The organism is Kitasatospora sp. NPDC096140 (genome assembly GCF_040303045.1).
Taxonomy (GTDB): domain Bacteria; phylum Actinomycetota; class Actinomycetes; order Streptomycetales; family Streptomycetaceae; genus Kitasatospora.
This window is the reverse complement of sequence record NZ_JBEOUW010000001.1, coordinates 283,470-339,897: the sequence shown is the minus strand read 5'-3', so window position 1 is coordinate 339,897 and position 56,428 is coordinate 283,470. Positions and strand designations below refer to the sequence as shown.

Below are 56,428 nucleotides of genomic sequence, written 5' to 3'. Positions count from 1 at the left end.
TGCTGGTCGCGGCCCGCCTCTACCTGGAGGAGCCTCGGCTGCGCGCGGACGGCGTGGTCACCTTCGGGCAGCCGCGCACCTGCGACCGGGCCCTGGCGGACGCCTACGACAAGGGCCTCCGGGGCCGGACCCACCGGTTCGTCAACAACAACGACATCGTCCCCCAGCTGCCGCCAGAGCCCGCGTTCACCCACGTCCCGGAGCTGCGCCGGTTCGACGCGGCGGGCCGCATCCAGGAGGACACCGGACTGGTCGCCGCACTCGCGGGGAGGGCCAAGGGGCTGGGCGAGGCGGCCTTCGCGCCGACCGGGGAGGGCATCCGTGACCACATGATGCGCAACTACCTCGCCGCGTTGGAGAAGAACCTCGACTGACCTGGCCGTCTGATTCGGCCCTCGGCCTTCGGCTGACCGGGGCCCCGCCGACCGGGCCCCGCGACCGGCCCCGCCGAGGCGCTCAGTCCTCGGCGGGGCTCGGTGCCCAGGCGGTGCCGTTGTGGAAGTAGCTCGGCGCGCCGTGGAGGCCCGCGGTGCGGAACGGGCGTCCGTTGTCGTTCACGGTGAGGGTGCCCTGGCGGTCCCCGCTGCTCCACACCAGGTCCAGGTACCACGAGACGTCCTGGGAACGGGTGGTGGCGTCCACGTCGATCACCTGCGGGTCGGTGTCCGAGACCCGGTAGGGGAAGTCCGTGACGGGGAGCTTCTTCGCGCCCTCCGAGCCGGGGGCGGGGACCGCGTGCGGTGCGGCCGAGTCGAGGTCCACCGCGAACGACGCCGGGGTGAGACCCCCGCCGCAGCCGGCACCGGGGGTGTAGGCGTTCCACTTCGGGGCGGGCTGGGTGCTGACGATGTGCACGTACACGGCGTGCAGGACCACCGGCGTGGCGCTCGTGCCCTGGGCGGTCAGCTGCAGCCGCAGGTGCCCGGCCGGGACGGCGTGCTGCGCGGCCGCCCAGCTGCCGGTGCGCGCGGCGGTGTCCGGCGGGCGGGTCACCTGGCCGGGCGTGCGCGGGGAGAGGAACCACTGGCCGCAGGGACTGCCCCAGTTGTCGGTGAGGACGTTGACGTGGAAGGGGGCCTGGACGTCCTCGGGGGTGCCCGTGGGAGTGGGGGCGTCCGTGGAGGAGTCCGTCGGGGAGGGCGCGCCGGTGGGGGTGCCCGCGGGGGACGTGGGTGCGGCGGCCGCCACGGGGGCCGCGGTGTCGGCGGACGAGGCGGCCGGCGCGGCCGTGGCGGCGGTGGCGGTCGTCGTCGGGGAGCCCGCCGCGTCCGGCGTGCCTCCGGGGCCGCGCAGGACGAAGGTGGAGACCACCACGGCCACGGCGGCGACGGCCGCCGCGCTCAGCAGCACGCGGGTGCGGGTTCGGCGGCGGGGTTCGGCGGCGGGGGTCACGGGGTGTACGGGCTCCACCTCCCCGCCCGGCGCGGGAGCCGCAGCGGGGACCGGTGCGGGCTCCGGTACGGGGACTGGTGCGGGCTCCCGTGCGGCCTTCGGCGCCGAGGCCGACTCCGGTCCGCGCAGCGGTTCCGTCCCGACGCCTTCCGTCTTCGCGCCTTCCGCCTTCGCGCCTTCCGCCTTCGCCTCGTCCGCCTTCGCGCCTTCGGTCCTCGCGCCGTCCGGCTTCGGGCCCACCTCCCGGCGGCGGGCCGCGTCGGCCAGGATCCAGCGGCGGTGCAGCTCGACGAGCTCCTCGTCGCCCGCCCCGCACACCCGGGCGAGGCGCTCCACCGGTGCGTACTCGGCCGGAACGGCGGCACCGTTGCAGTAGCGGTGCAGCGTGGAGGTGCTGACGTGCAGCCGGGTCGCCAGCACGCCGTAGCTGCGGCCGGAGCGCTCCTTCAGCTCCCGAAGCATCGCCGCGAACTCGTCGGTCTCCACGCTCATGCGCTGCGTACCCCTCACCCCGAACCGGCTGCGGATCCCGTCGAATCCGCAGCTCACGGTACCGGTTCGGCGGGCGAGTGCCCGGAGGAGGGGGAGCACAACGGCCCTGGTCAGGACTGCCGGTCCGCGCCGGCCGCCGACGCGGCGGCCTCCGCGACGCTGCCCCGGTACAGGCCCAGCTTCGGCTTGCCCACCTTGGCGCCGCTCCCGAGCGGGAAGTTGTGGGTGTCGGAGTTGGCCATGTGGTCGCCGTCGGCCAGCACGTTCAGCTCGTCGATGCCGGAAGCCGCGCCGCCCGCCGCACCGCCGGGGTTGAGGTCGAGCACCGCGTACGCCGTCTGACCGGCCGCCACCGGGTACGCCGGCGCACCGCCCAGCCCGCCGGGCACCAGCGGCCTGACGTCCTGGCCGTGGTCGGCGGCGTGCGAGTCCCCGAGGCTCAGTTGCGGGTAGTAGCTCAGGCCGCAGGCCGTCGTGCCCTGGTTGTGCACCTCGATCACCCGCTGGCCGGGCGCCTCGGCCCGGGTGGTCACGCGGACCGACAGCTTGGCGGCGTCGCAGGGGTGCGAGTACGCGTACGCCTCACCGCCGGCCGCCTCCCCGCCGCCACCGCGGGAGGAACTGGCGGCGGGGATCGTAGGGCGGGCCTTGGTGCCGTTCGCGGCGGGCGCGCCGGGCGCGGCGGTGGGGTTGGCGGCCGGGGCGGCGGGAGCACCGGTGGTGCCGCCTGCTGCGCCGGCTGCACCGGCTGCACCGGCCGTGGCGGCCTGGGTGGGCTTGGCACCCTGCTGCGCATCGCCCGTGCCACCGCCGGACTGGCAGGCGGTCAGGGTGAGCGCGGCGCCCAGGGCGAGGGCTGCCGGAACGAACAGGGCACGGCGAACGGGCATGGAGGTTCCCCCGTAACAGTGGTGGGTGAAGGAAAGGAGCGGACCGGGCGGCGGGGCCATCGCCTCCGGCCGCCGACCACCACCCTGGTCCGCCGTCCGTCCCACCCGCCAGCCCTCCCCGTGAACCCGGGACGCTGGAACGGTTCCACCCCATCTGACCTGCGCATCGACACCAGCCTGGAACGCCCGCGCGGAACGCCGGCCGGGCCGCCCGACGGGACGACCGGGCCGGCCCGGAGACCCGGAGACCAGGTGACCCGGCGGTCTGACGGCGTGGCAGCCCGACCGAAGGACCGTGTGGCCGGGCGAACCGGTCGGTGCATCAAGGGATCCTCTTGATCGTGTGACCGTTCCGGGGAGATCGGGCGGGTTGTGCGACTGCCCGTGGAAGCCGGTGCTCGGGGGAGGGAGGGCGGCGGAACTGCCGGTATGCTGTCCGGCGATCTTCGGACTGTATGACGGGGTATCGGGGGAGATGTCATGGGCAGCGACGGTGCCGGGGCGGGGTTCAGTGCCCACCCGGACAAGCTCGGGGACGCGGGCGACCAGCTGATAACGGCGAGCACGGACGTCGGCTCGGTGAAGGACGCGCTGGGCAGGCTGGGCATGTCCGGCGAGGGGACCTTCGGGGAGTACGGCGCGGGCGACGCGGCCAAGGCGTTCTGGCAGGCCTGGCAGGACGAGCTGGGCGTGAACGTGGATGCGCTGAAGGACCTCGGCGGCAAGGTGCACACCACCGCGGCGAACTACACCAACACCGATCACGGTGTCGAGCAGCAGTACCAGCAGCAGGGGGGCTGACCGGTGCCCGATCACAGCGTCGACCCGCTCAACCCGTTCGCCGACCTGGGCAGTCAGCGCCAGCAGGCCGAGCGGTTGAAGAAGACCATCGACGAGTCCCACGGCATGTGGGGCGCCGGTGACCTCAAGTACGCCGTCCACGACGCCCTGCAACTGGCCGCGCCCAAGGGCGATCCGGGCAAGCTCGGCGAGTTCGCCACCGCGTACAACACGGCGAACAGCCAGTTGGACGTCATCCAGATGAAGGTGGCGAGGGTCAGCGCCGAGCACCTGCCGGACGCCTGGACCGGGCAGGTCGGCGAGAAGGCGGCCGAGGTGGTCAAGGCCTCCGCCGACGACCTGACGCGCTGCCGCGACATGCTGGGCAAGGGCCGGGACCAGCTCAACGCGCTGGCCTCCGCGCTCAGCGAGGCGCAGACCCTGCACGGGCAGGGCCACGCGCCGCTGAGCGAGGCGCTGAGCCTGCTGCACGACATCACCGTCTCGGGCGCGCCGGACCCGTTCAACTGGGACGACGACAAGATGCACACCGCGCACGGCAAGGCGAAGGACGGCATCAAGTCGATCTTCGACGCGGCGGTGAAGGCCGAGGACGCCGGCCGCGCGGCCGCCCGCGAGCTGAACGCGCTCGCGGGCAAGGCGCTGGCGGGCAAGTTCAAGAACAAGGGGCTCGGCGCCGCCGACAAGCTGGTCATCGCGGACGCGTCCGTCGCCGGCAGCGACCAGTTCGGCAACATCCTCACGGCGAACGACGTGAACCGGGCCGGCCAGTTCATGGACAAGATGAGCGACGCCGATCGGGCCCGCTTCGACCAGCTGCTGGCCGGCAGCAAGTCGCCCGAGGAGCGCGCCTACCTGATGAAGGCGCTGGCCGCCGGGCACAGCTACGACGAGATCAAGGCGTTCGACGACCAGATCCACGAGCACGGCGGCGACCCCTCCTGGCTGGCCCAGCGCCTGTCCCCGGTGCAGATCGACTCCTCCTCCACGAACCAGCGGGACACCTCCTACATGGGCGTGGCGTGGAACCAGGGCGACAAGCCGACCTGCGTGGCCGGTTCGACCGTCACCGCCCGGGCGATGGTCGACCCGCTCTTCTCCCTCCAGCTCACCACCGGCGGGCACCCGGGCGATCCGCAGTACGACAACGGCAAGGCCGCGTACGACCGCTGGCTCAAGGAGACCGACCGCGTCTACGACACCAAGAACTGGTGGGACGAGTGGCAGGACGGGATGAGCGACGGGGAGTCCAAGGACGCTGCCAACGACGAGATCGGCAAGCACACCGGCGCGGGCTACCACACCGTCGACCTGGAGGGCCCGGAGCAGCGCAAGGACGTGCTGGCCCAGGTCGAGTCGGCGGTGGACCAGGGCAAGCCGGTGCCGATCGGGGTCAAGGAGGACACCTGGTTCCGGCCGGACGGCCACCAGATGATGATCATCGGGCACCGCGGTGACCAGCTGGAGATCTACAACCCCTGGGGCTACACCGTCTGGGTGAGCGAGAGCGACTTCATCAACAACCACATGGAGGGTGCGGCGCAGGGCGGGAACATGCCGATCGCCGACCACGTCCAGATGCCCAAGTGAGGCCGTAGGTGAGTACCACCCCTCCCCCCATGAGCGACGCTCATCTCGCCGAGCTGGACGTCGAGGTGCTGCTGCGCTTCGGCTTGCCTGCCGCCGGCCCGCACCGCGCCACGCTGTTCGGGGACGGTGCGGTGGCCGCCGCGATCACCGTCGACCGGCTCGGCGTCCTGCCGCGCGCCCTGGTCTTCCTCGGCGAGGTGGTCCGCTCCGGCGGCACCCGCTACGCCGCCGCGCTGCCCGAGCCGCTGCCCGGCCCCGCGGCGGCGGTGGCCCGCGGCTGGCTGGAGGCCGCCTCGATGGTCGTCGGCGATCCGACCGGGGACCTGCTGGTCGCCCGCTGGCTGGACGCCGTGGCCACCGTCCTGGCCCTGCGGGTCACCCACCGGGAGGCGACCTCGTGACCTGGCGTCGGATCCTGATCGCGGCGGTCGCCCTGTTGGCCGTCGCGGGCGTGGCGGGCGCGGTGGTGGTCCACCGGATGAGCGCCGGCAAGCTCGACCACGGCACGGTGTTCACCGTGGCCTCCGGTGAACTGGCGGTCAAGCCGGGCGAGTTGTTCTCCGTCGAGGTCAGCGCCCACCGGGTGACCGGCCAGGTCTGGACCGTCGCCGACCCGGCGCCCGACCCCGCCGCCGTGCAGACCGTGGGCGACGAGTACGTCAAGAACGTCGGCCTTCGGGACCTCGTCGGCGCCACCGGCTCGGCGGGCTCCGGCGGCCGCTACTACTTCGTCTTCCGCGCCGGCCCCAACCCGGGCCACGCCACCATCACCCTGCACGATCCCCATCACGCGGGCCGTCCGGGCGAGTCCGACCAGGGTGAGCGGCACTTCACCGTCGACGTGCGCTGAGCCGGCCCCGCCGTCGGGCCGGGGTGGCCCGCGCCGGGCCGGGGCGGGACGGAGGTCGGCCGTGGGTGGGGCGGGACGGCGTCGGTACGATCGGTGTATGGGTGGTGCGGAACAGGAGGCCTGGGACGCCGAGGCGGCGGAGCGGGCCGTCGCGGTGTTGAAGGCGGTGGCGGATCCGTCGCGGTACCGGTTGCTGTGGGCGTTGAGCCGGCGGGAACTGCCGGTGAGCGAGTTGGCCGAGCTGCTGGGGGCGCACGTGGCGGCGACCTCCCAGCACCTGGCGAAGCTGCGGGCGGCGGGGCTGGTGGTGGCACGACGGGAGGGGACGCGGATCTTCTACCGGGCCACCGAGGTGCGCGGCCTGCTCACCGAGGCCGCACTGATCGCCCACGAGCTGCCCTCCCGCCGCGACGGCGGCGACGGTGGCGACGACGGCGCGGCCCCGGCCGGGGCGACCGCGCCGCAGCCCTTCGCCCGCGCCGTACGGGCGGTGCGCCGGCGCCCGGCTGCCGGCCAGGCCGGCTGACCGATTCCTCAGCGGGCCGTAGCGGGCGGTTCCAGCCGGTACTCCTGCCGCCCGGCGTCGTAGGCGAAGAGGCCGGCGTAGCGCCCCCAGTCGGTGGCGGTCTCCAGTTGCCGGTCGGTCTGCTCGCGGGTGTGGTGGCGGGCGAGCAGGTCGCGGAGGAAGCCGGTGCGGACGGTGGCCCCCGGCCGGTCGCCGAGGCTGTTGACGATCAGCTTGATCAGCGGGACGTCGAGGGCTGCGGCGGCGAAGACGGCGCGGGCGTCCCGGGGGTCGGCGTCGGCGAACGCGGCGCCGTCCGGGGTGAGCACCAGGTCGTCGCCGTGGATCGCGGCCAGCCCGAGCAGGTCGAGGGCGTCCACCTGGGGGAGCAGGTCGTCGATGTCGAGGCCGAGTTCGTCGGCGAGGTCGACGAGGTCGCAGCGCCCGCCGCGGTGGGCGATCATCGCGGCGAGGCCGGAGAGCCCGTCGACGCCGCTGGCGGGCAGTGGGGTGTTGGCGACCGTACGGCGTTCCGTCTCGTCGTCCGTCGTGCGGTGGTCCGTCCCGTCGTGCGCCGTGCGGCGGTCGGTGCCGTGGTCCGCCGTACGGCTGCCCGTCCCGTGGTCGTCGGAACGGCCGCCGTGGCGGGGGTCCTTGGGGCGGCCCGTCATGATCCGGTAGACCCGGTCGACCAGTTCGGCGAAGGCGGCGGAGTCGCGGTCGCGCGGCCGTTCCGGGCCGACCTCGACGGTCTCCCGGATGGTGCCGTACGGGCGGGAGCCGAGGACGACGATGCGGTCGGCCATCAGCACCGCCTCCTCGATGTTGTGGGTGACCAGCACGACGGCCCGGGTGGGGAACTGGCCGGAGTCCCACAGTTCCAGCAGCTCGCCGCGCAGGTGCTCGGCGGTGAGCACGTCGAGTGCGGAGAACGGCTCGTCCATCAGCAGCACGTCGGGCTCGACGACCAGGGCCCGGGCGAAGCCCACCCGTTGGCGCATGCCGCCGGACAGCTCCCGGGGGTGCGCGGACTCGAAGCCGGTCAGGCCGATCAGGTCGATGGCCTGGGCGGCGGCCCGGGCGCGCTCGCGGGGCGCCACCCCGCGGGCCTCCAGGCCGAGCTCGACGTTCTGCCGGACGGTCAGCCAGGGCAGGAGGGCGAAGGTCTGGAAGACCAGCGCGGTGCCGGGGTTGGCGCCGGTGAGCGGGGTGCCGCGGTAGCGCACGGTGCCGGAGCCGGGCGGCAGGAGGCCGGCCAGGCAGCGCAGCAGGGTGGACTTGCCGGAGCCGGAGCGGCCGAGCAGCGCGACGATCTCGCCCGCCCGGACGGTGAGGTCGATGCCGGAGAGCACCGGCAGTTCGCCGTCGGCCCCGGCGTAGGACTTGGTCAGGCCGATGGTCTCCAGCAGGACCTCGTCCTCCTCGGCGGCCGCGGCGGGAAGGGGCGCGGCCGGAAGGGACGAGGCGGGAACGGCCGGGGGAGCCGTGGGCGCGGCGGCACGGGAGAAGGGGAAGCGCATCGGCGGGGACTCCGGACTAGAGCGAGTAGCGGCGTTCGGCCAGCCGGTACAGCCGGCGCCAGAACAGGCGGTTGAGGGCGACGACGTACAGGCTCATCACGGCCACGCCGGCGAGCAGGTGCGGGTGGTCGCCGCGCTCGGTGGCCCGGGCGATGTACGCGCCGAGACCGGTGGCGGTGAGCGTGGTGCCGCCGAAGGTGACCACCTCGGAGACGATGGAGGCGTTCCAGGCGCCGCCGGAGGCGGTGATGCCGCCGGTGACGTACGCCGGGAAGACGCCGGGGATGATCAGCCGCCGCCAGCGCTGCCAACCGCGCACGCCGAGGTCGTCCATGGCCTCGCGCAGGTCGGTGGGGATGGCCATGGCTCCGGCGATGGCGTTGAAGAGGACGTACCACTGGGCGCCGAGGGCCATCAGCAGGATGCCGCCGAGGTCGATCGACACCCCGGTGCGCAGCAGCAGCCACACCGCCAGCGGGAAGAGGAAGTTGGCGGGGAAGCTCGCCAGCACCTGGACCAAGGGCTGGGCGATCCTGGTCAGCCGGGGCGAGAAGCCGATCTTCACGCCGATCGGCACCCAGACGACGGTGGCCACCGCGACCAGGACGACGACCCGGGCGAGGGTGGCCAGTCCGAGCAGCAGCGGTTCGCCGAACACGCCGAGGCCGGTGCGGTCGGCGAGGTAGCGGCCGAGGTCGACCAGGCCCCAGAGCACGATGCCACCCGCGACGAGGGCGAAGACCATGTCCCCGGTCCGTTGTCGGCGGGCGTGGTGGCCGGGGTGGGCGGGATTGCCGGGGTATGCGGAGTGTGTGGCGTGGCCGGGGTGTGTGGGGTGGCCGGCCGACGGGTGGCCGTCGGTGCCGAACAGCCGCCCGGCCCGGTTCAGCGCCCGTCCGACGGGCCGCAGCGCCCGGCCGAGCAGTGCGGGCAGGTGCGAGCGGCGCAGCAGGTCGAGGACCACGGAGCGCTGGGCCTCGGTGGCCTCGGACTGCTCGTTGCGGAAACGTTCGGCCCAGGCGGTGAGCGGCCGCCAGAAGAGGAAGTTCACGCCGACCACCAGGACGACCATGGTGGCGATCGCCCAGCCGACCCGGCCGAGGTCCCCTGCGGCGACGGCCGCGCCCGCGTACGAGCCGACCCCGGGCAGCGCGTACCGCTGGTTGTCGACGCTGATCGCCTCGGCGGCGACCAGGAAGAACCAGCCGCCGCCGAAGCTCAGCATGCCGTTCCAGACCAGGCCGATCATGCCGGAGGGCAGCTCGACCTTCCAGAACCGCATCCACCGGCTGAACCCGAACGAGCGTGACAGCTCGTCGAGTTCACGGGGCAGGGAGACGAGGGAGTGGTAGAAGGCGAAGGTCATGTTCCACGCCTGCGACGTGAAGATGGCGAACACGGCCGCGCATTCGAGGCCCAGCATCGAGCCGGGGAAGAGGGCGAGGAAGCCGGTCACCGCGACGGTCAGGAAGGCGAGCACCGGGACCGACTGGAGGATGTCCAGCGCCGGGATCAGCACGCGTTCCAGACGTCGGCTGCGGGCGGCGGCGTAGGCGTAGCCGAAGGTGAAGACGATCGAGACGGCGAGCGCGGCGAACATCCGCAGCAGGGTGCGGGCCGCGTCGTACGGCAGCCGGGCGGGGTCGGTGTCGACGACGGCGTCCCGGGCGGTGGCGAACCGGACGGTGGTGTCCCGGCCGAGCCTCAGCCCGAGGTAGAGCAGGACCAGGACGGCAGCCGCGACCACCACGTCCACCCACAGCCCCCGGCCGGGGCGGCGGGCCGCGCGGGAGGAGGACCGCGGACGGCGGGGCAGGATCCGGGACCGGGCGGGGGGCGCGGGTGTGGGCTGAGGCGTGGGCGGGGCCGTGGGCGTGTCCGGGAACGGGCCCGGTCCCGGGGGCGTGCCCGGGGCGGGCTTCGACAAGGGCATGGCGGTACCTCCGGCGCAAACCCCGGCAGTCTGCTCCGTTCGGACGTCCGTGTGCAAATGGACCCCTACGTCCGGGGTGAGGGCCGGTCCCGGGCCGCGCTGACCAGCAGCCTGGCGGTCCGGGCCGGCAGGTCCAGGTGGTGGGCGATCCACTGCGGGTCGTGGCCGTGGGTGGCGAACATCCAGGCGGTGTAGAGCCGGTTCAGGCCCGGGGCACCGGGGGCGAGCAGGAGCGGGCGGACCTGCTCCATCGGGAAGCCCTCCAGGGAGCGGGCGTTGAACCACTGCGTGTCGTCCTCGCCCGGCGGGCGCCTCGTGGCCCGTGCGGGCCACGCGCCCCGCCGGTGCCTCGGGTCGGTCGGGGCGGTCGGGTCGGTCGCCGTTCGGGTCGCGCCCGCCCGCTGCCGGCTGGTGGCCAGCAGCAGGGCGAGCAGCAGCCCGGCGACCGAGGAGCCGATGAGCGCCCCGGACAGGAACAGCCGCAGCGGGCCGGGCGCGAGGCCGACGGCGAGGCCGTGGAGGGAGAGCAGGAGGAGGACCCCGCCCAGCGCGGTCGCCCGGCCGGACCGGGAGGAGTGGGCGCTCCGGGGGAGCGGGACGATCCGGGCGAGCTGAACGGTTCGGGCCATGGCGGGGTCCTCCTTCGGTGGTGCCGGGAGCGGGCGGGCCGGCGGGCAGGCTGGCCGGCGGGCGAGCCGGCCGTTTCAGCCGACGTGGGCCCGCCGGGGGTCGTACGTGTAGCCGATCTCGCGGACGGTGGCGATCGCCTGCCGGTGCCCGGGGCCGAGCTTGCGGCGGATCCGGGCGATGTGGGTGGCGACGGTCCGGCTGGTGCCGGTGTCCGGGCGGCCCCAGACCGTCTCCATCAGCTGGCTGCGGGAGTGCACCCGCCGGGGATTGCCGACCAGGTGGGCGAGCAGTTCGAACTCCAGGTGGGGCAGCGTGAGCCGGTTGCCGTCGACGGTGACGGTCCGCTGCTCGGTGTCCACCACCAGGCCGGTGGCGGTGGGGGCGATGGGGGCGGCGGCGGGGGCCGCGACGGGGGCGGGGACGAGGGTGGTGACGGGGGTGGGAACGGGGGCGGGGTGATCGGAGAAGACAGCGTCGAGCCTGGGGTGGCGCACGGCCATGGTGAATGCTCCCTCGGTGGGTTGGGGTCGGGGTGGGGCCGGGGCGGGGTGGCGTGGGCGGTCAGCGGGCGGGGTGCCAGGTGGCTTCCAGCCGCGTGGTTCCGTCCGGGGCGGTGGTGGTCCGCCAGCGGGCCTGCAGCCCGCCCGTGCGGCCGCGCGTCGGGGCGGCGGACGGCGCCCCGACGGCGTGCAGGACGGTGCTGTCCAGCGGACTCGCCGCCAGCCGTCGGCGGACGGCGGTGAGAGCGGCGAGGGCTCCGAGGGCGGTGAGCCCGGCGCGTCGGCGGCCCCGGTCGGTGGACGGCCGGGTGGGCCGGGTGGGCCGGAGAACGGCGACGATGGTCATGGCAGGTCACCTCCGTGACGGGGCAGGGGGCAGTGGGCAGAGGACAAGGGGACACGCGGACACGGGCAAGTGGGTACGGGCGGGGCGGGGCAGGGGGCGCGCGTGTGCGTGGGCGCGCCCCGCGGGCCCGGAGCGGCGGGTCAGTGGCTGAGCGCGGTCTGGATGATCTTGACGATGACCATCGCCATCGCCACCAGCAGGTAGGTGCGCAGGGCGCCCATGCCGACCTTGCGGGCGGTGGACATGACCGGCTTGTCGAGGGTCTCCAGCGGGGGCATCCGCCAGTTCTCCCGGTCGGTGCGGTCGACGGGGTCCTCCTTGGTGGCGGTGCGACCGGCGGTGAAGGAGTACCCGGCGACCAGGACGCCCGCGACGCCGCAGCCCGTCATGATCCACAGGATCGCCCCGGAGCTGATGCCGGGCCAGACGACGGCCGCGGTGAGGATCATCGAGAGCGTCACCAGGACGCCGACCACGGCCGAGGTGAAGGCGTTGGTCCTGGGCCCGTTGACCCACGGCCCGAGCACCGCGCGGTCGTTGCAGAGCAGGAGCAGGAAGACGGTCGCGGAGGGCAGCAGCACCCCGGCCAGCACCTGCACGAACTGCGTCATCAGGCCCTGGGTGTGGTCGGTGGACAGCAGGGTGATCGCGGCCGCCGTGACCACCAGGCCCGCGTAGATCCCGTAGAAGCCCTTGGCTCCCTTCACCCCGCGGTGCAGCGAGTGCTTGATGCCGAACACGTCGCCGATCGCGTACGCGGTGGACAGGGAGACGGCGAACGCGCCGATGACGGAGGCGTCCAGCAGCGCGATCGCGAACAGCACGCCGGCGAGGTGGCCGGCCTTCGCCTCGATGCCCCTGGCGACGGCGGCCGCGTCGGAGAACTGCCCGAAGCCGTCGGTGCCGGCGAAGGCGGCGGCGGTGATGCCCATCATGGCGGCCGCGCCGACGATCACGATCACGATGCCGATCCACAGGTCGGCCTTCTCGTACCTCATGAAGCGCGGGGTGATCCGCTTGTCGATGACGTACGACTGCTGGAAGAACAGCTGCCAGGGGGCGACGGTGGTGCCGACGATCGAGATGATCACCAGCATCACGGCGGCCAACTGCCCCGCGCCGCCGGGCACGGCGGGCGTCACGAAGTCGTGCGCCATCTGCGAGGTCCTCGGGTGGACCAGGAAGTAGATCGGCACCAGCAGCAGCGAGCCCACGCACAGTGTCACCGCGACCCGCTCGAAGCGCCGGAACGACCCGGTGAACGCGGACGCGATGATGACCGCCGCGGCCAGCACCACGGCGGCCGCCTTCGGCAGGCCCAGGTAGCCGGCGGCGAGGGTGACGCCGATGAACTCCGTCACCAGCGTCAGCGCGTTCAGCAGGAACAGGTCGATCACGCTGAACGCGCCCCAGAACCTCCCGAACCGTTCCAGGATCAGCCGGGCGTGCCCGACGCCGGTGACGGCGCCCAGGCGCAGCACCATCTCCTGGTTCACGTACAGCACCGGGACCAGCATCAGCAGCGTCCACAGCAGCTGGGTGCCGTAGTTCTGCCCCGCCTGGCCGTACGTCGAGAACGCGCCGGCGTCGTTGTCGCCGACCATCACGATCAGCCCGGGGCCGACGATCGCGAGCAGGGTCTTCAGCCGGGCGGAGAGCCCCTGGCGGGGGGCGGCGTCATCGAGGCGGATGGTGCCGAACGCGCCCTTGATGTCGCCGACGTGGGCGTCGTCCAGGACGGCCGGACGCGGTGCGGGCACCGGGGTGCCGGAGTCGTGGGTGGCGGGACCGGTCGTGGTGCGGGTGGTCGTGGTCATGAGTTCCTCCTGTGGGCCCCGCGTGGGCGGGGCGGGCCGGAGGCGCGCGGCGGTGATTCCCTGCAGGCGGGCGCGGCGCATCGGCGCGCGGCGGTGCGGGCCCATGAGGAAGCCTCATGGGCAGGCAGGCCCATGAGGGAAGCTCATGAGCGGGCCCGTGAAGCAGTCTCATGAGGCAGGCTCATGAGCTCGCCCATGAGTGCACCTCATGGACGAACCCATGAGCAGGTCTCATGGGCCGCGGCCATGAGCGCGCCTCATGAGCCGGGCCATGAGGAGGTCTCATGAGCCGTCCCATGAGTGCACCTCATGGCGCATCCGGGCATGGCGAAGCCGCGTGCTGAGTCGATGCGTCGCCGGAGCGACGAGCAGGGAAGGTCGTTACCGCGTGCCGGAGGTGAACGAGGGCAAGCGGGGGCAGGGGCAACTGTGGCCCGGACTACTGCATTCCATGTCTCTCGCCTCCTCCCGGCCGGCGCACCCCGTGGTGCGAGTCATCGACGCGGCAAGGAGTTCACCGGTCCGCGCGACGCGACCACCGGTTCACCCCAACTCGTCAGAGCTTAGCCCCGGCGGAGGCCGATACTTGCGTACTTGGTAGAACCTTTACCTTCTGCCTCCGGGTGCGCCCACCCGGGTGGCCCCGGGTTTGGCCGTCCGGTCGCCACGGAACGACTTCCCGCCGTACCGGCAGCGGCACCAGGCCGTGCCCGGAACCGAGGGGTGGCAGGCATGGCGACCGCAGGCTCCGAGGAGGCCCCCCGGCAGGCCCGGGCGCTGGCACTCGCCCGGCACCCGAAGCTGTGGCTCTTCCCCACCGTCCTGTGCGGCCTGCTGGCCGTCGTCCTCTCGCTGCTCTACATGGGCGGCATCGTGAACCCGACCGGGCACCTGCACCGCCTGCCCATCGCCCTGGTGAACGCGGACCGGGGCGCGCCGCCGCCCGGACAGCCGCAGAACCTCGGCACCCGGATGGCCGCGGCGATCGTCGCGGGCACGCCCGACAGCACCGTCGAGTGGCGGCAGGTGGACGAGGCCGCGCTGCGCGAGCAGCTCGCCTCGGGCAAGGTCTACGGCGCGCTGGTCATCCCCGAGGACTTCACCGCCACCGTCACCGCGCTGGTCACCGGCGGCGCCACCCAGCGGCCGACGGTGACCGTGCTGACCAACCCCGGCATGGGCAGCCTCGGCTCCTCGATCGCCGCGCAGATCTCCCAGAACGCCGTCCACCAGGCCTCCCAGGCGGCCGGCCGGGACCTGCTCGCCGCCGTCCCGCCCGCACCCGCCCCGGGCCCGGACACCGGGTCCACCGCACGCCTGCTGCTCGCCGACCCGATCGCCGTCGCCACCCAGGTCGGCCACCCGATCGGCGGCCACAGCGGACTCGGCCTGAGCGCCTTCTACTACACCCTGCTGGCCGTCCTGACCGGGTTCATCGGCGGCAACATCATCCACAGCGGGGTCGACGGCGCGCTCGGCTACAGCGACAGCGAGATCGGCCCCTGGCACACCCGCCGCCCGACCGTCCCGATCGACCGCACCCAGACGCTGCTGCTCAAGATGGTCATGACGGCCGGGATCATGCTGATCACCACGTCGCTGGTGCTGCTCTGCACGGTCGGCATCCTCGGCATGGACGCCCCGCACCAGCCGATGCTCTGGCTCTTCGCCTACTGCGCCAGTCTCGCGGTCGGCCTCGGGGTGCAGGCGATCAACGCCGCGTTCGGCGGGATCGGGCAGCTGGTGTCGATGTTCGTCTTCATCGCGCTGGCCCTGCCCTCCTCCGGCGCGACCGTCCCGCTGCAGGCGGTGCCGGGCTTCTACCGCTTCCTGGGCGTCTTCGAGCCGATGCGCCAGCTGAGCGACGGCATCCGGGCGATCCTGTTCTTCGACGCCCGGGGCGACGCGGGCCTGACCCGCGGCTGGGTCATGATCGCGATCGGCGTGGCCCTGGCCCTGCTGTTCGGCTTCGGGATGACGCGCTACTACGACCGCAAGGGCCTGCACCGCTGGACGCCCCAGCCGACCGACTGAGCGCGCTCAGGACTTCGTGACCGTCACCCTGAGGTGCTTCATGATCGGCTGGTCGCTCTGCGTGCTGTGGTCGCCGAGCGCGCAGAGCACGTTCATCTCCGGCATGTACCCGGCCGCGCAGCCGCGCGGGATGTCGTACGGGACGGCCAGGTAGCCGGTCACCGAACGGGTGCTGCCGTCCCGGGCGGTGCTGGTGACGCCCACCCGGTCGAACTCGGCGATGCCGCGCTCGCGCATGTCGTCCCTGTTGAGGAAGACCAGGGTGCGCAGGTTCCTGACGCCCCGGTAGCGGTCGTCGTCCGAGTAGATGGTGGTGTTCCACTGGTCGTGCGAGCGCATCGTGCCGAGCGCCAGCGTGCCGGGCCCGGGCACGACGTCGGGCAGCGGGGCGGCGGAGAACTCGGCCTTGCCGGACGCGGTCAGGAAGACGAGTTCGCGGGCCGGCTGCTTGATCCGGAAGCCCAGCGGCAGCCGCACCCGGCGGTTGAAGTCCTCGAATCCGTCCAGGACCTGCGCCATGGTGTCACGGATCCGGTCGTAGTCCTCGATGTACCACTCCCACGGGGTGGGGCTGTCCGGCAGGGCGGCGCGGGCCATTCCGGCGATGATCGCGGGCTCGGACAGCAGGTGTGATGAGGCGGGTTTCTTCATGCCCACCGAGAGATGAACCATGCTCATGGAGTCCTCGACCGAGCTGGACTGCACCCCGCCGCGCTGGTGGTCCCTCTCGGTGCGGCCCAGACAGGGCAGGATCAGCGCCGCCCGGCCGTGCACCAGGTGGCTGCGGTTCAGCTTGGTGCTCACCTGGACGGTCAGTTCGCACCTGCCCAGGGCCTCGTGGGTGCAGGGGGTGTCCGGCGCGGCGAGCGCGAAGTTCCCGCCCATGCCGACGAACACCGTGACCGCGCCGCGCCGCATCGCCTCGATGGTGCCGACGGTGTCCAGCCCGTGCGCGCGCGGCGGTTCGATCCCGCACACCTCGGCGAGCCGGTCCAGGAACTCCCCGGCCGGCCGGTGGTCGATGCCGCAGGTGCGGTTGCCCTGGACGTTGCTGTGCCCGCGCACGGGGGAGGGGCCGGCGCCCTCGCGGCCGAGGTTGCCGCGCAGCAGCAGAAGGTTGACGATCTCCCGGACGGTGTCCACGCCGTGCTCGTGCTGGGTGACGCCCAGGCACCAGCTGAAGATCGAGCGGTCGGCGTCGCGGTAGATCCGTGCGGCCTTGAGGATCCCGGCCCGGTCGAGCCCGCTCTGCCGCTCGATCTCCTCCCACGGCGTGGACTCGCAGACCTGCCGGTAGGCCTCGAAGCCGCTGGTGTGGCGGTCGATGAACAGCCGGTCCAGCGCCTTGTCGTCGGTCGCGGACTGCTCCAGGACGGCCTTCGCGATGCCGCGCAGCAGCGCCATGTCGCCGCCGATGCGCGGCTGGAGGTTCAGCGTGCTGGTGCGGGTGGCCTTGTTCAGCGCCATGTCCGTGAAGTCGTGCGGGATGATCGTGCGGGTCGCCGCCGCCTCGACCAGCGGGTTGACGTGCACGATCTGCGCGCCGCGCGCGTACGCCTCGGCCAGCGAGGTGAGCATCCGGGGCGCGTTGGAGGCGGCGTTGACGCCCAGGATGAACAGCGCGTCGGTGACCTCCCAGTCCTTGAGGTCGACCGTGCCCTTCCCGGTGCCGAGCGAGGCCTGCAGGGCCCGTCCGCTGGCCTCGTGGCACATGTTGGAGCAGTCGGGCAGGTTGTTGGTGCCCAGTTCGCGGGCCATCAGCTGGTAGAGGAAGGTCGCCTCGTTGCCGAGCCGGCCGGAGGTGTAGAACGCGGCCCGGTTCGGGTCGTCCAGCCCGCGCAGCGTCCGGCCGACGAGCTCGAAGGCGTCCTTCCAGCCGATCGGCACGTAGTGGTCGGTGGCGGCGTCGTAGACCATCGGCTCGGTGAGCCGGCCCTGGTCCTCCAGCGCGAAGTCGCTCCACCCGGACAGCTCGGTCACCGAGTGGGCGGCGAAGAAGTCGCGGCCGACCCGCTTGCGGGTCATCTCCCAGGTGACGTGCTTGATGCCGTTCTCGCAGATGTCCAGGTGCAGGCCCTTGGTGTCGTCGGGCCAGGCGCAGCCGGGGCAGTCGAAGCCGCCGTCCTCGTGGTTCATCCGCTTGACCGCCCGCGGCCCGTCCAGGTAGGCGCCCTCGCGCGCCAGGAAGCGCGTCACGCTCTTGGCCGCGCCCCAGCCCGCGGCGGGGTGGTGGTACGGCGCGAACGAAGGCGGCCCGGCGGGGGAGGGGCCGACGTCGGGTTCCCGCTCGGGCTCGCCGGTGGACGTCACGGCGTCGTCGGAGGTGGTCACGGCACTGGCCTTCCGTCGCTCGGGTCGGGGCCCGCGGCTCGGCGGACACCCGGCACTCGCCCGGGCCCGCGGCTCGGCGGACAACCCCGGCGTCGGGGCCCGGCTCGGAGCTCGGCGGACACCCGTCGCTCGGGTCGAGGCTACGCCGGGTGGTCGGGGCCGGCGAGCGGAGCAGGACCGGGGCCGCCCGCACTGCCGCCCCTGCCACCATCCGGGTCACGGCCTGGGCCACCGTCCGTGTCACCACCCGCGCTGCCGGGCGGGCGCCACACCGCCGGCAGGCTGCCGAGGACGGCGGCGATCCCGGTGCGCCGGGCGACCTCCAGCAGTGCGCGGGCCATCACCGAACCGGGCTCCCGGGCGGCGATCACCAGGCCGATCGGCGCGCTGTGCACCGGCTCCACCAGCGGGACGGCCCGCATGCCGTGCGGCACGCCGAACACGTGCAGCCAGGCGTACGGCACGATGCTCGCCCACTGGCCGGTCCGCACGTGCGCGAAGAGCGAGGCCACCGAATCCGTCTCGACCCGCGGGATCGGCGCCAGCCCGAGCTCCGCGAACACCTCGTCCAGCACCCGCCGGCCGTGCATGCCCGTGTGCAACAGGCACAGCGGCAGCCCGGCGGCCTCCGCCCACGTCGCCCTCGGGTGGCGGGCCAGTTCGTCGGCCGGACCGGTCAGCAGGACGTACCGCTCCTCGTACAGCGGGAGCGCGCGCAGCTCGTCCGCGTCCGGCCCGGGCAGGTAGGTGATGCCCGCGTCGATCTCGAAGTTCCGCACCTGGCGCAGGAGTTCCTCCGCACGCAGGTCGGTCGACAGCTGCACGGCGGCCAGCGGATGGGCGGCGCAGAACGGTGCCGTGAGCAGGGGGACGGCGCCCGAGGCGGTCGGCACCGAGCCGATCCGCAGCCGTCCGCTCAGCCCGGTGCGCAGCGCGTCCACCTCGTCCCGCAGGGCGTTCCGGTCGGCCAGGATCCGCTGCGCCCAGAGCACGATCCGCTCGCCCTCGGGGGTCAGCCCCTCGTAGGCGCGGCCGCGCCGGACCAGCAGCACCTTCAGCTCGTCCTCCAGCTTGCGGACGGCCTCGGAGAGCGCGGGCTGGGAGACGTGGCAGGCCTGGGCGGCGCGGGCGAAGTGGCGCTCCCGGGCCAGGGCGACGAGGTATTCGAGCTGGCGGAAGAGCATCTAGTCGGCCTCCCGGGCGGAGCCGTCCGGCCCCGTGTCCATCCGGTCGGTGCGGGTGTAGACGTTCATCGAGTCGCCGCGCAGGAAGCCGACCAGGGTCAGGCCGGTCTCCTCGGCGAGGTCCACGGCCAGCGAGGACGGCGCGGAGACCGCCGCCAGCATCGGGATGCCCGCCATCACGGCCTTCTGGACCAGCTCGAAGGAGGCCCGGCCGCTGACCATCAGCACCGTGCCGCGGGCCGGCAGCAGGCCCTCGCGCAGGGCGTGGCCGACCACCTTGTCCACGGCGTTGTGCCGGCCGACGTCCTCGCGCAGGCACAGCAGCCGCCCGTCGGCGTCGAACAGGCCGGCCGCGTGCAGGCCGCCGGTGCTGTCGAAGACCTTCTGGGCGGCGCGCAGCCGGTCGGGCAGGGCGGAGAGCAGCGCGGGGGTGACGCGCAGCCCGTCCTCGGCGACGCTCCAGGGCGCGGTGGTGCGCACCGCGTCCAGGCTGGCCTTGCCGCACAGCCCGCAGGAGGACGTGGTGTAGAAGTTGCGCTCCAGCGAGGCGTCGGGGGCGGGCACGCCGGGGGCGAGGACGACGTCCACGACGTTGTAGGTGTTGCCGCCGTCCGCCGTGGCGCCGGCGCAGTAGCGGATCCCGGCCACCTGGTGGGCGGCGTGCAGCACACCCTCGCTGACCAGGAAGCCGGCCGCCAGGTCGAAGTCGCTGCCCGGGGTGCGCATGGTCACCGTCAGCGGGCGCCCGCCGACCCGGATCTCCATCGGCTCCTCGGCGGCCAGGGTGTCGGGGCGGTGCGTGGGCGTGCCCTGGCGCAGGCGCAGCACCCTGCGCTGTACGGTCACTCGGCCCATGGTCGTCGGCTCCTCGGATCGGTCGGTGCGGGCTGCGCCGTGGACGGTGTCGCGGACCGGGCGCGGATCACGTCGTGGGTGACCTCATGGGTCATCTCACGGGGCACGTCGTGGGCCGGGTCGCGGACGCCGTCGTGGCGGACGCTACGGATGAATCCTCGCTCCTCCGGCGGCCGGGGTGCGCAGCGCGGTCCGGTTCGGGCAGGTGACGGCGGCTGTGCGCGGCCGTCACGGCCAGGCAGAGCAGGCCCACCGCGGCCATGCCGGTCAGCAGGGCCGGGTAGGAGGCGTGGCCGGCCGTTCCGGCGACCAGCAGCGGGGTGAGGAAGCCGCTGGACGTGGTGCTCTGGTAGAGCGAGGCGGCGCTCGGAGCGGCGAACGGACCGGCGGGCGGGCCGGCCGGGGCGGCGGGCTCCGGCCGTCCGGTGCGGTCGGGCCGCTCGGCGGTCCCCGGCGTCAGCCGCTCCACCTCGTGCAGCCCCGCACCGAGCGTCAGCCCGTACCCGGTGCCCAGGACGACGGCGGCCGCCACCACCAGCCCCACCGAGTCGCGCCCGGCGGCGAGGGCACCGATCAGCAGCCCGGCGATGACGGTGGCCATCGCGGTGAGGGTGGCCCGGGCACTGCCGCGGTCGTCCAGCCGGGCCGCGAGGGGCTGGGCGAGGACGCCCGCGGCGAGCGTCAGTGCCGCCACCAGGCCGCCGAACAGCGGCGCGTAACCGGGGACGCGGTCGGCGACCAGCGGGGGCAGCACGACGTACGCCACGGTGGCGGAACCGAGCACGGCCGGGCTGGCGGGGAGGACGACGTAGCGGAAGCGGGGGTGCCGGACGGCCCTGCGGTGCTCGTCGCCGGGGTCGCCGTGGTTGTTATGGACGCCAGGGTCGCCGTGTCCGGCGGCGGCCTCCGTCGGCGGCCCCGGGTGGCGGCCCGGTGCGGTCTCCGGCAGCCGACGGGTCGCGCGCAGCACCAGCAGGCAGCCGAGGGCGTGGGCGAGCGCGGGCAGCACCATCGGGCCGGGCAGCCACTCGGCGAGCACCCCGGCGGCCAGTGCGCCCGCCGAGAACCCGGCCCCGGTGGCGTACATCGCACGGCGGGCCGGGACGGCCGGGGGGACGGACGGCCCGGAGAGCTCCCGGAGCCAGGCCGTCCCCGCGACGAAGACCAGCCCGGCGGCGAAGCCGGTGGCCGACCGGGCGGCGTACACGGCCGGTTCGTCCGCCGTGGCCAGGACGGCGCTCGCGGCGGCGGACAGCACGAGTGCGCCGCGCACCGCCCGCCGACGGCCGTACCGGTCGGCGGCGGCGCGGCCCAGCAGCAGGCCGGGGACCAGCCCGACCAGGTAGACCGAGAACATCGCGGCCAGTGACAGCGCCGACCAGTCGGTGCGCTCCCGGTACACGGTGGCCAGGGCGGTGAACTGGTTCGCGCCCCAGGCGGCGACGGCCACGGCGGCCGCCGCCGGGAGCCAGCGGGCGGGCGCCGTCGGGACACCACGGGCGGCCATCCGTCCGGACGGACCGGCGGGGAGTTCGTCGACCGGGTCGTCGATGGTCCTCATGTTCCGCCGTTCGCCTTTTCGCCTTTTCGGGGCTTCCTGGATTTCTCGATCCCAGTGTGTCGGCCGCGGCCGACGGGCGTCAAAGAGGTGATTCCTGTGGCGTGATAGGCGGAATTTATCAAGGCTTGTCGAGGACTTTCGAGGAACGTCGAGGAAAGCCGAGGAACGTCGCGGAATTCCGTGCGGACTCACGGATATCGCCGGCCGGGCGATCCGGAATGGGCCCCGGCATTCCGGCGCGGGATTTCCGGGGGCGGCGGCGACGCCGCGGTCCCGGCTCAGTCCGCGCCGCGCCCCACCGACAGCACGACCGCACTGGCCGCGCCGCTCGGCGTCTCGTAGTGCACCGTCTCCCCGGCGCGACGTCCGAGCAGCGCCTTCCCGAGCGGGCTGTCGAAGGTCACCAGGGTCTGCTCCCGTTCCTCGGCGATCTCCGAGACCTCGACGGTCTCCTCCGCGCCGTCCCCGAACCGCACGGTCACGGTGGACCCCACCCCCACCACCTCCGTCGACGGCGCCCCGGCGACGGCCGCCTCCCGCAGCCGTCCCTCCAGCTCGGCGATCCGCCGGTCAAGCCGTGTCACCTCCGACGCCCGCTGCAGTTCGTCCGCGGCGTCCGCCCGGTCCCCGACCGGCTCCACCCCGCGCAGCGTCGCGGCCACCTCCCCCCGATCCGCCCGCAGTTGCGCCAATTCCTCCTGCGCCGCACGCAGGCCCTCGGCGCTGATGGGTTCGGGACCACCGGTCATGCCTGCTCCCGGGTCTCTCGCGAAATGCTCAAACACCGGACGCCTCCCATTAGCCCACCCCGCCGGGCCCCGGGCAACTCTGTCCCCGGGGGGGGCGGTGCCGGCCGGTCACGGGAGGGCGGAGGGCGGTGCCGGCCGGTCACGGAATGGCGGAGTGGTGCCGGCCGGTCACCGGCGGGCACGTCACCGAGCGAGTGCGTCGTCCCGCCGGCCCTGCGGCGGCAGCTGCGCGACGACCGGCGCGAGGAACTCGCTCGGCGTCCCGTGCCAGGAGACCGCGAGGGCCTCCCGGGCGCGCGTGCACGCCACGAAGAGCAGGTTCAGTTCACCGTTCAGGTCCTCCCGGTACTGCTGCGGGTCCGTCTCCTCCGGGGTGAGCGCGGAGCGCATGGGCACCACACCGTCGCTCACGCCCGCGACGGCGACGCAGCGGAACTCCAGTCCCTTCATCCGGTGCATGGTCCCGATCCGCACGCCCGGGGCCGGCGTGCTGCCGAGCATGCAGGCGGGCGTCCCGGCGTGCTCCAGGGCCCGGGCGATGTCACGGCCGAGCTGGACGGTCCGGACGGCGACGCCGATGTCATCCGGGTCCACGCCCGAGGCGGTCCACTCGCCGATCCGCTCGACGAGCGCCCGGATCTCCTCCGGCCGGTCGACGTGCCCGTGCGTCTCGGGGTGCGCGCCGTGCAGGGTCGAGTGGTAGCCCACCAGGGACTCCTCCCCGCCGTCCATGTCGTCCGGGCGTTCGCCGGTGAGCAGGGAGGCCGACCAGCCGAGGATCTCCTGCGTGGTGCGGTAGTTGACCCGCAGCCGGGCGGAGCGCCCGACCACCTGGATCCCCACGGCGCGCAGTGAGACCTTGTTCCCGTTGCCGTAGATCCGCTGGTGCGGGTCGCCGGCGAGGAACAGGTCGTCCGGTCCGGGCGCGACGAGTGCGCGCAGGAACCGCCACTGCGCGGGGTGCAGGTCCTGCGCCTCGTCGACCACCAGGTGCCGGAACGGGCGGTCGCCCCCTTCGTCGAGCGCCCGCGCGGCCTGCGCGCAGACCTGCAGGAACGTCCACTCCCGGGCCTCCCGCAACTCCTCCTCGAACGCGGCCACGGCACGCCACAGTTGGGCCTTCTTCAGAGGCCCGAGCGGTGTGCCCCGGCCGGCCCGCGACGCCCTCAGGTACTGCTCGGGGCCGTCGATCGCCTGGGCCAGGACGACCTGTCGCCACTCCTGGTCCAGGAAGACGTCGGTGAAGTCGACCCCGAGTCGCCGGGCGACCCGCCCCCAACGGGCCAGGACGGCGCGCTGGTTGAAGACGATCTTCAGCGGGGCGCCGCCGCGGGAGCGGCGCAGGACCTCGTTGGCCAGCGCGTCGACGGTGACCACCCGGACCTTCGCCCTGATCCGCTCGTCCGTGACGAGCAGGGCCAGGCAGCGTTCCAACTCCGCCGCGAGGTCCTTGGTGTAGGTGGTGAGCAGCACCGACCCGTCGGGGGCGTCCGGCGGCAGCCGGCGCGCCAGGTGGTAGGTCCGGTGCAGGGCCACCACGGTCTTGCCGGTCCCGGGGCCGCCGCTGACCCGGGCGGGCCCGTTGTACGAGTCCCGGTAGGCGATCCGGTACTGGGCCGGGTGCAGGAAGATCCGCCACGCGTCGAACGGGCGCTCCAGGATCTCCAGCAGCTCCTCGGGGCAGGACACCAGGGCGACCCGGCCGCGGGCGTGCGCCATCGCCGAGACCAGCCCGTCCCCGGGCTGCGCGGTGCTCACCGGAGCCGCCGCCCGCGCGTACGCCTGGACGATCTCGCGGTCGACGTCGGCCGGCTCCATGCCGCTGGCGAGGCCGACCAGGACGTCGAACTGCTGCTCCGGCAGGACCCGGTGGAGCGCCTCCAGGTGGGTCTCGTCGGGCAGCAGTCGGATGATCGGCAGGATCTCCTCGTCGATGCCCAGACTGCGCAGGACCTTGTCGGAGCGGTCGGCGAAGAGCCGCCGGGGCTCGTCGGAGGCCCGGGTCCGCAGGGAGGCGGTGGCGCGTTCCAGGGCGACGTCGTTGCGGATCTCGACGCCCTGGGTGGCGGCGTTGACCGAGGCGCGGTGCTTGCACGCCCAGTCGTTGGCCTTGTCGTGGGGGAGGACCTTCAGCAGCAGGTAGCCGTCGCCCTGGTCGGCCTTGAGGACCACGCCGCGCCAGAAGTCGGTGATCCGGATGGTCCGGATCCTCGGGTCCCGCTGGTTGGTGAGCTTCTCCAGGTGCGTGCCGGCGTGCGTCGCGCCGGTGAACTTCTCGAAGGTCTCGTAGACCCTCCGCTGCACCGACTTCTCCAAGCCCGCGAACTCCATCAGGAAGTCGCGGTGCATCCCCAGCGTCGCCACGCGGGCCCCCTCGTGCCTCTGTCCGGTCGGGCAGTCCGATCACTGTACTGGCCCGACGATCACCGGGCCGCGTACGGACGATCACCGGGCCGCGTACGGACGATCGCCGGGCCGCGTACGGACGACCGCGGGGCCCGGCGGCCCGGCAAGCGGTGCGCGCGGGCGGGGCCCGAGGGTGGCGGTGATCACCTTCTGGGGCGGGGCGGCGGGGGAAAGCGCAGGTCGGAGCCTCGGGCGAACCGGCGGGAGGCGGGACCGGCCGCGGGGGCGCGGGCGGGCGAAGCTACCATGTGGGCAACACCCTCAGCTCGAAAGATGGACTTGTGACTGTCAACGACGACGTGTTCACGGACTGGAAGAACCGCGAGGAGATCGCGGAGTCGATGATCCCGATCATCGGGCGGCTGCACCGGGAGCGGGACGTCACCGTCCTGTGCCACAGCCGTTCCCTGGTGAACAAGTCGGTGATCAGCATCCTCAAGACGCACCGCTTCGCCCGGCAGATAGCGGGCGAGGAGCTCTCGGTCACCGAGACGATGCCGTTCCTGAGCGCGCTGACCGCCCTGGACCTCGGCCCCTCGCAGATCGACATCGGCATGCTCGCCGCCACGTACAAGGCGGACGACCACGGTCTGTCGGTGGAGGAGTTCACCGCCCAGGCCGTTGCGGGTGCCACCGGTGAGAACAAGCTGGAGCGCCGGTCCGCCCAGGACGTCGTGCTGTACGGGTTCGGCCGCATCGGCCGCCTGGTCGCGCGGCTGCTGATCGAGAAGGCCTCGGGCAACGGGCTGCGGCTGAAGGCCATCGTCGTGCGCAACGGCGGCGGCGACGACCTGGTCAAGCGCGCCTCGCTGCTGCGCCGTGACTCCATCCACGGTCAGTTCCAGGGCACCATCACCGTCGACGAGGCGAACAACAAGATCGTCGTCAACGGCAACGAGATCACGGTGATCTACTCCGACGACCCGACCAAGGTCGACTACACGGAGTACGGGATCAAGGACGCGATCCTGATCGACAACACCGGCAAGTGGCGTGACCGCGAGGGCCTGTCGAAGCACCTGCGCCCCGGCATCGCCAAGGTCGTGCTGACCGCCCCGGGCAAGGGCGACGTCCCGAACATCGTGCACGGCGTCAACCACGACATGATCAAGCCGGACGAGCAGATCATCTCCTGCGCCTCCTGCACCACCAACGCCATCGTCCCGCCGCTGAAGGCGATGGAGGACGAGTACGGCGTGGTCCGCGGCCACGTGGAGACCGTCCACTCGTTCACCAACGACCAGAACCTGCTGGACAACTACCACAAGGCCGACCGTCGCGGCCGCTCGGCGCCGCTGAACATGGTGATCACCGAGACCGGTGCCGCCTCGGCCGTCGCCAAGGCCCTGCCGGACCTCAAGGCGAAGATCACCGGCAGCTCGATCCGCGTGCCGGTGCCGGACGTCTCCATCGCGATCCTCAACCTCCAGCTGAAGCGGGAGACCAACCGCGAGGACGTCCTGGAGTACCTGCGCAACGTCTCGCTGACCTCGCCGCTGAAGCGCCAGATCGACTTCATCGACTCGCCCGACGCGGTGTCCAGCGACTTCATCGGCTCGCGCCACGCCTCGATCGTGGACGCCGGCGCGACCAAGGTCGAGGGCGACAACGCGATCCTGTACCTGTGGTACGACAACGAGTTCGGCTACTCGTGCCAGGTCGTCCGGGTCGTGCAGTACATCTCGGGCGTCGAGTACCCGACCTACCCGGCTCCGGCGGTCTGATCCTCCGGACGGTACGTGCGGCGGGGCGGTGACCGGCTGGTCACCGCCCCGCCGGCGTTTCCGGGGCGGTACGGTGCTCGGTGCTCGGTGCTCGGGGCGCTGCGGGCGGTCGGCGCCGGGCCCGGTGGGCTCCGGACGGCGGGAGGGACGGGGATGACGGACGGATGGCCGACGGTCGAGTTGGATCCGGTGCGGCGGCTACGGGTGCTGGCGGCGGCCGGGACCGCGCGTCCGCTGTTCGCCGAGCGGCGGCTTTCCGCCGGGTTCGACGAGGTGTGGTCGGTCGCCGGTGACCTGTCCGGTGAACTGCCCGGACTGATCAGCGGGTTGCGCTCCTTCGAGGTCGGTCCCGGTCCCGGCCCCGGGGCCGGCGGTGGGGGCGGAACCGGCGGCGGGGACCGGCTGGTCGGGCTCGCCGTGAGCGTGCTCGGGCACCGGGAGCGTTTCGACATCGTGCTGCGCAGCGGCTGGTGCCTGATGCAGAGCAAGGTGCTGCTCGGCGGGATGGCCGCCGTGCCGGACGGCGACGGGACGCGCTTCGCCCTGCTCGCAGCCCTGCGAGTGCCCGGTGCGGGGCCGGTGCAGCGGTTCTTCGGTTCGCTGGTGGACCGGCGCGGCGAGGTCCTGCTGGACCGGCTGGAGCGGAGGGTCGGGTCACGGGCGGACTCCGGCGGCGAATAGCCGGCGGACGGCGCCGGCCACCTCCTCGGGTCGCTCGTGCGGCAGGAAGTGCCCGCAGCCGGGGAGGACTTCGGCCGTCAGGTCGTCCGCGGGAGCGCCGGCGGCGGAGAGCAGCGCGGGGCGGATCACCGGGTCCAGCGCGCCGCCGAGGAGCCAGGTGGGAACGGTCAGCCGGCGGTGCCGGTACCGGCCGAGGGCCAGGCGCGGGATGTCCCGGACGACGAAGCCCCAGTGCAGCCGTTCGGCGGCGTAGGCGGCGTCGGGCGTGCTGCCGGCGGCCACGTACTCGGCCGACTCGGCCTCGCTCCACGGGGTTCCGGGGGCCACGCCGCGCCGGAGGAGGTGGCCGAGCAGGCCCGGGTGACGGCGGACGACCCGGCGGCCGATGCCCGGGTACTCCAGCAGCGCGGTGTACCAGAACCGCCAGGCCGTCCCGAGCAGGGCGCGCTGCCGCGGCCACGGGTGGGTCATGTTGAGTGCGAGGAGGCCGGTGAACCGCTCGGGTGCGCGCAGTGCCAGCTCGAAGCCGGTCCAGGCGCCCCAGTCGTGGCCGACCAGGCCGACGCGCTCCAGGCCGAGCCGGTCGAGCACGGAGAGGACGAGACGGGCGCGGTCGTCGGTGGTGTAACCCGTCCGGCGCGGGGCCGACGACCAGCCGAAGCCGGGGAGGTCGGCACAGAGGAGGCGGAACTCCCCGTCGAGCAGCGGCAGGAGGTGCCGCCAGGCGTACCAGTGCTGCGGAAAGCCGTGCAGGAGCAGGAGGGGCGTGCCGTCCCCGGGCCCGGCCTCGGCGAGGTGCAGTCGGACGCCGTCCGCGCCCTCGACGAAGTGGTGGCGCACGCCGGGGAGTTCGGGGAGCGGGCGGGGTTCGGTGCGGGTGGTGCGGGTGGTGCGGGTGGTCCGGTCGGTGCGGTCGGTACGGTCGGTCGGCTCTGTCTTCTTGGTCGTCTCGGCCATCTCGGTCCCTCGTTCCGGGTGCCGGGTGGTGTTCCCGGGAGGGGACGGATGGTCCCCCTCGGGAATGGAGAGGGCGGAAAGCGGCCGGACAATCCCCGCGGCCGGCGGAATTCTCGTAGGGCTAGCCGTCCTCGGTGGTCCAGGCGGTGCGGAAGCCCCGGCGGGCGCGGAAGAGTCGTGAACGGACGGTGCCGAGCGGGAGGTCGAGGATCCCGGCCACCGACTGTTCGTCCAGGCCCTCGACATGACGGAGCGTCAGTACGGCCCGGTGGTCGGGCGGCAGGCGTTCCAGGATGTCGCGGATGTCGGCGGCCAACTCGCCGTCCCGCGCGTCGGGTTGCTCGTCCGCGGTGGTGCCGGGCGCCGTCGGCGCACGGCGCCCCGGAGCGGACGGGGCGCGGCTCGCGAACCGGACCGCCTCGCGGGCGGCGATGACCCGGGCCCAGCCGAACAGCGCCTCGGGGGACGTGAGCCGGTGCAGGTTCCGGACGATCGCGATCATCGCTTCCTGGGCGGCGTCGGGAGCGTCCTGCAGGGCGATCGGCGCGCAGACCCGGCCGACGTACGGCATGAGCAGGCCCACCACCTCGTCCAGGGCGAACGCGTCGCCCTGCTGGGCGGCCCGGACCAGCGGGGCGAGGTCCGGTCGTCGGCCGTCCGCGTCCGTCATGCCGCCCCCCGTCGATGGTCGTCGCCCCGGGTGGACGGTACTGGACGGGGCGGCGCGGCCGAGCGGCGGGCGGGTGGCGCCCGGTGCGGGGGCGGCGACGGGCGGGGGCGGCGCTGCGGCTATGTTGAGGGGTCACGGACAGCCGGAGGGAGCGGGCAATGGGGATGGGTGGTCGGCGGATGGCCGCCGCGGTGGCGGCCGGGGTGCTGGCAGCGGTGCTGGCCGGATGCTCGTCCGGGGGGTCGAAGGGCGCCGCCGGGACGGCGTCGGGAGCGCCGGGCGCGGCGGCGAGCACGGCCGCCGGCACGGCAGCGGCATCCGCGCCCGCGGACCCGGGCGCACCTTCTGCGGCACCGACCGCGGCCGCATCCGGGGCGGCCCCGGCACCGGCGACCGCACCGGCGGCCCCGTCCGTGCCGGCCGCCGCGGCCGCGCCCTCCGCGGACCTGGAGGCGGCGCTGCTGGACGACAAGCTGGTCGGTCAGGTGCTGCCGGACGCCGGCGTGATGGCCGGGTGGGAGGAGGAGAAGCGCCAGGTCGACACCGCCGACCACACCGTCACCTGCACCGCCGCCAAGCCCTGCACGGGCAAGCCGCTGAGCGCCTCGGTCCGCTTCTCCTCGGGCGACGTGGTCACCCGCTTCATCGTGGAGACCCTGCCCGGCCGGGACGCGGCGAGGAACCGGCTGAAGGAGACGTACGCCTCGTACGCCGCCGGGCCGTTCAAGAAGATCGACACCCCGGCGCTGGGCAGCGAGAGCCAGGCCTTCCAGGGGCCGCTGGCCCAGGGCGAGGGCGTCGGCATCGTGGTGCGCTCGGGCACCGTGGTGGCCAGTGTGACCACCGAGGGCGGTCCGGTGGACGTGGCCGCGACGCGGCGGTTCGCGGTGATGCTGGTCAAGCGGATCGAGCAGGCGCAGTCGGGGCGGACGCCGGACGCCGGGCCCGGCCTGGCCTGACGAGGGCGGCGGCCGACGGGCGACGGCGCCTGACGGGCGGCGCGGGGCCGGGCGGTGCGGCGGGGCGGGCGCGGGGCCGGGTGCGCTGAACCGGACGCGCGGACCTGGTCGGCCGGCTGGTCGGTCGTTCCGTCGGTCGGTCGCCTCGTCGGTCGTCCCGTCGGTCGGCCGGGGGCGATGCCCGTCCGTCAGTGGTGGCTGGGTTCGTGCAGGCCGAGCGCGACCCAGCTGTCCAGCGCGCAGTGCGCCACCCGCCAGCCGCGCAGCGGGCCTGCCGCGCCGGTCAGCTCCGCGCAGGCGACGGCCAGGGCGGCCTCGGCGGTGAGCGGGTGGTCGGCGAGGGTGAAGACCACCGCGTCCACGGTGCCAGGCCCGGCCAGGATCCGGGCGTGCTCGATCCGGACGGGACCGAGCAGCCCGTGCTCCAGCCCCTCCCGTACGGCCTCGGGGGTCGGCCGGTCCGCGCCCTGGGGGCCGCCGGGAGCGCGCAGGTGGAAGCGGATGGCGTGCACGGTCCAAGACTGACGGATCGTCGGCTCGTGCGGCGGCGGCGGGCCGTGGCAGATCACTGTCAGGCGGCAACATGTCACCCCCGAGGCCCGTGCGTGCCGCCTCGGCGCTGCCTTCGTCCCGCCTCGGTGCCGCCTCGGTCGTCACCTTCGTCGTCGCCTCCGGGAAGCCCCCCGTGCCGCTCCCGCTCCGCCCCCGTTTCACCTCCCGACCCGTCACGGAGCCCGCAGCGCGCTGGGCTGGGGAAACGGATGTCAGTCGCGCGTGATATGTACTCATCTCGGGTGGCCGCCGTGCGGCCGGCCGTGCGAAAGATGCCGATGACGTTCGAGGGGGCCACCACATGCCGCTGTTCCGACGCCGCTCCGGCGAGGAGGGCGCGCAGGACCGGACCGGGCGGCGCGGGTTCGGGTTCGGCTGGCGCTCCGCCGGGGCGAAGGCGGCCGCCCGCGCCACCGAGCCGCGGCTCGACCCGACCTTCGGAGACGAGTCCGTGCGCCTGGTGCTCGCGCAGGCCGCGGCAGGCGACTGGGCAGCGCTGCGCCCCGCGCTGGCGGCCGTCGAGGACGGCGCCGAGCTGACCCACCTCGCCGGGGCGATAGCCGACGTGCCCGGGGTCGAGGAGTGGACGGGCCGCGTCCTCGCCGACACCCCGGACGACACGGTGGCGCTGCTGCTCTCCGGCGCCCGGCAGGTCACCTGGGCCTGGGAGGCGAGGACCGGCGCCCGGGCCAAGAACGTCACCGAGGAGCAGTGGAAGCTGTTCCACCAGCGGCTGGACACCGCCGAGGAGCAGCTGCTGGAGGTCGCCGAGCGCGAGCCCGCCTGGCTCGCCCCCTGGTACTTCCTGCAGATCAGCGCCCGCGGCGCCTCGCTCGGCCCGGAGATCGCCACCTGCCGCTTCGAGGCCGCCGTGCGCCGCGCCCCCGGACACGCCGGCTCGCACCGGCAGCGGCTGCAGCAGCTGTGCGCCAAGTGGGGCGGCTCGCACGAGGAGATGCACGCGTTCGCCCGCTCCGCGATGCTGGCCGCGCCCGAGGGCAGCCACCTCGGCGAACTGGTGGTGCTCGCGCACCTGGAGCACTGGCTGGACCTCCCGGACGGCGAGGACCACGCCTACCTGACCAGCCCGACGGTGCTGGCCGAGATGCAGGAGGCCGCCTTCCGCTCCGTCCTCCACCCGGACTTCCAGCCGGTGCGCGGCTGGCAGGGCGCCTTCAACAGCTTCGCGATGGCCTTCTCGCTCGCCGACCAGCGCAAGACCGCCCGGATGCTGTTCGACGCGCTGGACGGGGCCGTCACCGAGTCGCCCTGGCACTACCTCTCGGGGAACCCGGTCAAGGCCTTCAGCGCCCACCGCGACCGCTGCGCCGCGTACTGAGGACGGCCGCGCAATGCACCAGGGCCGACCGTGTCCGACACCGCCGGTGTCCTGATGCCGAGCCGCATCACGACGCCGTAGTGCCTGCCGGCGCCGACCGCCTGCCGACGCCGATACGCCGTCACCGACCGCCTGCCGATGCCGGCCGCCCGACGCCGCCGACCGTGCCCCTGCTCCCAGCCGCGCCCCTGCTCCCGGCTGCGCCCCCTGAAACGTCACCCACCCCGCGATCGAAAGAGCCTCCGGTGTCCCCAACCGACAACCCGACGAGTGCGCAGCACACCTTCCAGGTGGACCTGCGCGGCCTGGTGGACCTGCTCTCCCACCACCTCTACTCCAGCCCGCGGGTCTACCTGCGCGAGCTGCTGCAGAACGCGGTGGACGCGATCTCCGCCCGCCGCGCCCTCGACCCCGAGGCGCCGGCCCGGATCACCGTCCGCGCCGACGACGAGCTGTCCGTCACCGACACCGGCGTCGGCCTGACCGAGAAGGACGTCCACACCTTCCTCGCCACCATCGGCCGCAGCTCCAAGCGCGACGCCGACGGCCGCCTCGACGGCGCCGGACTGGCCAGGGCCCGGGGCGACTTCATCGGCCAGTTCGGCATCGGCCTGCTCGCCTGCTTCGTGGTCGCCGACGAGATCACCGTGGTCACCCGCTCCGCCGCCGCCCCGGACGCCCCGGTGATCGAGTGGCGCGGCAGCTCCGACGGCAGCTACACCATCCGCACCCTGCCCGCCGAGGCCAAGCCCGAGCCGGGCACCACCGTCACCCTGGCGCCGCGCGCCGACGCCGCCGAGTGGACCCGACCCGCCCGGGTGCTCACCCTCGCCCGGGACTTCGGCAGCCTGCTGCGCCACGACGTCACCGTGATCGACGCGGGCGGCACCGAGCACCGGGTGAACCGCACCCCGCCGTGGGCCGAGCGGTACCCCTCCCCGCTGGCCAAGCGCGACGCGCTCGGCGAGTACTGCCGCGCCACCTTCGACTTCACCCCGCTCGACACCATCGAGCTGGACCTGCCGCTGGTCGGCCTGCGCGGCGTCGCGTACGTGCTGCCGGACGCCGCTCCGCCCTCGCGCCGCCACGGACACCGGGTGCACCTCAAGGGCATGCTGCTCTCCGACCAGGCCGACGAACTGCTGCCGGACTGGGCCTTCTTCGTCCGCTGCGTCGTCGACACCGACGGCCTGCGCCCGACCGCCTCCCGCGAGGGCCTGTACGCCGACGAGACGCTGGCCGCCGTCCGCGACGCGCTCGGCGCCCGGATCCGCGACTGGCTGACCGGCCTGTCCGCGAGCGACCCCGCGCTGCTGCACCGCTTCCTCTCCGTGCACCACCTGGCGGTCAAGGAACTCGCGCGCTACGACGACGAGTTGCTGCGGATGATGCTGCCCTGGCTGCCGTTCGAGACCACCGACGGCAACGTCACCCTGGACGAGTTCGCCCGCAGCCACCCAGTGGTGCTGGTGACCCGTACGGTCGAGGAGTTCCGCCAGGTCGCCCCGATCGCCGGCGCGGCCGGCCTCGGCGTGGTCAACGGCGGCTACACCTACGACCGCGACCTGGTGCACCGGCTGCCGGAGATCCGCCCCGGCGTCTCGGTCTCCGACCTCGACCCCGGCACCGTCACCGCGCACCTGGACACCGTCGACCCGGCCGCCGAACTCGCCGCCAACGCCTTCCTGGCGATCGCCCGCGAGGTGGTCGGCCGGTTCGACTGCGACGTCGCCCTGCGCAGCTTCCACCCGACCAACGCGCCCGCCCTGCTGCTCGACAACCGGGAGGCCCGGCACGAGCGCACCCGCGCCCAACTGGCCGACGAGGCCGACGGATTGTGGGCGGACATCCTCGGCTCGCTGCGCGCCGAGGTGCCCCGCGCCCAACTGGTGCTCAATCACCTCAACCCGCTGGTGCGCCGCGCCGCGACGGTGACCAACCGCGAGCTGGCCGTCACCGCCGTCGAGGCGCTGTACGGGCAGGCCGTGCTGATGACCCGCCGCCCGCTCAAGGCCAGCGAGTCCGCCCTGCTCAACCGTTCGTTCATCAGCCTGCTCGACCACGCCATGCTCGGCCACGAGGCCGGTGGGCCGGGCGCGGCCGGTGGCCGGGGCCGCGACGACGAGAAGGACGCGTGATGCTGGACACCCCCGATGCGGTGATGGCCGCGCTGCACGAGAACGACGCCCGCCCGTACGGTCGCACCCGGACCGTCACCGCCGAGGAACTCGTCGACGCCGCCGAGCAGTTCGACGACACCAAGGTCCGCTCGATGGCCCTGCTGGAACTGATGGAGGCCTACGAGTACGACGGCGAGCGCAACAAGACCCCGGTCGTCTTCGCCCGCGTGCTCAAGCTGTGGGACACGGACCCGGACGGCTTCGGCGAGTGGGCCCGCCACCAGGTGTTCTGGCGCTTCAAGTGGGTGGCCGGCGCGCTGCGGGACAACCCGGACGTGCCGCTGGCGGCCGTCGAGCGCTGGCTCACCGAACTGCGCGACCGCTACCGCGCGGCCGGCTTCGGCCTCCAGCCCTACTACGCCGAGCGCTACCACCTGGCCGACGTCATCGGCGTCGGCGTCCAGGAGGCCTACGAGCTGTGGGCGGCCCGCCCGCGCTCCGAGATGAGCGACTGCCCGGCCTGCGAGACCCGCGCCCGCGCCCGGCACTTCCTCGACCTCGGCGACGACGCGCGGGCACTGGAGGTGCTTGAGCCGGTGCTGAGCGGCCGCAGCACCTGCGAGCTGGAGCCCTACCTCAGCCAGTCCGTCGCCCTGCTGCCGCTGCTGCGCCGGGGCCGACCGGACGAGGCCCGCTCCGCGCACCTCACCGGGTACCGCTTCGCGCGCGGCAAGTCCTCGATGCTGGGCTCCGTGGCCCGGCACATCGAGTTCTGCGCGCTGTCCGGCAACGAGCCGCGCGGCCTGGAACTGCTCGCCGAGAACCGCGACCTGTTCGCGGTCACCGGCGAGGCCGCCTCCCGGCTGGACTTCCTGACCGGTGTGGAGGTCCTGATCGCCGCCCTCGCCCGGGCCGGCCACGGCGACCTCGCGGTCAGCGGCCCGGCCGGCACCGCGTGGACGGTGGACACCCTGCTCGGCCACCTGCGCACCGAGGCGGACGCGCTGGCCGCCCGCTTCGACGCGCGCAACGGCACCGGTGCGGTCGGCGCCGCGCGCCGGGCCCGGCTGGCCGTCGAGCCGCTGCTGGCCGAGCCGCTGGCGCTGGGCGTGCGCGCCGCCGCCGCGCCCGAGCTGTCTGCCGCCGCCCCGGCCGTCGCGCCCGCGCCGCGCCGGACCGTCGAGGCGGAACCGGAGGACTTCACCGCCCTGGTGGTCCGGGCCCGGGAGCTGGAGGTGCTCGGGCACCCCGACTCCGACCGGCTCTGGAAGCGGATCGCCGAGCGCGCCGCCGCCGCGGACTTCGTCCACCCCGAGGGCACGGAGGTGGGCAGCCCCGAGCGGCTGCGCGCCGAGCTCGCCGAGCAGCGCGCCCACGAGGCGCTGGAGCGCGACGAGCACGCCGAGGGCAGGGTCGGACTGCTGGCCGCAGCCGAGCTGTTCGAGCAGGCGGGGATGCCCGGCGCGGAGCTGATGGTCCGCACCCGTTCGCTGATCATCGAACTCGACGAGCCGTCCGGCGGCGGGGCCGGTGGGGGCGGCGGGGCTGGTGCGGGCCGTGCGGGCGGTGCGGGCGGGGACACGGGTGACGGCGCTGGTGAGGGTGATGGCGTCGGTGAGGGTGATGGCGTCGGTGAGGGTGACGGTGCAGAATCCGGCGGAGGCGCGGGCAGGACGGCCGACTGGGCGGCGCTCGACGCGGCGCTGGTCCGGGCCGAGGAGCTGCGGGCGACGGGCGAGCTGACCGACGACGACTACCTGATCGTGCTGCAGACCCACGCCTACGCCGCCCACCACGACCTGGTCGAGTCGCTGCCCGACTCCTCCGCCGAGACCGTCGCGCGCTTCGAGGCGGCGGTCGGCGGCTACCACCGGACCGCCGTCGAGCTGGGCTCGGCCCGGCGGGCCGCCACCTCCCGGCAGTACACCGCCGATGCCGCCGCCCGGCAGGGCCGGCTCGCCGAGGCGGCCACCGAACTGCGCGAGGTCCTGGCCCAGTTGGACCGGTCCGACCTGCCGTGGCACACCCCGCGGGTGCTCGGCCTGCTGGGTCAGGTGCTGCTGCAGAGCCGCGAGCCGGCCCAGGCCGTGGAGGTGTTCCACCGGGCGCTGGCCGAGGCCGCCCGCTGGGGTGACGACTCCTACCCGTACGCGCCGACGTACATGATGCTCGGCCACTCCTGCATGCAGGTGGGGGACCTCGGTGGCGCGGTCCGTGCGCTGTCGGAGGCCGCCGCGCGCTACGACCGCAAGGGCCCGGAGGCTGCCGAGGAGGCCGCCCAGGTACGGCTGCAGCTGGCCGACGTGCTGCGCGACACCGGTCGGGCGACGGACGCGGTCGCCGTCCTGGAGTCGGTGCTGCTGGACGCGTCGGCGGCCCGGCTGGACGTCAGGATGCTCGCCCAGACCCGGCTGGACCTCGCCAGGGGCCTGGCCGAGCTGGAGGAGTACCGGGACGCCGCCGAGGAGTACCTCCGGCTGGCCGACCTGGTGGCCGACTGGGAGGACCAGGAGACCCACACCATGGTCGCCTGCGAGGCCACCCTGGCGCTCGCCCAGGCGGACCGCCGGGACGCCGCCGAAGCAGCGCTCGCGCGGGCCCGCGAGGCCCACGACAAGGCTCCGCAGGTCGACCAACTGGCCGCGACGCTGCGCGAGTTGGCCCGCATCACGATGCGGACGCAGGGCGCCGACGGGCTGGACCGCGCGCTGGCCCTGCTGACCGAGGCGGACGCGGTCGGCGCCACCGCCGAGGAGCGCGGCCAGGAGTACAACGCCTGGTACCTGCGCGGTGGTTCGCACTACGAGCGGGCGCGCTGCCTGGCCGTCGCCGAGCGGTACGAGGAGGCGCTGGCGGAGGCCGAGCGGGCCGTTGCGGTGTACGAGCTGGGCGGCGAGCGGGCCGAGGCGCCGCGGGCGGAGTCCGTCCGGCTGGCCGCGCTGATCGAGGGCAGCGACCTCGGCCGCACCGCGGCGGCGGTGGCCCGGTTGACCGCCGGCATCGCGCGCTGCGAGGCGGCCGGGCTGCCGGAGGCGGCGGAGGTGCTGGCGGAGCTGCGGGAGCGGTTCGCGTCGTCGGACTGACGCGGGCGTCGCGGCGGCGGCGTCGGCGGCGAGGTGGCGCGGGCGTCGGACCGGCGCGGGCGTCGGACCGGCTCGGGCGTCGGACCGGTGCGAGCGTCGGAGTGATGTGAGGAGCCCCGGGGTTGTGAACCACCCCGGGGCTCCCTTGCGTGTGGGGTCCCGCTGTTTGGGTCAGCAGGGGCCGTCGTCGGCCCAGACGCCCCACTGGCCGCTGGCGGTCGGCACCTCGTTCAGCGTCCACCACTTGGCGTGGTAGTTGTGCCCGTTGTAGGAGACCTTGGCGCCGCCGGCGTAGGTGGTGCTCGCGCTCCAGGCCGGGGCGGTGCAGGTGCCCGGGCCGGTCGGCGGTGTGGTCGGCGGTGTGGTGGGCGGTGTGGTGGGCGGGGTCGCGCCGGCGAACTTCACCGTGTACTTGGTGAAGTCCCAGTCGTTCTGCGCCACGCTGGAGCAGGAGCCGGACAGCCCGGGGTCCACCGGGCCCTGGCACTGCCGGTCCCGGTTGACCGACCAGTAGGTGTACCGAGCCAGGCCGTGCGCGGTGGCGAAGTCCAGCACGGTCTGGAAGTCGGCCTGGCGGAAGTACTCGGCGGCGTCGGTGCGGCCGTTCATCATCGACACGCCCTCGTGGGCGTACGCGGTGGCCTCGCTCCAGCCGAAGGTGGTCTGCAGGATCTGGTTGAACTTCACCAGCGCGTCGGTCTGCGCCGCCGCGCCGTTGAAGCCGCCGTCGAACGGCATGATGGAGTAGTTGTTCGGCGTGAAGCCCTGGGACTTGGCCTCGTTGAGCATCTGGGTGCCGAACCAGCCGGTGCCCGCGTTGGTGCCGGCGGTGGTGATCGAGACGTACAGGCCCGGGTTGTTCTGCTGGAGGATCCTCGCCGCGCCGATCTCGTTGTGGATGGCCGCGGTGTTCTCGTACTCCGGCTCCTCCAGGTCGAAGTCGATCGCCTTGAGCTGGTACTTGGTGATCACCTTCTGGTACCCGGCGGCGGTCGCCTCCGGCGTGCCGCAGACCTGGCCCAGCTTTGTACCGCCGTACCCGCCGACGGACACCGACACGTCCCCGCCCTTGCCCCGGACGGTCTGGATGACGTTCGGCATGGTGGTGTCGGTGTCGATCGAGGAGGTGCCGCCCCAGGCGGGGGAGCAACTGTTGCCCTGGGCCAGGATGAACGCCAGCTGGAAGGCCTTCTGGCCGGTGGCGTCCATGACGGCGGCGGCGTCCGGCGGGCTGTTGTCCTCGGGCATCAGGTACGGGGCCGAGGCGTACCAGTTGCTGCCCAGTCCGGCCGCGGTGGTGGCGGTGGTGGCGGTGGTGTCCGCGGAGGCGGAGCCGGTGCCGGCCAGGGCGGCGAGGCCCCCGGCGACCAGGCCGAGCACGGCGGCCGCGGCGAGTGCGGCCCGGCCGGAGCGGCGCCGGTGTCCGGGAGCGGCCGGGTCGACCGGGTGTTCGGGGCGGGGCGGGTGGTGTGGGTCGGTGGGGTAGTGCGGGCTGGTGGGGTGGTGCGGGCTGGTGGGGTGGTGTGGGTCGGTGGGGCGTGGGGGAAGAGCGCGTTCCATCGGAAGCCTTCCAGGAAACGGCGGTGGGGGAAGTGCCCGTTCGCGCCGGAGGTGGGGGTGGCGCGGCGGCAGGCCGAACGGCCCTGGGGCGTTGGGTGGTTGCCGCGGGCTCCCACTGGTATAGACCTGTCGCGGAGGGTGGGTCAAGACCCGGAGGCGGGGGAGTCCGGGTGCCGCCGAGGAGGAGCAGGTCATTCCGGACGTCGGTGCGTCGACGGCCTGCGAACCCGGTCTGGACTTCGGCCACCAGGACGCGGTGGTGTCGGGCCGGGGTGTGGCCGGGCTGGCCGGGCCGCCCTCGCCCGGGGCCTCCGCCGTCTCCGCCGGCCCCGCGGCCTCCTGGATCTCCTGGGTGTCCTGGACCTTCCGGGCGGCTGGGTCAGGACCGCCCGGGGCCCGGTGGTGCCGGGATCGGCCCCGCGGCCTTGAGGGTGCGCAGGACGGGGGACGACTCCAGTGCGGTGATCTCCTTGACGGCGCCCAACTGCTCTGTCACGTACCGGTGGAGGTCGGCCGGGTCGGTGCACAGGGCGAGGGCGACGAGGTTGCTGGGGCCGGTGGTGGCCGCGACGAAGGCGAGCTCGCGGTGGGCGGCGAGGGCGCGGCCGACCCGGTCGAGGTGGGCGGGGGCGATGCTCAGCCAGAGCAGCGCCTGCATGTTCGCGCCCAGCAGCCGGGGATCGACTTCCACGTCGAGGAAGACCGTGCCGTCCGCCCGCAGTTCGGCGAGCCGGCGGGCGACGGTGGTCGGTGTGCGGCCGGTGGCCGCCGCGAGGTCGCCGAGGGGTGTGCGGCCGTCCCGGTGGAGTGCGCCGAGCAGGGCGTGGTCGGCCTCGTCCAGGCCACCGGACGGCAGCGGAACCGCGGTCGGGCGGAGACGGGCCTGTTGCTCCTCGTCGAGCGCCTCGGTGCTGACCGGCCACGCGGACGGGCCGCCCCGGTAGGTGTGCAGCAGACAGTGGGCGGAGACGTCGGTGACGGCGGCGGTGCGGGGGATGTCGCGCAGCAGCAGGCCGTGTCCGTCGGAGCCGGGGCCGGTGTCCACGATGGCGGTGATCTCGGTGCCGCCGGAGGTGAGCTTCACCCAGGCCGTGTCGGGGCGGCGGACCAGTGCCCCGGCCAGGTTCTGGGCGGTGTGCGGGCCGGCGGTGAGGCGCAGCAGCCACTGGGCCCGTCCGGCCCGGTGCGGGTCGGCGAGCCCGACCACCCGCAGTCCGGCCTCGGCCCGCATCCGCCGGTAGCGGCGGGCGACGGTCTGCGGGGAGACGTCGAGGACGGCGGCGATCCGGTTGAACGGGGCGCGCCCGTCGACGCGCAGGGCGTGGACGAGCGCGCGGTCGAGGTCATCGAGCATGCGTGGGTTCCCGGTGGTCGGACACACCGTCCGATTCTGCCGCGCGGGTGGCGGTGCGGGTGCCACGGGAGCCGCTCATCAGCCTCCCCGCGAGGCCGACGGCCGCCAGCACGCCCACCGTCACCCAGCAGGCGCGCTGCGCCCGGGTCGCGTCCGGGGCCGCGAGGTAGATCCGCCCGAGCACGGCGACGCCGAGCGTGGACCCGAGCTGCTGCACGGCGTTGAGCAGTCCGGCCGCCGAGCCGGTCTCCTGTGGTCGCAGCGGCTTCAGTGCGGTGGTGAAGAAGGCGGGCGTGAACAGTCCCTGCCCGAGCCCGACCACGGCGAGCGCGTACGGCAGTGCCTCCGGCCGTTCGCCGGTGCGGTAGGTGCCGATGGCGGCCAGCACCCCGAGCGCCATGACGGCCAGGCCGGCGGGCATCACCCGTGCGCCGTACCGCCGGACCAGTGAGGCGCCCGCCCACAGGGAGCCGGCCGCCAGCCCGGCCGACATCGGCAGCAGGGTCAGGCCGGCGGCCAAGGGATCGGCGCCGCTGCCGAGTTGGAGCTGGAGGACGACGACGAGGCTGAGCCCGGTGGTGGCGGCGAAGGCGAGCGAGAGGGCGGCCAGCGCGGCCGGGAACCGGGCGGAGGCGAACAGGCTCGGCTCGACCAGGGTGTCGGCGCCGCGCCGCGCCCCTCGCCGCTGGTGGACGGCGAAGGCCACGGCGGCGAGCGCCCCGACGGCCGTCCAGGGCAGCGGTGTGGTGCCGGTGGCCAGCAGCGGCAGCACGACCAGCCCGGTGGCGAGTGCCGCCAGCGCGCTGCCGGCCGGGTCGAGGCCGGGACGGCGAGGGGCGCGGTCCTCGGTGAGCAGCGGGGCGAGGGCGAGGACGGCGAGCGCGAGCGGGAGGTTGACCAGGAAGACCGCACGCCAGGAGGAGCCGAGGAGGTCGGCGTGGGTGAGCACACCGCCGAGCACCGGGCCGGCGACCGCCGCGAGCCCCATGACCGGTCCGATCGTGCCGAGCGCCCGGGCCGTCTCCGGGCCGCGGAACATGGCCTTGATCAGCCCGATGGTCTGCGGCACGATCGCGGCCGCGGCTGCGCCCTGGACGGCTCGGAAGGCGAGCAGCGCGCCGAGCGTGGGCGCGCACGCGCAGGCCAGCGAGGCGAGCAGGAAGCCCGCGACGCCGATCCGGAACACCCGCCGGCGCCCGGCCCGGTCGCCGAGCCGTCCGCCGGTGAGCAGCAGGACGGCGAACGGGAGCGTGTACGCGGTGGTGAGCCAGGGCACGGCGGCGGCCGGCCCGCCGAGGTCGGCACGCATGCGCGGCGCGGCGACCTGCACGATCGTCGCGTCCAGCAGGTTCATCGCCTCGGCGGTGAGCAGCGCGCAGAGCGCCCACCAGCGGTGCGGGTGCACGGCCGGGGACTGCTCGGCTGCGAACTGCCCGGCCACCGGGCGACGGCTGGTGGACGGCACGGACGGCACGGACGGCGCGGACAGCGCGGACGGCGGGGGCAGCGGGTGTGCGGACAACGGGTCCTCCCTCGGGGATGGGGCCGGAATGCCGTCCACACTCCGGCCGCATGCCCGCGCCGACCAGCTACTGCCGCCCGGATCGACGGGAAGTTCCACCGGCCCCGTCCTCGGAGCCGAAAAACTCCACTCAGGCCGGTGCCCCGGCCAGGGCCCGGCCCTTGGTCATCGCCCCCACTCCGGCGAGCAGCCCGCTGACCACCGGGGACCACGGCCGGCCCGCCGGTCCGGTGAGCGTCAGCGTCCGGTGGACGGCGGGCCGGATCGGCACCAGGACGCAGTCGGCCGGGAGCATGGTCAGCGCCAGCGCGGGCATCACGGAGATCCCGACGCCCGCGTGCACCATGCCGATCAGCGTGTTGAGGTCACGGATCCGGTGGTGGGGCGCGAAGCGGGCGCCGGCCCGCCGGTAGGCCTCGCGGATGTGGCGCTCGCAGCCGCCCTCGGAGAGCAGGAAGTCGTCGTCCTCCAACTCGGCGACGTGGACCGTCTCCTGACCGGCGAGCGGGTGGTCGCGGCGCAGCAGCGCGTGCATCGAGTCCGCGCCGAGCGCGACCGCCCCGGGCAGCAGCGGCCCGGCGTCGACCAGGACGGCGGCGTCCACCGTGCCGGCCTCCAGCCAGGCGGGCAGCTCGGTGTCCTCGCCCTCGAAGACCCGGACGGTGACCTCCGGGTACGCGGCCTTCCAGTCCCGCAGCAGTCCGGGCAGCAGTGCCTGGCACACGGTGGTCGGCGCGGCGAGTCGGACGGTGCCGGCCAGGCCGCCGGTGAGTTGGGTGGCGACCGTGCGTACGGCGGCGACGGCGGCGACGGCCGTTCGGGCGTGCGGCAGGACCTGCTCGCCCAGCGGCGTCGGCCGGCACGGGGTGCCGCGCATCACGACGGGTGCGCCGAGGGTCCGTTCCAGGGCGCCGACCGCGTGGGAGACGGCGGACTGGCTGATGCCCAGTTCGTCGGCGGCGGCGCCGAAGCCGCCGGTGTCGGCGACCGCGACCAGGGCCCTGAGCTGGGCCAGGTTGATCTCGGTCGTCATCGGTCGTCCCGGGGCGTGTGACCTGGGGCCATGAGACTTCCTCATCCATGTAGGACTGCCACTTGTTGGACTCATGGTCGGTCGCCCGGCCACCCTCTGTCCAGAGGAAGGGAACACCGGAGGAATGCGGGGGTGGTTGCGGTGCGACGCTGGTTGCCGGGCTTTGTGGCACTGTCGGCGATCTGGGGTGCGAGCTTCGCCCTGATCAAGGTGGCGGTCGACGCGGGGGTGCCCCCGGTCTGGGTGGCGCTGTGGCGGTGCCTGCTGGGTGCGGCCACGCTGGGCGCAGTCCTGGTGCTGCGCGGTGAGCGGATCCCGCGCGACCGTGCGTTGTGGGGGCACTCGGCGGTGGTCGCGGTGCTGCTCAACACCGTGCCGTTCATCCTGTTCCCGTTCGGGGAGACCAGGGTCAGCTCGGTGCTCGCCGGGGTGATGAACGCGACCACTCCGCTGTTCACCCTGCTCTTCGCGGTGCTCACCGTGCCCGAGGAGCGCCGTCCGGGTGCGCGGCGGCTGACCGGCCTCGGCCTGGGATTCCTCGGCGTGCTCACCGTGCTCGGCGTCTGGCACGGCATCGGCTCCGGCGAGGCCGTGGGGGGCCTCGCCTGCCTGGCCGCCGCCTGCTGCTACGGCGCGGGCTTCGTCTACCTGCGGCGCTTCCTGTCCGGTCGGCCGGAGTCCGTCACCACCCTGTCCGTGCTCCAGATCGGCTGCGCCGCGGCCGAGTTGGCCGTCATCGCGCCGCTCGCCGCGGGCGCCCCGCACTGGCCCGGGGCCGGCCCGGCCGTCGCCCTGCTGGTGTTCGGCATGGTCGGCACCGGCTTCGCGTACCTGCTCAACCTCGGCGTCGTCCGGACCGCGGGCACCACGGTGGCCTCGGCCGTCACCTACGTGATGCCGCTGTGGTCCACCGCGATCGGCGCGCTGTTCCTGGCGGAGCCGGTCGGTTGGAACGCCCTGGCCGGCGGCGCCCTGGTGATCGCGGCCGTGGCGCTGACCCGGCCCCGCCCCGGCGCCGCGACCGGCTCGGCGGACCAGGCTCCGAAGGCGCGCCAGTCTGTCGGTTAGGGCGCGTGCGGCCCCGATGACGGTGCGTACGAAGATGCCACGCACGGGGATCTCCTTCCCGAACGGCCCCTCCCGGGACAAGCCGGGGGGAACCGGGCTGATCGGACAGGCGCATTCGTACCCGATCTGACGTTCGGTGTCCACTGAATTACGGAATGTCCGCGGGCCCCGCTAGGGTGGCGGCGTGGTGAGGTCGTGGGATGCGGCGGTGGAGCGGGCGCAGGACAGGCTGGCGGCGGGGCCGCGGCTGCGGGCGGTCGCCGAGGGGGACGAACGGCGGTTCGCGCTGTGGGACTTGGCGTCCCTGGTGGAGGGCGAGCTGGGTGAGCTGGTGGACCCGGACGGGCTGGCGCCGCCCGCGGAGCGCGGGTGGCGCGAGCGGCTGGGCGAGAGCGGCCGGGAGTGGCCCGGCGGGGAGCTGTACCGCCGCCGGTACTGGATCCGGGGCGACGGCGGCGCCGTCGTGGGCACCGTCGCCGTGGACAACTGGACCAAGGGCCCGGGCCAACTCGCCGTCTCCTCCCTCTACGTGAGCCCGGCCGCGCGCGGGAGCGGGTTGGCCGCCGCCGCGCTGGACGAGGTGTACGCGGCGGCCACCGCCGAGGGCCTGCCCGGCTTCCGGCTGGAGGCGCACTGGAGCTGGCAGCCGGCCGTCCGCTACTACCTGCGCCGGGGGCTGTGGGTGGTCGGCTGGAAGCGGTCGCTCTCCCTCGCGCGGATGCCCCAACTCCCCGCCTACCGGGTGCGCGAGCAGGACGGGCGGCTGCTCCTGCTGGTCGCCGACCGGCTGCGCGACTGGGTGCCGATACTGACCGCCGGCCGCGAGGGCCGCTGGCTGCGGCTGGACGAGACGGCCGACTACCGGGGCGCCGACGGCTGGGTGCACGACTACGCGCGCTCGACGCTGGCCCTGCACCTGGCGCTGGCGGGCTTCCCGATGGTGCGCGGCCCGCAGTGGTGGGCGGAGGCGTGGCGGTGGTGCGACGTGGGGGAGCCGGAGGGGCTGGCATACCGGATCGAGGAGTTCGAGCGGGCCGCGCGTCGTCCGGTGTCCTCCCCGTACCGCCCGGTGTCCGCGCCGGTGCCCGCTCCGCAGGCGCGGAACCAGGACCCGGCTCGGGGCGCGGCCTCAGGCGCGGTTCGGGAACCGGCGCAGGCCCCGCCGCCGGGTGCGGCCGGGGCCCCGCAACAGGCCGCCGAGCAGGCCGCGGTGCCGTCACCGCAGCTGGCAGACTCGGGGGATGGCTGAGATCGAGATCGACGGCGCCCCCGCGGACCCGGCGCGGCTGGCCGCGCTGGGGCTGCTCAACTACGGGCACTTCACCACGATGCGGGCCGAGTCGGGCCGGGTCCGCGGCCTGACGCTGCACCTGGACCGCCTGGTCCGGGACTGCCGGACGCTGTTCGCCGTGGAGCTGGACCGGGCGGCGGTACGGCAGCGGGTCCGCGCGCTGCTGCCCGCCGACGGCGCACCGGTGATCGTCCGGGTCACCGTGTACGACCCGGCGCTCGGCCTGGAACGCCCCGCCGCCCCGGCCGCGCCCGCCCTGCTGGTCACCACCCGCCCGGCCGCCGCGGTCGAGCCCGCCCCGCTGCGGGTGCGCACCGTGGTGCACCGGCGGGAGCTGCCGGAGGTGAAGCACGTCGGCCTGTTCGGCCTGGTCCACCAGCGACGTCAGGCCCAACTCGCGGGCTACGACGACGCGCTGCTGGTCGACCCGGAGGGCCGGGTGGCCGAGGGAGCGACCTGGAACGTCGGCTTCCTGGACGAGGACAAGCTGGTCTGGCCGCAGGGCCCGAGCCTGCCCGGCACCACCGAGGCCCTGCTGTCCGGGGCGTACCGGGGCCCGCAGTCCCGCGAGCCGCTGTCCGCGGCCGAGCTGGGCCGCTTCGGCGCCGCGTTCGCGGTGAACGCGGGCGTCGGCGTCCGGCCGCTGGCCGCCGTCGACGGCACCGTCCTCGACCCCTTCCACCCGGTGCTCGCCGAGCTGCGCGCGGCCTACCTCGGGATCGCCCCCGAAGCGGTCTAGGGGACGCCGCGGCCCATGAGACGGCCTCATGGCCTACCCCATGAAGCCGGCTCATGGCCCACCCCCCATGAGGCGGTCTCATGGCCCACCCCCCCATGAGGCCGCTGCATGATCCCCCGCATGAAGCCGCCTCATGATCCGCCCCGGCGGCAGCCCCATGAGACGTACTGGAACGGAGCTCATGACGGGTGCCCTTGAGGACCGCTCAAGGGCATCGCTCGTCCGGGTGACAAACACACGCCGAGCAGGCGCAATGGGGTAACAGGGTGGCCCAAATGGCTTTATTGGAGCTGATCGTGATGTCGGATCAGCTACGCTCTCGCCCGCCCCGCCCGACCGCCGAAGCAGAGAGTAGCCCGACATGAGCAGTCCCCCTGCCACGCCCGCGTCCCGCTGGCCGCTGATCCTGTTGCGTACCACCGCCACCACGCTGGCCCTGCTGGCCCTGCTCCAGGTCATGCTGGCCGGCAGCTTCCTCAACGGCACGTACGACTCCCTGAAGGACCACGAGGGCAACGCGATGACGCTGGCCACCGTGGTGGTGCTCCAGCTGGCGGTCGCCGTCGCGGTGCGGTGGCCCGGCCGGGGCCCGCTCTGGCCGCTGTGGACCACGCTCCTGCTCACCGTCGCGGTCATCGGCCAGATCACCGCCGGCTACGCCCGGGCCCTCGGGGTGCACGTCACGCTCGGCGTGCTGCTGGTCAGCGGCATCCTGTTCGGCCTCGTCGGCGCCTGGCGGCTGCCGCTGCCCGCCCGGGTCGGACTGCCCGCGCCGGGCCTGGACGGCAGCGGACGACTGCCGCGCCCCGGCGGGCCGGTGGAGGTGTCCAAGTGAACCGTCGCCGGTTCCTCGGCATCGGCGCCTCCGTCCTCGGCGCCGGCGCCCTGGCCGCCGTCGCCGTCCCCTCGGCCGCCCTGCTCTTCACCGCGGGCCGCCCCGGGCGGCTGCTGGCCAGCGAACTCGACCTGCCCGAGGCGTTCCGGGTCCCGCTGCCGGTGCCGCCCGTGCTGAAGCCGGTGCGCACCGACGGGACCACCGACTACTTCGAGATCACCCAGCAGGTCGCCAAGCTGGAGATCGTCCCCGGCGTGCGGACCGAGGCCTGGACGTACGGGGGCAGCTTCCCCGGGCCGACCCTGGTCACCCGCTCCGGACGGGCCGCGGCGGTCAAGCATCGCAACGAGCTGCCGGCCCCGTCCGTCACCCACCTGCACGGCGGCCACACCCCGGCGGACAGCGACGGCTACCCGGTGGACCTGCTGCTGCCCGTCGGGTCGCCCGCCGACACCGCCCAGGGCGGCGGGATGCCCGGGATGCAGGGCATGCCGGGGATGCGCCACGCGGCGGGCCGCAGCGTCGTCGGCGAGCGCACCTACACCTATCCGGGCAAGCAGCGCGCCGCCACCCTCTGGTACCACGACCACCGGATGGGCTTCACCGGCCCCGGCGTCTGGCGCGGCCTGGCCGGCTTCCACCTCGTCCAGGACGACGAGGAGGGCGCCCTGCCGCTGCCCCGCGGCGAGCGCGACCTGCCGCTGATGATCGCCGACCGGTCCTTCGCCGCCGACGGGTCCTTCCGGTACCCCTCCGTCGACCCCTCGCTCGGCGAGCCGGGCGTCACCGCCGCCTACGCCAACGGCGTGCTCGGCGACGTCATCCTGGTGAACGGCGCGCCCTGGCCGCGGCTGGACGTCGACCGCGTCCGCTACCGGCTGCGCCTGCTCAACGCCTCCAACGCCCGCCCCTACCGGCTCGAACTCGACCCGCAGCCCTCCGGTGGCGACGCCCTGGTCCAGATCGGCTCCGACGGCGGCCTGCTCGCCGCCCCGGTGGCCCACGACGGCATCGAGATCGCCCCCGCCGAACGCTTCGACGTCGTGGTCGACTTCTCCCGCTACGCGCCCGGCACCCGGGTGCGCCTGGTCAACCGGTTCGGCAGCGGCCGGACGGCCGAGGTGATGCGGTTCGACGTGTCCGCCAAGCAGGTGAACGACGACGCGACGGTGCCCGACAGGCTCGCCGACGTCGAGGCCCTGGACCCCTCCGCCGCCGTCACCACCCGCGACTTCACCTTCCGCCGCAGCCGCGGCGACGGATGGACCATCAACGGCGAGCCCTACCAGCCCGGCCAGAACATCGCCACGCCCGCCCTCGGGGCCGTCGAGCGCTGGCGCTTCTCGACCGACCTGCACCACCCGGTGCACGTCCACCTCGACCACTTCCAGGTGATCGGCCGCAACGGCGCGGACCCCGGCCCGTACGACGCGGGCTGGAAGGACACCGTGGACCTGCGTCCGGCCGAGGCGGTGGAGGTGCTGGTGCGCTTCACCGACTACGCGGGGGCGTACATGCTGCACTGCCACAACCTGGAGCACGAGGACATGGCGATGATGGCGGACTTCACGGTGCAGTGAGCCGCCCCCCCCGGGCGAACCAGCGGTCTCACCCGGACGGCCGACTGCCGGAGGGCGTGCGCTGCGCCCTCCGGCAGTCGTGTCCTAGCGTCGCGAAGAGGGCACCCGCGTCCTTCCGGCACCGCGGGGAGGACCCGCCGACGGACGGAGCCGCCGCATGACCACCCCCGACGAACGCCGCCGCCGCGGCCGGGCCGCCCGCGAACGCGTCTCCCGCTCCGAGCACGGCCGGTGGATCGCCGCCGCCGACCGGCCCGACCCGCTCGGCGTGCTGGAACGGCAGGCCGCCGACCGGGTCACCCGGCTGCTGCCGATCCGCTACGGGCGGATGGCCGACAGCGCGTTCGCCTTCCTGCGCGGCGCCGCCGCCGTGATGGCCGCCGACCTCGCCGCCGTGCCCGACACCGGCCTCACCGTCCAGCTGTGCGGCGACGCCCACCTGCTGAACTTCGGCGTGTACGCCTCGCCGGAGCGCGCCCTGCTCTTCGACGTGAACGACTTCGACGAGACCTACCCGGGCCCGTTCGAGTGGGACGTCAAACGCCTCGCGGCCAGCATCGCCGTCGCCGCCCGCTCCATCGGACTGGACGAGGAGCGCGTGCGCCTCGGCGCCCGCATCGCCGTCACGGGCTACGCGGCCGCGATGCACCGGCTGGCAGGCATGGGCGAACTCGACGTCTGGTACGCCCGGGTGGACACCGCCGACCTGCTGCCGCTGCTCCGCAAGCACGGACAGCGCAAGCGCTTCGAGGCCGGGCTCGCCCACGCCCGGCGCCGCACCAGCCTGCAGGCCTTCGGAAAGCTCACCGAGGAACGGGACGGGCAGCGGCGGATCATCAGTGCGCCGCCCCTGATCGAGCCGCTGAAGGAGAACGAACTGCAGGGCGTCGGGAAGGTGTACAGCGACTACCGGGCCACCCTCGCCGAGGACCGCCGGGTGCTGCTGGACCGCTACCGCTTCGTGGACGCGGCCACCAAGGTGGTCGGCGTCGGCAGCGTCGGCACCCGCTGCTTCATCGTCCTGCTGGAGGGCCGGGACGGCCGCGACCCGCTGTTCCTGCAGATCAAGGAGGCCGGCCGGTCGGTCCTGGAGGACCACCTGCCGCCCGCCCGGGTGGACGCCGAGGTCGCCGCCCACCACGGCGGCCGCCGGGTGGTCACCGGCCAGCACCTGATGCAGGCGTCCAGCGACATCTTCCTCGGCTGGACCACCGGCCCCGCCGGGCGGCACTTCTACGGCCGCCAACTGCGCGACATGAAGGGCTCGGTGGAGGTGGCCGAGATGCGGCCCTCCGGCCTGCGCGCCTACGCCGACCTCTGCGGCCGCACTCTCGCCCGCGCCCACGCCCGCACCGGCGACCGCCTCGCCATCGCCGGCTACCTCGGCCGCGCGGACACCTTCGCGGACGCGGTGGCCGAGTTCGCGGTGCGGTACGCGGACCGGACGCAGGAGGATCACCGGGAGCTGACCACCGCGATCGAGGACGGGCGGATCAAGGCGACGACGGGAGTGTGAGCGCGGCCAGCCGCTCCAACTGCTCCCGCTGGTCCGACAGTTCGAGTGCCCCGAGGCGGGCGACCAGGTGCCGGGCGCCGGCGGAGGTGTACCGGGCGAGCTTGGCGGCGACCTCGTCCGGGGTGCCGACGGCGAAGGCCTGGATCTGCTCCGTCCCGGCCAGCGGCAGGCCGTAGTTGGCGCGCGTGTAGGCGTCCATGACCCGGCGGGCATCCTCCGCGCTGCGGTCGATCCGGACGTTGACGAACAGGGCGGGGGTGACGGCCTCCGGTGAGCGTCCGGCCCCGCGGGCCGCCGACCGGACGGTGTCGAGCCCGGTGGCGTAGTCGGCCGGGTCCGGCGGGTAGGGCAGCCAGCCGTCGTAGTGGCGCCCGATGCGGGCCAGCGCCGCCGGGGTCCCGCCGCCGAGCCAGACCGGCGGGCCCTGCTCGTGGAACGGCCGCGTCGCGGGCGGGAGTTCGGCGAAGGAGTGGAACTCGCCGTGGAACTCCTTCGCCCCGGACCAGAGCGCCCGCCAGAGGGCGACCGTCTCGTCCAGCCGGGCGAAACGGCGCTCCCACGGCACCTGGGAGAGCTCGTGCAGCGGACGGCCGAAACGCCCCGGGAAACCGGCCCCGACCGTGACCGTCAGCCGGCCGCCGGAGAGCTGGTCCACCGAGGCCAGGGTCTGCGCGGCCAGCACCGGGCGGCGCAGCACCGGCAGCAGGGCACCGGTGCCGAGCCGGATCCGCTCCGTCACCGGGGCGATCGCCGCCAGCATGGTGAGCGGCTCGATCCGCGGGCTCAGCAGGGAGTCGTTGACGAACAGCGAGGAGAAGCCCAACTCCTCGCTGCGGCGGGCGAATCCGATCAGGTCGCGGGGGTCGTGCGCGGCCCACTGGTCCTGGCCGGTGGGGAGGAAGACGCCGATGTTGTCCATGACGTCGATGGTGGCGGCGCGGGCGAACGTACTCAATTCCCCCGGGGGAATGGCGGACCGCGCCTGCCCGGGGTTGGCTGGTGGCGTGGACTTCTCCCGAGCGCTGCGTGAGCGCCGTACCAGCCGCCGCCTGAGCCAACTCGACCTCGCCACTCGGGCGGGCACGACCCAGCGGCACCTCAGCTTCATCGAGTCCGGGCGCTCCGCGCCGGGCCGGGGCATGGTCGTGCGGCTCGCCGAGTCACTGGACCTGCCCCTGCGGGAACGCAACGAGCTGCTGCTGGCGGCCGGTTACGCGCCTGCCTACCCCGAGACGCCACTGGACGGGCCGGCCCTGGCCCCGGTGCGGGAGGCGATCGGCCACATCCTGGCCGGCCACCTCCCGTACCCGGCGGTGGTGGTGAACCACCGGGGCGACGTGGTCGCCGCCAACGCCGCCCTGGACGTGATCACCGAGGGCGCCGACCCGCGGCTCGTCGGCCCCGGCACCAACGCCTACCGGCTCGCCCTGCACCCGAACGGCCTCGCCCCGCGCATCCTCAACTTCGCCGCCTGGGCCCGCCACATCGTCGAGCGCACCCGGCACCTCTCCGACCTGCACGAGGAGTTGAGCTCGTACGTGTCCGACGTGGAGGTGGGGGAACAGCACCTGGGCTTCGCCGTCCCGCTGGAGCTGCGCACCTCCCTCGGCGAGCTGCACCTGATGACGACGGTCACCACCTTCGCCACCGCCGTGGACGTCACCCTCGCCGAACTGAAACTGGAGGCCTTCCTGCCGGCCGACGCGGCGACCGCCGAGGCGTTGCGGGCGGCCGCGGCTCAGAACCCCGGGAACTGGTAGTCGGCGTTGATCCGGCCGTCGGTGTCCAGGACGACGAACTCCGTTCCGCCGCCGACCGGTTCGCCGCCGCCCACGGGCACCATCTCCCAGGTGAAGCGGACGACGTCCCGCAGCCGCACGGCGTCCGGCCGGGCACGGAAGGTGAACTCGCCGGGCGCCACGAACTCCTCGTGGGCGCGGGCGACGCGGAACTCCAACTCCTCGTAGCCGCGCGCTTCGAGCACGGGCTCGGCGAAACCGACCCGCGCGGCCGCCTCCCGGGCCTCGACCGGCGGGTGCAGCAGGTGCGTGCCGTCCTCGGCCCACAGCCGCTCGATCGCCCCGCGCCGGGCGGCCGCGTCGGACTCGGTCCACAACGCGGCGTAGCGGTCGGCGAGTTGCTGGGCGCTGGTGGTGGGCGTGCCGGTGGTGGGCGTGCCGGTGGTCATGACGGACTCCTCGGTGGGGTCGCTCGGTGTCGGTGGACCCATCCTCGGAGCGGCCCCGCCACCGGACAATTCCCGCCCGGGAATGGCCGGCCGGGGAGCGGGCGCCGGGGAGGCCGTGCCGGGAAACAGCGGGCCCGCCACGGGGCCTTATCCGCTTGCCCGAGCGGCCGGGGTTGCCGTTGGGTTGGCCGCATGAACCAACCGCTGAACCAACCGCTGAACCAACCGCCGGCCCAACCGCCGGACGAGCCACAGACCACGCCGCCGGCCCATCCGCCGGCCCATCCGCCGGCCCATCCGCTGGACGGTCTGCGCACCGAACGCCTGCTGATCCGTCGCTGGCGGGAGTCGGACCTCGCCCCGTGGGCCGCGATGAACGCCGACCCGGAGGTCCGCGAGCACCTGGGCGGCCCGCTCACCCGTGAGCAGAGCGACGCCTCGGTGGCACGCTTCGAGGCCGCGATCGAGCGGCGGGGGTACGGCTGGCTGGCCGTCGAGGTGCGGGAGAGCGGCGAGTTCGTCGGCTTCGCGGGCCTGGACGACATCGAGGAGACGGACCCGGTCGACGGCGTCGAGATCGGCTGGCGGCTGGCCCGCTCCGCCTGGGGACACGGCTACGCCACGGAGGCGGCCCGCGCCGTCCTCGGCCACGCCTTCGACACCCTCGGCCTCCCCGAGGTCCTGGCCATCACCACGGCCGCCAACCACCGCTCCCAGTCGGTGATGCGCCGCCTCGGCATGACCCACGACCCGGCCGAGGACTTCGACGACCCCGCCGCTTCGGACGGGCCGCTGCGCCGCAACGTCGTCTTCCGACTGCGCCGGGAGGACCGCTCCGCCTAGGGTGACGGGAACGGGCGGTGGGGGCCGCCGGAAGCGGGGGATCGATGAGGTATCGAGCGAGGGTCGGCGGCGTCCTGGCCGGCAGTGCCCTGCTGCCGCTGGTCGCGTGTGCGGTGGGGCGCTGGGAGTCCCGCAGCGGCGGGCGGATGGCCGTGGCCGAGGCCCTGAACCGGCCGGTCCTGCTGCTGGGCGCGGCCGCGGCGCTGCTCGTGGCGGCGGTCTGCGTGCGTCGGCGGTGGGACTTCGTCGGACGGGCGACGGCGGTGGTCGGGAGCCTCGGGCTGCTCTGCGCGCTGGGCGGCCTCGGTCTCCGGACGATGGGTCAGGAGCCCGCCGAGCAGACCCGGCTGGGTTCGCCGGGGCGGGCGGACCGCGTGCTGGTCGTGATCCACCACGGCCTTCGGGGAGCGGAGACGGAGTCCCTGAGCTGGCAGATCCGCTTGGAGACCGGCACCGGTTGGTCGGCCCGAAGCTGGCACCTCCTCGCCATGCGCGAGCAGTTCCCGGGTGAGGGGGCGTTCGAGTCGGCCGCCTGGACCGCGCCCGACCGGATCACCGTCACCACGGACACCGGCTCACGGGTCTTCACCGTCGCCCCCGACACCGGCGAGCCCACGCTCACCGGCAGCGTCGGCACCGTTCGGGGCTCCTAGCGGCGGACGGTTCGACGCCCGCCCGCCGGGGGCGCAGTCGGCTCGGGAGGTGCTCCTGTACCGGTGCTCCTCCCGTGAGCCGGCCGATGAGGGGGAGCCCGGACGGGCAGCGGCCCTTCGAGGTGGCGGCCGGTCCGGGCTGTGGCTGGTCGAGGCGACCGTGGGCGAACCGGTGCCGCCCGTGGACCGGGGCCCCGGCTGCGCCCGCCCGCCGTACCTGGCCGGCCGGCTGCGCCCGTACCGGGGCTGAGCTGCGGGATCGGGTGGCGTGGTTGTCAGTGGGGTGTGGCAGGGTGACCCCATGCTGGCGATCACGGTGCAGACGAACGACGGGAAGCGACGCTCCCGGCCGGGTGCGGACGAGTTGTCGGGGCTGGTCCGGCGCATCGGCGCGGAGGACGACCGCTTCCTCGTCGTGGAGCGGATACCCGACCTGCCGGACGTGTACATCCAGGTGTGGCACGCCGACGGCGAGGACTACACGCTGGAGCACCGCGACGGCTCCGCCGGGCGGCACTTCGAGGTGCGGCTGGCCGGGCCCGAGCCGGTGGCCGAGGCGATGACGGCCTGGGCGCGCGGCGAGTCGGGCTGGGGCGACGCGCTGGACTGGAAGCCGCTGGACATGGGCCCGGCGCCGGAGCCCGTGCCGCCGCTGGAGCTGGGCGCGGGCGAGCGGCAGGAGTTGGAGGACCGGCTGCGGCTGACCCTCGCCTGCGGCTACACCGACCGGGCCGGGCTGGCCGAGGAGGCGGAGGAGTACCTGGTGTCGGGCGAGCGCCGTCCGCTCTCGCGCGCCCAGGCGGAGCAACTCGCCGACCGGCTCTGGCTGGAGCGGGTCGGCGAGCAGACCGGCTGGATCGGCGAGGGCGACCCGGAGCGCCTCACCCGCGCCTTCGCCGCGTTGGAGGAGAGCGGCATCACCGCGCGGGAGAACTTCACCTGCTGCCGGTCCTGCGGCGAGGCCGAGATCGGTGCGGCCGGTGACCCGGACGCCCGGGGTTTCGTCTACTTCCACTCCCAGTGCACCGAGTCCGCCGCCTCCGGCCACGGCCTGTCCCTGCTCTACGGCGGTTTCGACGGCTCCCCGTCGACCACCACCGCCGTCGGCCACGAGGTGGTCACCGCCCTCACCGCGGCCGGCCTGCCCACGGTCTGGAACGGCGACCCGTCGCATGCGATCGAGGTCCGCCCCCTGCTCTGGCGCCGTCGCCTGGGCGGCTGAGCGGCCCGGACGCGGCCGGTGCCGCGGCCCGGCCGGCAGTGTCGGTCGGGCCGCAGCACCGGTGCGTCACGGCACCAGTAGGTGCAGGGCGTTCTTCTCCAGCGTGACCTCGACCGGCAGCTGCGCGATGAACTCGCCGTCGGCGTAGGCGGTGATGCCCGGGGAGTCGATGCGCAGGGACCGGGTGCGCAGGGTGGTGACTTCCGGGCGGGTGGTGTGGGTGCCCTTGAAGAGGGTCGGGAAGAAGCGGGCGATGCGCAGGCGGGGCATGGCGTCGACGAGGGTGACGTCGAACAGGCCGTCGTCCGGGAGGGCGTCCGGGCACATGAGCATGCCGCCGCCGTAGCTGCGGGTGTTGCCGACGGCGGCGAGGGTGAGGTCGCGTTCGATGACGGTGCCGTCGGCGAGGGTGATCCGGAACGGGAGGGGGCGCAGGTTGGCGAACTCGATGAGGATGGCGAGGTTGTAGCGCATCCGGCCGCGCGGCCAGCGCAGCCGGTTGGTGCGGTCGCTGACCAGCGAGTCGAAGCCGGTGGCGAGGATGGAGCCGAACCGGCGGACGGAGCCGTCCGGCCCGGTGATCCGGCCGAGGTCGACGGTCCGGACCCGGCCGGCGGCGATGACGTCGGCGGCGGCCTCGGGGGCGCCGAGCGGCAGGCCGTACGCGCGGGCGTGGTCGTTGCCGGTGCCGGCCGGGACGACGCCGAGCGGGACGGCGGTGCCGGCGAGGGCCTGCAGGGCGAGGTTGATCATGCCGTCGCCGCCGACCACGGCGACCGCGTCCGCGCCGCCGGCCGCCGCCTCGCGGGCGAGGCGGAGGGCGTCCTCGGCGGAGCTCCCGGTGTGCGGTTCGACGTCGATGCCGAGGGAGCGCAGGCGGGCGACGGCCCGCTCCGCGGCGGGGCCGGCGTGGCCGGCGCCCGCCGCCGGGTTGCTGAGGACGGCAACCCGGCGGACGGTTCTCGGACCGGTCTCCCCATGAGGTCCGCTCATCCCATGAGGCCCGCTCATGGGATCAGCTTGCCGGGGTTGAGGATGCCCGCCGGGTCGAGCTCGGCCTTGACGGCGCGCAGGATGCGGACGCCCAGGTCGCCGACCTCGTCGGTCATCCAGGGCCGGTGGTCGACACCCACGGCGTGGTGGTGGGTGATGGTGCCGCCCGCGCCGACGATGGCGTCCCCGGCGGCGCGCTTGGCGGCGCTCCAGCGGGTGAGCGGGTCCTCACCGAGGGCGGCGACGACGGTGAAGTAGAGCGAGGCGCCGGTCGGGTAGACGTGCGAGATGTGGCAGAGCACGAGCGCACCGGGCAGCGCGCCGGTCAGCGCCTCGGTGACGGCGGCCCGCAGGCCGGGCAGCCGGCTCCACTCGGCGGCCGTCTCCAGCGTCTCGCACAGCGCGCCGGCGCTGAGCAGCGAGTCGCGCAGGTAGGGCGCGTTGAACCGGCCGTGCTCCCAGGCCCGGGCCGCGGTCTCGCCGAGCGAGGTGGCGCCGGCGGCGAGCAGCGTCTCGCGGGTGGCGTGGTGCCGGGCGGCGACCTGCTCGGCGTCGCCCTCGAAGACGGTGATCGCCAGGCAGCCGGTGACCGCCGGGGCGCCGCCGATCTGCTCGGTCGTGGCGAGGTTGACCATCGTCTCGGCCTCGTCGGAGAGGCGGATCACGGTCGGGCCGGTGCCCTGCTGCTCGACGGCGCGCAGCGCCGCCGTCCCGGTGGCGAAGTCGGGGAAGCTCCACGCCTCGTACGCCTTGACGGCGGGCAGCGGGTGGACGCGCAGCCGCACGGCGGTGATCACGCCGAGGGTGCCCTCGGAGCCGAGGAAGAGCTGGCGCAGGTCGGGGCCGGCGGCGGAGGCGGGGGCGCGGCCGAGGTCGAGCTGCCCGGCGGGGGTGACCACCCGCAGGCCGCGCACCATGTCGTCGAAGCGCCCGTACCCGGCGGAGTCCTGCCCGGAGGAGCGGGTGGCCGCGAAGCCGCCGATGGTGGCGTAGCGGAAGCTCTGCGGGTAGTGGCCGAGTTCCCAGCCGCGCTCGGCGAGCAGAGCCTCGGCGGCGGGGCCGGTGAGGCCGGCGCCGAGGACGGCCTCACCGGAGGTCTCGTCCAGGTCGAGCAGCCGGTCGAAGCGGCGCAGGTCGAGGGAGACGACGGCCTGGAGGCCACCGCGCTCGGGGTCGAGGCCGCCGACGACGCTGGTGCCGCCGCCGAACGGGACGACGGCGATGCGGCGTTCGGCGCACACCGCGAGGACGGCGGCGACCTCCTGCTCGCTGCCGGGCAGCACGACGGCGTCGGGCGCGTCCTGCGGCTCGCGGCTGCGGCGGCGCAGCAGGTCGGGGGTGGACTTGCCGCCGGCGCGCGGCAGGCGGTCGGCGTCGGCGGCGCTGACGTGGTCGTCGCCGACGGCGGCGGCGAGCGCCTTGAGGTCGTCGGCGGAGATCCGGGACGGGCGGAGCACGACCTCGTCGGCGCCCGGCCCGGGGTCGGCGTCGCCGGTGACGCCGAGGGCGGCGGCGAGCAGCCCCTTGATGTCGGCCGACAGTTCCTTGGCCAGGGCCGGG

General features: G+C 74.4%; 48 protein-coding genes (2 of these 48 only partly in view). 23 read left to right on the top strand and 25 right to left on the bottom strand.

Annotation, left to right across the window (positions count from 1 at the left end):
- Positions 1 to 374 carry the 3' end of a lipase family protein gene (locus ABT048_RS01450; protein ID WP_350519223.1) on the top strand. Its footprint begins 448 nt before the window's first position, so only the last 374 of its 822 coding nucleotides appear in the window; its start codon lies beyond the left edge, outside the window; the stop codon is at positions 372 to 374.
- An 82-nt stretch (positions 375 to 456) separates the two neighbouring features.
- Here the strand turns inward: ABT048_RS01450 and ABT048_RS01445 are convergent, their stop codons facing one another.
- Both ABT048_RS01445 and ABT048_RS01440 read right to left on the bottom strand, forming a co-directional pair.
- Positions 457 to 1,884, bottom strand: a complete 1,428-nt coding sequence (locus tag ABT048_RS01445; protein ID WP_350519222.1) for a helix-turn-helix domain-containing protein — start codon at positions 1,882 to 1,884, stop codon at positions 457 to 459.
- A 110-nt stretch (positions 1,885 to 1,994) separates the two neighbouring features.
- A complete protein-coding gene (locus ABT048_RS01440; RefSeq protein ID WP_350519221.1) occupies positions 1,995 to 2,774 on the bottom strand; it encodes a DUF4232 domain-containing protein in 780 nt (259 codons plus the stop codon).
- A 480-nt stretch (positions 2,775 to 3,254) separates the two neighbouring features.
- Between ABT048_RS01440 and ABT048_RS01435 the strand changes: the two genes are divergently transcribed.
- From ABT048_RS01435 to ABT048_RS01415, 5 genes are all read left to right on the top strand, one after another.
- The gene (locus ABT048_RS01435) at positions 3,255 to 3,575 is read left to right on the top strand and encodes a type VII secretion target (RefSeq protein ID WP_350519220.1); all 321 of its coding nucleotides are present in this window, start codon (positions 3,255 to 3,257) and stop codon (positions 3,573 to 3,575) included.
- Positions 3,576 to 3,578: 3 nt separating this feature from the next.
- Positions 3,579 to 5,165, top strand: coding sequence for a cysteine peptidase family C39 domain-containing protein (locus ABT048_RS01430; RefSeq protein ID WP_350519219.1), 1,587 nt, complete (start codon positions 3,579 to 3,581; stop codon positions 5,163 to 5,165).
- Between the two features lie 29 nt (positions 5,166 to 5,194).
- Positions 5,195 to 5,566 (top strand): hypothetical protein, encoded by a 372-nt coding sequence (locus ABT048_RS01425; RefSeq protein WP_350519218.1) that lies wholly within the window; start codon positions 5,195 to 5,197, stop codon positions 5,564 to 5,566.
- A complete protein-coding gene (locus ABT048_RS01420; RefSeq protein ID WP_350519217.1) occupies positions 5,563 to 6,015 on the top strand; it encodes a protease inhibitor I42 family protein in 453 nt (150 codons plus the stop codon). The genes ABT048_RS01425 and ABT048_RS01420 overlap by 4 nt, the downstream gene beginning before the upstream one ends.
- Positions 6,016 to 6,112: 97 nt before the next feature.
- Positions 6,113 to 6,541, top strand: a complete 429-nt coding sequence (locus ABT048_RS01415) for an ArsR/SmtB family transcription factor (protein WP_350519216.1) — start codon at positions 6,113 to 6,115, stop codon at positions 6,539 to 6,541.
- A gap of 8 nt (positions 6,542 to 6,549) precedes the next feature.
- Here ABT048_RS01415 and ABT048_RS01410 read toward each other — a convergent pair whose 3' ends face one another.
- From ABT048_RS01410 to ABT048_RS01385, 6 genes are all read right to left on the bottom strand, one after another.
- Positions 6,550 to 8,040, bottom strand: coding sequence for an ABC transporter ATP-binding protein (locus tag ABT048_RS01410; protein ID WP_350519215.1), 1,491 nt, complete (start codon positions 8,038 to 8,040; stop codon positions 6,550 to 6,552).
- A gap of 16 nt (positions 8,041 to 8,056) precedes the next feature.
- Positions 8,057 to 9,796 (bottom strand): ABC transporter permease, encoded by a 1,740-nt coding sequence (locus ABT048_RS01405; protein ID WP_350519214.1) that lies wholly within the window; start codon positions 9,794 to 9,796, stop codon positions 8,057 to 8,059.
- Positions 9,797 to 10,038: 242 nt separating this feature from the next.
- A complete protein-coding gene (locus ABT048_RS01400) occupies positions 10,039 to 10,602 on the bottom strand; it encodes a hypothetical protein (RefSeq protein WP_350519213.1) in 564 nt (187 codons plus the stop codon).
- 75 nt (positions 10,603 to 10,677) lie between these two features.
- Positions 10,678 to 11,103 carry a winged helix-turn-helix domain-containing protein gene (locus ABT048_RS01395; RefSeq protein WP_350519212.1) on the bottom strand — a complete coding sequence of 142 codons (426 nt, stop codon included), beginning with the start codon at positions 11,101 to 11,103 and terminating at the stop codon, positions 10,678 to 10,680.
- Positions 11,104 to 11,164: 61 nt separating this feature from the next.
- The gene (locus tag ABT048_RS01390) at positions 11,165 to 11,449 is read right to left on the bottom strand and encodes a hypothetical protein (protein WP_350519211.1); all 285 of its coding nucleotides are present in this window, start codon (positions 11,447 to 11,449) and stop codon (positions 11,165 to 11,167) included.
- A 140-nt stretch (positions 11,450 to 11,589) separates the two neighbouring features.
- The gene (locus tag ABT048_RS01385; RefSeq protein WP_350519210.1) at positions 11,590 to 13,266 is read right to left on the bottom strand and encodes an NRAMP family divalent metal transporter; all 1,677 of its coding nucleotides are present in this window, start codon (positions 13,264 to 13,266) and stop codon (positions 11,590 to 11,592) included.
- A gap of 732 nt (positions 13,267 to 13,998) precedes the next feature.
- On the opposite strand from ABT048_RS01385, the gene ABT048_RS01380 reads away from it, so the two are divergent.
- On the top strand, positions 13,999 to 15,300 hold the full coding sequence (locus tag ABT048_RS01380) for a YhgE/Pip domain-containing protein (protein WP_350519209.1): 1,302 nt from the start codon (positions 13,999 to 14,001) through the stop codon (positions 15,298 to 15,300).
- 6 nt (positions 15,301 to 15,306) lie between these two features.
- On the opposite strand, the gene ABT048_RS01375 is transcribed toward ABT048_RS01380, so the two are convergent.
- The 6 genes from ABT048_RS01375 to ABT048_RS01350 form a co-directional block, all read right to left on the bottom strand.
- Positions 15,307 to 17,631: an FdhF/YdeP family oxidoreductase gene (locus ABT048_RS01375; RefSeq protein ID WP_350519208.1), complete on the bottom strand. Its 2,325-nt coding sequence runs from the start codon at positions 17,629 to 17,631 to the stop codon at positions 15,307 to 15,309.
- A 140-nt stretch (positions 17,632 to 17,771) separates the two neighbouring features.
- Positions 17,772 to 18,815, bottom strand: a complete 1,044-nt coding sequence (locus ABT048_RS01370) for a LysR family transcriptional regulator (RefSeq protein ID WP_350519207.1) — start codon at positions 18,813 to 18,815, stop codon at positions 17,772 to 17,774.
- The gene (gene fdhD / locus ABT048_RS01365) at positions 18,816 to 19,670 is read right to left on the bottom strand and encodes a formate dehydrogenase accessory sulfurtransferase FdhD (RefSeq protein WP_350519206.1); all 855 of its coding nucleotides are present in this window, start codon (positions 19,668 to 19,670) and stop codon (positions 18,816 to 18,818) included. It abuts the gene before it with no gap.
- A gap of 91 nt (positions 19,671 to 19,761) precedes the next feature.
- Complete coding sequence (locus tag ABT048_RS01360) at positions 19,762 to 21,231, bottom strand: MFS transporter (protein ID WP_350519205.1); 1,470 nt, start codon at positions 21,229 to 21,231, stop codon at positions 19,762 to 19,764.
- Positions 21,232 to 21,509: 278 nt separating this feature from the next.
- Positions 21,510 to 21,980, bottom strand: coding sequence for a GreA/GreB family elongation factor (locus ABT048_RS01355; protein WP_350519204.1), 471 nt, complete (start codon positions 21,978 to 21,980; stop codon positions 21,510 to 21,512).
- Positions 21,981 to 22,163: 183 nt separating this feature from the next.
- On the bottom strand, positions 22,164 to 24,344 hold the full coding sequence (locus ABT048_RS01350) for a UvrD-helicase domain-containing protein (protein WP_502893950.1): 2,181 nt from the start codon (positions 24,342 to 24,344) through the stop codon (positions 22,164 to 22,166).
- A 323-nt stretch (positions 24,345 to 24,667) separates the two neighbouring features.
- Between ABT048_RS01350 and ABT048_RS01345 the strand changes: the two genes are divergently transcribed.
- On the top strand, positions 24,668 to 26,110 hold the full coding sequence (locus ABT048_RS01345; protein ID WP_350519203.1) for a glyceraldehyde-3-phosphate dehydrogenase: 1,443 nt from the start codon (positions 24,668 to 24,670) through the stop codon (positions 26,108 to 26,110).
- Between the two features lie 153 nt (positions 26,111 to 26,263).
- On the top strand, positions 26,264 to 26,791 hold the full coding sequence (locus tag ABT048_RS01340) for a hypothetical protein (protein ID WP_350519202.1): 528 nt from the start codon (positions 26,264 to 26,266) through the stop codon (positions 26,789 to 26,791).
- Here the strand turns inward: ABT048_RS01340 and ABT048_RS01335 are convergent.
- Together ABT048_RS01335 and ABT048_RS01330 are read right to left on the bottom strand one after the other, a co-directional pair.
- Positions 26,765 to 27,748, bottom strand: a complete 984-nt coding sequence (locus ABT048_RS01335; RefSeq protein ID WP_350519201.1) for an alpha/beta fold hydrolase — start codon at positions 27,746 to 27,748, stop codon at positions 26,765 to 26,767. The two genes, ABT048_RS01340 and ABT048_RS01335, sit on opposite strands and share 27 nt — an antisense overlap.
- Positions 27,749 to 27,869: 121 nt before the next feature.
- Positions 27,870 to 28,418 (bottom strand): RNA polymerase sigma factor, encoded by a 549-nt coding sequence (locus tag ABT048_RS01330; protein WP_350519200.1) that lies wholly within the window; start codon positions 28,416 to 28,418, stop codon positions 27,870 to 27,872.
- Positions 28,419 to 28,576: 158 nt separating this feature from the next.
- On the opposite strand from ABT048_RS01330, the gene ABT048_RS01325 reads away from it, so the two are divergent.
- Positions 28,577 to 29,377, top strand: coding sequence for a hypothetical protein (locus ABT048_RS01325; protein WP_350519199.1), 801 nt, complete (start codon positions 28,577 to 28,579; stop codon positions 29,375 to 29,377).
- Positions 29,378 to 29,565: 188 nt separating this feature from the next.
- Here ABT048_RS01325 and ABT048_RS01320 read toward each other — a convergent pair whose 3' ends face one another.
- The gene (locus ABT048_RS01320) at positions 29,566 to 29,889 is read right to left on the bottom strand and encodes a hypothetical protein (protein WP_350519198.1); all 324 of its coding nucleotides are present in this window, start codon (positions 29,887 to 29,889) and stop codon (positions 29,566 to 29,568) included.
- 341 nt (positions 29,890 to 30,230) lie between these two features.
- Between ABT048_RS01320 and ABT048_RS01315 the strand changes: the two genes are divergently transcribed.
- The 3 genes from ABT048_RS01315 to ABT048_RS01305 all read left to right on the top strand — a co-directional run bounded on the left by ABT048_RS01315 (position 30,231) and on the right by ABT048_RS01305 (position 36,471).
- Complete coding sequence (locus tag ABT048_RS01315) at positions 30,231 to 31,268, top strand: hypothetical protein (RefSeq protein WP_350519197.1); 1,038 nt, start codon at positions 30,231 to 30,233, stop codon at positions 31,266 to 31,268.
- 245 nt (positions 31,269 to 31,513) lie between these two features.
- Complete coding sequence (locus tag ABT048_RS01310; RefSeq protein WP_350519196.1) at positions 31,514 to 33,406, top strand: HSP90 family protein; 1,893 nt, start codon at positions 31,514 to 31,516, stop codon at positions 33,404 to 33,406.
- A complete protein-coding gene (locus ABT048_RS01305; RefSeq protein WP_350519195.1) occupies positions 33,406 to 36,471 on the top strand; it encodes a hypothetical protein in 3,066 nt (1,021 codons plus the stop codon). The genes ABT048_RS01310 and ABT048_RS01305 overlap by 1 nt, the downstream gene beginning before the upstream one ends.
- A gap of 171 nt (positions 36,472 to 36,642) precedes the next feature.
- Here the strand turns inward: ABT048_RS01305 and ABT048_RS01300 are convergent, their stop codons facing one another.
- The 4 genes from ABT048_RS01300 to ABT048_RS01285 all read right to left on the bottom strand — a co-directional run bounded on the left by ABT048_RS01300 (position 36,643) and on the right by ABT048_RS01285 (position 41,940).
- A complete protein-coding gene (locus ABT048_RS01300; protein WP_350519194.1) occupies positions 36,643 to 38,031 on the bottom strand; it encodes a carbohydrate-binding protein in 1,389 nt (462 codons plus the stop codon).
- Between the two features lie 379 nt (positions 38,032 to 38,410).
- Positions 38,411 to 39,385, bottom strand: a complete 975-nt coding sequence (locus tag ABT048_RS01295; protein ID WP_350519193.1) for an Lrp/AsnC family transcriptional regulator — start codon at positions 39,383 to 39,385, stop codon at positions 38,411 to 38,413.
- Positions 39,375 to 40,907 (bottom strand): MFS transporter, encoded by a 1,533-nt coding sequence (locus tag ABT048_RS01290; RefSeq protein ID WP_350519192.1) that lies wholly within the window; start codon positions 40,905 to 40,907, stop codon positions 39,375 to 39,377. The genes ABT048_RS01295 and ABT048_RS01290 overlap by 11 nt, the downstream gene beginning before the upstream one ends.
- 130 nt (positions 40,908 to 41,037) lie before the next feature.
- Positions 41,038 to 41,940, bottom strand: a complete 903-nt coding sequence (locus tag ABT048_RS01285) for a LysR family transcriptional regulator (protein ID WP_350519191.1) — start codon at positions 41,938 to 41,940, stop codon at positions 41,038 to 41,040.
- 141 nt (positions 41,941 to 42,081) lie between these two features.
- Between ABT048_RS01285 and ABT048_RS01280 the strand changes: the two genes are divergently transcribed.
- From ABT048_RS01280 to ABT048_RS01255, 6 genes are all read left to right on the top strand, one after another.
- Positions 42,082 to 43,008, top strand: a complete 927-nt coding sequence (locus tag ABT048_RS01280) for a DMT family transporter (protein WP_350519190.1) — start codon at positions 42,082 to 42,084, stop codon at positions 43,006 to 43,008.
- Positions 43,009 to 43,192: 184 nt separating this feature from the next.
- Entirely contained in the window at positions 43,193 to 44,257 is a 1,065-nt protein-coding gene (locus tag ABT048_RS01275; RefSeq protein WP_350519189.1) for a GNAT family N-acetyltransferase, read from the top strand.
- Positions 44,250 to 45,038: an aminotransferase class IV gene (locus ABT048_RS01270; RefSeq protein WP_350519188.1), complete on the top strand. Its 789-nt coding sequence runs from the start codon at positions 44,250 to 44,252 to the stop codon at positions 45,036 to 45,038. The genes ABT048_RS01275 and ABT048_RS01270 overlap by 8 nt, the downstream gene beginning before the upstream one ends.
- Positions 45,039 to 45,399: 361 nt before the next feature.
- The gene (locus tag ABT048_RS01265) at positions 45,400 to 45,873 is read left to right on the top strand and encodes a hypothetical protein (RefSeq protein WP_350519187.1); all 474 of its coding nucleotides are present in this window, start codon (positions 45,400 to 45,402) and stop codon (positions 45,871 to 45,873) included.
- Positions 45,870 to 47,453: a multicopper oxidase family protein gene (locus ABT048_RS01260; RefSeq protein WP_350519186.1), complete on the top strand. Its 1,584-nt coding sequence runs from the start codon at positions 45,870 to 45,872 to the stop codon at positions 47,451 to 47,453. Before ABT048_RS01265 ends, ABT048_RS01260 begins: the two co-directional genes overlap by 4 nt.
- Before the next feature lie 157 nt (positions 47,454 to 47,610).
- Positions 47,611 to 48,969 (top strand): DUF2252 domain-containing protein, encoded by a 1,359-nt coding sequence (locus tag ABT048_RS01255; protein WP_350519185.1) that lies wholly within the window; start codon positions 47,611 to 47,613, stop codon positions 48,967 to 48,969.
- Here ABT048_RS01255 and ABT048_RS01250 read toward each other — a convergent pair.
- Positions 48,947 to 49,924, bottom strand: a complete 978-nt coding sequence (locus ABT048_RS01250; protein WP_350519184.1) for an LLM class flavin-dependent oxidoreductase — start codon at positions 49,922 to 49,924, stop codon at positions 48,947 to 48,949. The two genes, ABT048_RS01255 and ABT048_RS01250, sit on opposite strands and share 23 nt — an antisense overlap.
- Before the next feature lie 49 nt (positions 49,925 to 49,973).
- Between ABT048_RS01250 and ABT048_RS01245 the strand changes: the two genes are divergently transcribed.
- The gene (locus ABT048_RS01245) at positions 49,974 to 50,729 is read left to right on the top strand and encodes a helix-turn-helix domain-containing protein (RefSeq protein ID WP_350519183.1); all 756 of its coding nucleotides are present in this window, start codon (positions 49,974 to 49,976) and stop codon (positions 50,727 to 50,729) included.
- On the opposite strand, the gene ABT048_RS01240 is transcribed toward ABT048_RS01245, so the two are convergent.
- Positions 50,708 to 51,157, bottom strand: coding sequence for a hypothetical protein (locus ABT048_RS01240; RefSeq protein ID WP_350519182.1), 450 nt, complete (start codon positions 51,155 to 51,157; stop codon positions 50,708 to 50,710). The two genes, ABT048_RS01245 and ABT048_RS01240, sit on opposite strands and share 22 nt — an antisense overlap.
- 300 nt (positions 51,158 to 51,457) lie before the next feature.
- Here ABT048_RS01240 and ABT048_RS01235 point away from each other — a divergent pair, with 300 nt between their 5' ends.
- The 3 genes from ABT048_RS01235 (at position 51,458) to ABT048_RS01225 (ending at position 53,875) form a co-directional block, all read left to right on the top strand.
- The gene (locus tag ABT048_RS01235) at positions 51,458 to 52,000 is read left to right on the top strand and encodes a GNAT family N-acetyltransferase (RefSeq protein ID WP_350519284.1); all 543 of its coding nucleotides are present in this window, start codon (positions 51,458 to 51,460) and stop codon (positions 51,998 to 52,000) included.
- Positions 52,001 to 52,044: 44 nt separating this feature from the next.
- Positions 52,045 to 52,653 carry a hypothetical protein gene (locus ABT048_RS01230; protein ID WP_350519181.1) on the top strand — a complete coding sequence of 203 codons (609 nt, stop codon included), beginning with the start codon at positions 52,045 to 52,047 and terminating at the stop codon, positions 52,651 to 52,653.
- A 301-nt stretch (positions 52,654 to 52,954) separates the two neighbouring features.
- Positions 52,955 to 53,875, top strand: a complete 921-nt coding sequence (locus ABT048_RS01225; RefSeq protein WP_350519180.1) for a DUF6891 domain-containing protein — start codon at positions 52,955 to 52,957, stop codon at positions 53,873 to 53,875.
- Between the two features lie 66 nt (positions 53,876 to 53,941).
- Here ABT048_RS01225 and ABT048_RS01220 read toward each other — a convergent pair whose 3' ends face one another.
- Both ABT048_RS01220 and ABT048_RS01215 read right to left on the bottom strand, forming a co-directional pair.
- Positions 53,942 to 54,868 carry a diacylglycerol kinase gene (locus ABT048_RS01220; protein ID WP_350519179.1) on the bottom strand — a complete coding sequence of 309 codons (927 nt, stop codon included), beginning with the start codon at positions 54,866 to 54,868 and terminating at the stop codon, positions 53,942 to 53,944.
- A 14-nt stretch (positions 54,869 to 54,882) separates the two neighbouring features.
- A protein-coding gene (locus ABT048_RS01215; RefSeq protein ID WP_350519178.1) for an FAD-binding oxidoreductase crosses the window boundary here: on the bottom strand, positions 54,883 to 56,428 show its 3' portion. Its footprint extends 23 nt past the window's final position; only the last 1,546 of its 1,569 coding nucleotides appear in the window; the start codon falls outside the window, past its right edge; it ends in the stop codon at positions 54,883 to 54,885.

Excerpts from the sequence above, each read along its gene's own strand:
- ABT048_RS01445 (WP_350519222.1), bottom strand. The coding sequence starts at position 1,884 with ATGAGCGTGGAGACCGACGAGTTCGCGGCGATGCTTCGGGAGCTGAAG.
- ABT048_RS01440 (WP_350519221.1), bottom strand. The coding sequence starts at position 2,774 with ATGCCCGTTCGCCGTGCCCTGTTCGTTCCGGCAGCCCTCGCCCTGGGC.
- ABT048_RS01435 (WP_350519220.1), top strand. The coding sequence starts at position 3,255 with ATGGGCAGCGACGGTGCCGGGGCGGGGTTCAGTGCCCACCCGGACAAG.
- ABT048_RS01425 (WP_350519218.1), top strand. The coding sequence starts at position 5,195 with ATGAGCGACGCTCATCTCGCCGAGCTGGACGTCGAGGTGCTGCTGCGC.
- ABT048_RS01415 (WP_350519216.1), top strand. The coding sequence starts at position 6,113 with ATGGGTGGTGCGGAACAGGAGGCCTGGGACGCCGAGGCGGCGGAGCGG.
- ABT048_RS01410 (WP_350519215.1), bottom strand. The coding sequence starts at position 8,040 with ATGCGCTTCCCCTTCTCCCGTGCCGCCGCGCCCACGGCTCCCCCGGCC.
- ABT048_RS01400 (WP_350519213.1), bottom strand. The coding sequence starts at position 10,602 with ATGGCCCGAACCGTTCAGCTCGCCCGGATCGTCCCGCTCCCCCGGAGC.
- ABT048_RS01395 (WP_350519212.1), bottom strand. The coding sequence starts at position 11,103 with ATGGCCGTGCGCCACCCCAGGCTCGACGCTGTCTTCTCCGATCACCCC.
- ABT048_RS01390 (WP_350519211.1), bottom strand. The coding sequence starts at position 11,449 with ATGACCATCGTCGCCGTTCTCCGGCCCACCCGGCCCACCCGGCCGTCC.
- ABT048_RS01385 (WP_350519210.1), bottom strand. The coding sequence starts at position 13,266 with ATGACCACGACCACCCGCACCACGACCGGTCCCGCCACCCACGACTCC.
- ABT048_RS01380 (WP_350519209.1), top strand. The coding sequence starts at position 13,999 with ATGGCGACCGCAGGCTCCGAGGAGGCCCCCCGGCAGGCCCGGGCGCTG.
- ABT048_RS01370 (WP_350519207.1), bottom strand. The coding sequence starts at position 18,815 with ATGCTCTTCCGCCAGCTCGAATACCTCGTCGCCCTGGCCCGGGAGCGC.
- fdhD (WP_350519206.1), bottom strand. The coding sequence starts at position 19,670 with ATGGGCCGAGTGACCGTACAGCGCAGGGTGCTGCGCCTGCGCCAGGGC.
- ABT048_RS01360 (WP_350519205.1), bottom strand. The coding sequence starts at position 21,231 with ATGAGGACCATCGACGACCCGGTCGACGAACTCCCCGCCGGTCCGTCC.
- ABT048_RS01355 (WP_350519204.1), bottom strand. The coding sequence starts at position 21,980 with ATGACCGGTGGTCCCGAACCCATCAGCGCCGAGGGCCTGCGTGCGGCG.
- ABT048_RS01340 (WP_350519202.1), top strand. The coding sequence starts at position 26,264 with ATGACGGACGGATGGCCGACGGTCGAGTTGGATCCGGTGCGGCGGCTA.
- ABT048_RS01335 (WP_350519201.1), bottom strand. The coding sequence starts at position 27,748 with ATGGCCGAGACGACCAAGAAGACAGAGCCGACCGACCGTACCGACCGC.
- ABT048_RS01330 (WP_350519200.1), bottom strand. The coding sequence starts at position 28,418 with ATGACGGACGCGGACGGCCGACGACCGGACCTCGCCCCGCTGGTCCGG.
- ABT048_RS01325 (WP_350519199.1), top strand. The coding sequence starts at position 28,577 with ATGGGGATGGGTGGTCGGCGGATGGCCGCCGCGGTGGCGGCCGGGGTG.
- ABT048_RS01315 (WP_350519197.1), top strand. The coding sequence starts at position 30,231 with ATGCCGCTGTTCCGACGCCGCTCCGGCGAGGAGGGCGCGCAGGACCGG.
- ABT048_RS01305 (WP_350519195.1), top strand. The coding sequence starts at position 33,406 with ATGCTGGACACCCCCGATGCGGTGATGGCCGCGCTGCACGAGAACGAC.
- ABT048_RS01300 (WP_350519194.1), bottom strand. The coding sequence starts at position 38,031 with ATGGAACGCGCTCTTCCCCCACGCCCCACCGACCCACACCACCCCACC.
- ABT048_RS01295 (WP_350519193.1), bottom strand. The coding sequence starts at position 39,385 with ATGCTCGATGACCTCGACCGCGCGCTCGTCCACGCCCTGCGCGTCGAC.
- ABT048_RS01285 (WP_350519191.1), bottom strand. The coding sequence starts at position 41,940 with ATGACGACCGAGATCAACCTGGCCCAGCTCAGGGCCCTGGTCGCGGTC.
- ABT048_RS01270 (WP_350519188.1), top strand. The coding sequence starts at position 44,250 with ATGGCTGAGATCGAGATCGACGGCGCCCCCGCGGACCCGGCGCGGCTG.
- ABT048_RS01265 (WP_350519187.1), top strand. The coding sequence starts at position 45,400 with ATGAGCAGTCCCCCTGCCACGCCCGCGTCCCGCTGGCCGCTGATCCTG.
- ABT048_RS01255 (WP_350519185.1), top strand. The coding sequence starts at position 47,611 with ATGACCACCCCCGACGAACGCCGCCGCCGCGGCCGGGCCGCCCGCGAA.
- ABT048_RS01240 (WP_350519182.1), bottom strand. The coding sequence starts at position 51,157 with ATGACCACCGGCACGCCCACCACCGGCACGCCCACCACCAGCGCCCAG.
- ABT048_RS01230 (WP_350519181.1), top strand. The coding sequence starts at position 52,045 with ATGAGGTATCGAGCGAGGGTCGGCGGCGTCCTGGCCGGCAGTGCCCTG.
- ABT048_RS01225 (WP_350519180.1), top strand. The coding sequence starts at position 52,955 with ATGCTGGCGATCACGGTGCAGACGAACGACGGGAAGCGACGCTCCCGG.
- ABT048_RS01220 (WP_350519179.1), bottom strand. The coding sequence starts at position 54,868 with ATGAGCGGACCTCATGGGGAGACCGGTCCGAGAACCGTCCGCCGGGTT.